The organism is Oceanotoga teriensis (assembly GCF_003148465.1).
In the GTDB taxonomy this organism is placed as follows: domain Bacteria; phylum Thermotogota; class Thermotogae; order Petrotogales; family Petrotogaceae; genus Oceanotoga; species Oceanotoga teriensis.
In genome coordinates, this window is sequence record NZ_QGGI01000001.1 from 227,875 (window position 1) to 285,545 (window position 57,671).

Annotated in this window: 63 protein-coding genes and 1 riboswitch (2 of these 64 only partly in view); of the genes, 30 read left to right on the forward strand and 33 right to left on the reverse strand. The window is 25.5% G+C overall.

The features are described from left to right. A protein-coding gene (locus C7380_RS01140) for a GGDEF domain-containing protein (RefSeq protein ID WP_109603640.1) crosses the window boundary here: on the forward strand, positions 1 to 345 show its final stretch. It extends 1,317 nt beyond the left edge of the window; only the last 345 of its 1,662 coding nucleotides appear in the window; its start codon lies beyond the left edge, outside the window; its stop codon occupies positions 343 to 345. A 14-nt stretch (positions 346 to 359) separates the two neighbouring features. Here C7380_RS01140 and feoB read toward each other — a convergent pair whose 3' ends face one another. From feoB to C7380_RS01165, 5 genes are all read right to left on the reverse strand, one after another. Next, complete coding sequence (feoB, locus tag C7380_RS01145; RefSeq protein WP_109603641.1) at positions 360 to 2,327, reverse strand: ferrous iron transport protein B; 1,968 nt, start codon at positions 2,325 to 2,327, stop codon at positions 360 to 362. Then, positions 2,324 to 2,557 carry a FeoA family protein gene (locus C7380_RS01150; RefSeq protein ID WP_109603642.1) on the reverse strand — a complete coding sequence of 78 codons (234 nt, stop codon included), beginning with the start codon at positions 2,555 to 2,557 and terminating at the stop codon, positions 2,324 to 2,326. Before C7380_RS01150 ends, feoB begins: the two co-directional genes overlap by 4 nt. 42 nt (positions 2,558 to 2,599) lie before the next feature. Next, complete coding sequence (locus C7380_RS01155; protein ID WP_109603643.1) at positions 2,600 to 2,818, reverse strand: FeoA family protein; 219 nt, start codon at positions 2,816 to 2,818, stop codon at positions 2,600 to 2,602. A 1-nt stretch (position 2,819) separates the two neighbouring features. Further along, entirely contained in the window at positions 2,820 to 3,248 is a 429-nt protein-coding gene (locus C7380_RS01160; protein ID WP_109603644.1) for a metal-dependent transcriptional regulator, read from the reverse strand. An 85-nt stretch (positions 3,249 to 3,333) separates the two neighbouring features. Beyond that, positions 3,334 to 3,996 (reverse strand): metal-dependent transcriptional regulator, encoded by a 663-nt coding sequence (locus C7380_RS01165; RefSeq protein WP_109603645.1) that lies wholly within the window; start codon positions 3,994 to 3,996, stop codon positions 3,334 to 3,336. A 196-nt stretch (positions 3,997 to 4,192) separates the two neighbouring features. Here C7380_RS01165 and C7380_RS01170 point away from each other — a divergent pair, with 196 nt between their 5' ends. From C7380_RS01170 to C7380_RS01245, 16 genes are all read left to right on the forward strand, one after another. Continuing rightward, complete coding sequence (locus C7380_RS01170; RefSeq protein ID WP_109603646.1) at positions 4,193 to 4,705, forward strand: cob(I)yrinic acid a,c-diamide adenosyltransferase; 513 nt, start codon at positions 4,193 to 4,195, stop codon at positions 4,703 to 4,705. 8 nt (positions 4,706 to 4,713) lie between these two features. After that, a riboswitch (cobalamin riboswitch) is annotated at positions 4,714 to 4,883 on the forward strand. Positions 4,884 to 4,937: 54 nt separating this feature from the next. Then, positions 4,938 to 5,537 carry a precorrin-8X methylmutase gene (locus C7380_RS01175; protein WP_158274736.1) on the forward strand — a complete coding sequence of 200 codons (600 nt, stop codon included), beginning with the start codon at positions 4,938 to 4,940 and terminating at the stop codon, positions 5,535 to 5,537. Position 5,538: 1 nt separating this feature from the next. Beyond that, positions 5,539 to 6,651: a cobalt-precorrin-5B (C(1))-methyltransferase CbiD gene (gene cbiD, locus C7380_RS01180; RefSeq protein ID WP_109603648.1), complete on the forward strand. Its 1,113-nt coding sequence runs from the start codon at positions 5,539 to 5,541 to the stop codon at positions 6,649 to 6,651. Beyond that, positions 6,611 to 7,825 carry an SAM-dependent methyltransferase gene (locus tag C7380_RS01185; RefSeq protein ID WP_109603649.1) on the forward strand — a complete coding sequence of 405 codons (1,215 nt, stop codon included), beginning with the start codon at positions 6,611 to 6,613 and terminating at the stop codon, positions 7,823 to 7,825. Before cbiD ends, C7380_RS01185 begins: the two co-directional genes overlap by 41 nt. Beyond that, the gene (locus C7380_RS01190) at positions 7,818 to 8,540 is read left to right on the forward strand and encodes a cobalt-precorrin-4/precorrin-4 C(11)-methyltransferase (protein ID WP_109603650.1); all 723 of its coding nucleotides are present in this window, start codon (positions 7,818 to 7,820) and stop codon (positions 8,538 to 8,540) included. The genes C7380_RS01185 and C7380_RS01190 overlap by 8 nt, the downstream gene beginning before the upstream one ends. Further along, on the forward strand, positions 8,537 to 9,526 hold the full coding sequence (locus C7380_RS01195; protein ID WP_109603651.1) for a cobalamin biosynthesis protein: 990 nt from the start codon (positions 8,537 to 8,539) through the stop codon (positions 9,524 to 9,526). Before C7380_RS01190 ends, C7380_RS01195 begins: the two co-directional genes overlap by 4 nt. Continuing rightward, positions 9,519 to 10,247 (forward strand): precorrin-3B C(17)-methyltransferase, encoded by a 729-nt coding sequence (locus tag C7380_RS01200; protein ID WP_109603652.1) that lies wholly within the window; start codon positions 9,519 to 9,521, stop codon positions 10,245 to 10,247. Before C7380_RS01195 ends, C7380_RS01200 begins: the two co-directional genes overlap by 8 nt. After that, positions 10,244 to 10,990: a precorrin-6A/cobalt-precorrin-6A reductase gene (locus C7380_RS01205; RefSeq protein WP_109603653.1), complete on the forward strand. Its 747-nt coding sequence runs from the start codon at positions 10,244 to 10,246 to the stop codon at positions 10,988 to 10,990. Before C7380_RS01200 ends, C7380_RS01205 begins: the two co-directional genes overlap by 4 nt. Continuing rightward, positions 10,977 to 11,990, forward strand: coding sequence for a FecCD family ABC transporter permease (locus C7380_RS01210; protein ID WP_206050484.1), 1,014 nt, complete (start codon positions 10,977 to 10,979; stop codon positions 11,988 to 11,990). The genes C7380_RS01205 and C7380_RS01210 overlap by 14 nt, the downstream gene beginning before the upstream one ends. After that, positions 11,990 to 12,781, forward strand: a complete 792-nt coding sequence (locus C7380_RS01215; protein WP_109603655.1) for an ABC transporter ATP-binding protein — start codon at positions 11,990 to 11,992, stop codon at positions 12,779 to 12,781. Before C7380_RS01210 ends, C7380_RS01215 begins: the two co-directional genes overlap by 1 nt. Next, a complete protein-coding gene (locus tag C7380_RS01220) occupies positions 12,768 to 14,015 on the forward strand; it encodes an ABC transporter substrate-binding protein (protein WP_109603656.1) in 1,248 nt (415 codons plus the stop codon). Before C7380_RS01215 ends, C7380_RS01220 begins: the two co-directional genes overlap by 14 nt. A gap of 1 nt (position 14,016) precedes the next feature. Then, positions 14,017 to 15,312: a cobyrinic acid a,c-diamide synthase CobB gene (locus C7380_RS01225; RefSeq protein WP_109603657.1), complete on the forward strand. Its 1,296-nt coding sequence runs from the start codon at positions 14,017 to 14,019 to the stop codon at positions 15,310 to 15,312. Beyond that, positions 15,297 to 16,730: a cobyric acid synthase gene (locus C7380_RS01230; protein WP_109603658.1), complete on the forward strand. Its 1,434-nt coding sequence runs from the start codon at positions 15,297 to 15,299 to the stop codon at positions 16,728 to 16,730. Before C7380_RS01225 ends, C7380_RS01230 begins: the two co-directional genes overlap by 16 nt. Continuing rightward, complete coding sequence (cbiB, locus tag C7380_RS01235; RefSeq protein ID WP_109603659.1) at positions 16,721 to 17,632, forward strand: adenosylcobinamide-phosphate synthase CbiB; 912 nt, start codon at positions 16,721 to 16,723, stop codon at positions 17,630 to 17,632. The genes C7380_RS01230 and cbiB overlap by 10 nt, the downstream gene beginning before the upstream one ends. Then, positions 17,554 to 18,510, forward strand: coding sequence for an aminotransferase class I/II-fold pyridoxal phosphate-dependent enzyme (locus C7380_RS01240; protein ID WP_158274737.1), 957 nt, complete (start codon positions 17,554 to 17,556; stop codon positions 18,508 to 18,510). Before cbiB ends, C7380_RS01240 begins: the two co-directional genes overlap by 79 nt. Positions 18,511 to 18,656: 146 nt before the next feature. Next, positions 18,657 to 20,249 carry an ATP-binding cassette domain-containing protein gene (locus C7380_RS01245; RefSeq protein ID WP_158274738.1) on the forward strand — a complete coding sequence of 531 codons (1,593 nt, stop codon included), beginning with the start codon at positions 18,657 to 18,659 and terminating at the stop codon, positions 20,247 to 20,249. Positions 20,250 to 20,300: 51 nt separating this feature from the next. On the opposite strand, the gene C7380_RS01250 is transcribed toward C7380_RS01245, so the two are convergent. Genes C7380_RS01250 through C7380_RS01260 form a run of 3 tightly spaced genes read right to left on the reverse strand, consistent with a single transcriptional unit; the run spans position 20,301 to position 23,955 of the window. After that, the gene (locus C7380_RS01250) at positions 20,301 to 22,043 is read right to left on the reverse strand and encodes an HD domain-containing phosphohydrolase (RefSeq protein ID WP_109603662.1); all 1,743 of its coding nucleotides are present in this window, start codon (positions 22,041 to 22,043) and stop codon (positions 20,301 to 20,303) included. Between the two features lie 31 nt (positions 22,044 to 22,074). Then, a complete protein-coding gene (locus tag C7380_RS01255; RefSeq protein WP_109603663.1) occupies positions 22,075 to 23,238 on the reverse strand; it encodes an iron-containing alcohol dehydrogenase in 1,164 nt (387 codons plus the stop codon). Continuing rightward, the gene (locus tag C7380_RS01260; protein WP_109603664.1) at positions 23,239 to 23,955 is read right to left on the reverse strand and encodes a 2-phosphosulfolactate phosphatase; all 717 of its coding nucleotides are present in this window, start codon (positions 23,953 to 23,955) and stop codon (positions 23,239 to 23,241) included. A gap of 231 nt (positions 23,956 to 24,186) precedes the next feature. On the opposite strand from C7380_RS01260, the gene C7380_RS01265 reads away from it, so the two are divergent. Further along, positions 24,187 to 25,545: an MATE family efflux transporter gene (locus C7380_RS01265; RefSeq protein WP_109603665.1), complete on the forward strand. Its 1,359-nt coding sequence runs from the start codon at positions 24,187 to 24,189 to the stop codon at positions 25,543 to 25,545. Here C7380_RS01265 and C7380_RS01270 read toward each other — a convergent pair. The 4 genes from C7380_RS01270 to ychF form a co-directional block, all read right to left on the reverse strand. Then, positions 25,540 to 25,905: a VOC family protein gene (locus C7380_RS01270; RefSeq protein ID WP_109603666.1), complete on the reverse strand. Its 366-nt coding sequence runs from the start codon at positions 25,903 to 25,905 to the stop codon at positions 25,540 to 25,542. The two genes, C7380_RS01265 and C7380_RS01270, sit on opposite strands and share 6 nt — an antisense overlap. A 95-nt stretch (positions 25,906 to 26,000) precedes the next feature. After that, a complete protein-coding gene (gene guaA, locus C7380_RS01275) occupies positions 26,001 to 27,524 on the reverse strand; it encodes a glutamine-hydrolyzing GMP synthase (protein ID WP_109603667.1) in 1,524 nt (507 codons plus the stop codon). Between the two features lie 11 nt (positions 27,525 to 27,535). Beyond that, complete coding sequence (locus tag C7380_RS01280; protein ID WP_109603668.1) at positions 27,536 to 28,822, reverse strand: nucleotidyltransferase; 1,287 nt, start codon at positions 28,820 to 28,822, stop codon at positions 27,536 to 27,538. A gap of 12 nt (positions 28,823 to 28,834) precedes the next feature. Next, a complete protein-coding gene (gene ychF, locus C7380_RS01285) occupies positions 28,835 to 29,926 on the reverse strand; it encodes a redox-regulated ATPase YchF (protein WP_109603669.1) in 1,092 nt (363 codons plus the stop codon). 221 nt (positions 29,927 to 30,147) lie between these two features. Here ychF and C7380_RS01290 point away from each other — a divergent pair, with 221 nt between their 5' ends. The 11 genes from C7380_RS01290 to C7380_RS01340 all read left to right on the forward strand — a co-directional run bounded on the left by C7380_RS01290 (position 30,148) and on the right by C7380_RS01340 (position 40,207). Continuing rightward, the gene (locus C7380_RS01290; protein ID WP_158274739.1) at positions 30,148 to 31,254 is read left to right on the forward strand and encodes an iron-containing alcohol dehydrogenase family protein; all 1,107 of its coding nucleotides are present in this window, start codon (positions 30,148 to 30,150) and stop codon (positions 31,252 to 31,254) included. After that, positions 31,251 to 32,429: a class I SAM-dependent rRNA methyltransferase gene (locus tag C7380_RS01295; protein ID WP_109603671.1), complete on the forward strand. Its 1,179-nt coding sequence runs from the start codon at positions 31,251 to 31,253 to the stop codon at positions 32,427 to 32,429. Before C7380_RS01290 ends, C7380_RS01295 begins: the two co-directional genes overlap by 4 nt. A 15-nt stretch (positions 32,430 to 32,444) precedes the next feature. Then, positions 32,445 to 33,122: a zinc metallopeptidase gene (locus tag C7380_RS01300; RefSeq protein WP_109603672.1), complete on the forward strand. Its 678-nt coding sequence runs from the start codon at positions 32,445 to 32,447 to the stop codon at positions 33,120 to 33,122. A 3-nt stretch (positions 33,123 to 33,125) separates the two neighbouring features. After that, a complete protein-coding gene (locus C7380_RS01305; RefSeq protein WP_109603673.1) occupies positions 33,126 to 34,403 on the forward strand; it encodes a transcription antitermination factor NusB in 1,278 nt (425 codons plus the stop codon). A gap of 4 nt (positions 34,404 to 34,407) precedes the next feature. Continuing rightward, the gene (gene rlmN / locus C7380_RS01310) at positions 34,408 to 35,436 is read left to right on the forward strand and encodes a dual-specificity RNA methyltransferase RlmN (RefSeq protein WP_109603674.1); all 1,029 of its coding nucleotides are present in this window, start codon (positions 34,408 to 34,410) and stop codon (positions 35,434 to 35,436) included. Positions 35,437 to 35,461: 25 nt separating this feature from the next. Then, entirely contained in the window at positions 35,462 to 35,965 is a 504-nt protein-coding gene (locus tag C7380_RS01315; RefSeq protein WP_158274740.1) for a PASTA domain-containing protein, read from the forward strand. Continuing rightward, on the forward strand, positions 35,962 to 36,858 hold the full coding sequence (gene rsgA / locus C7380_RS01320; RefSeq protein WP_109603676.1) for a ribosome small subunit-dependent GTPase A: 897 nt from the start codon (positions 35,962 to 35,964) through the stop codon (positions 36,856 to 36,858). Before C7380_RS01315 ends, rsgA begins: the two co-directional genes overlap by 4 nt. Beyond that, positions 36,852 to 37,508 (forward strand): ribulose-phosphate 3-epimerase, encoded by a 657-nt coding sequence (rpe, locus tag C7380_RS01325; protein ID WP_109603677.1) that lies wholly within the window; start codon positions 36,852 to 36,854, stop codon positions 37,506 to 37,508. The genes rsgA and rpe overlap by 7 nt, the downstream gene beginning before the upstream one ends. After that, complete coding sequence (gene rdgB, locus C7380_RS01330; protein ID WP_109603678.1) at positions 37,501 to 38,085, forward strand: RdgB/HAM1 family non-canonical purine NTP pyrophosphatase; 585 nt, start codon at positions 37,501 to 37,503, stop codon at positions 38,083 to 38,085. The genes rpe and rdgB overlap by 8 nt, the downstream gene beginning before the upstream one ends. Positions 38,086 to 38,208: 123 nt before the next feature. Next, entirely contained in the window at positions 38,209 to 39,453 is a 1,245-nt protein-coding gene (locus tag C7380_RS01335; RefSeq protein ID WP_109603679.1) for a putative DNA modification/repair radical SAM protein, read from the forward strand. 4 nt (positions 39,454 to 39,457) lie between these two features. Next, entirely contained in the window at positions 39,458 to 40,207 is a 750-nt protein-coding gene (locus C7380_RS01340; RefSeq protein WP_109603680.1) for a TIGR03915 family putative DNA repair protein, read from the forward strand. 10 nt (positions 40,208 to 40,217) lie between these two features. Here C7380_RS01340 and C7380_RS01345 read toward each other — a convergent pair whose 3' ends face one another. After that, on the reverse strand, positions 40,218 to 40,925 hold the full coding sequence (locus tag C7380_RS01345; RefSeq protein ID WP_109603681.1) for an MBL fold metallo-hydrolase: 708 nt from the start codon (positions 40,923 to 40,925) through the stop codon (positions 40,218 to 40,220). 175 nt (positions 40,926 to 41,100) lie between these two features. On the opposite strand from C7380_RS01345, the gene C7380_RS01350 reads away from it, so the two are divergent. Continuing rightward, the gene (locus C7380_RS01350) at positions 41,101 to 41,595 is read left to right on the forward strand and encodes a ferritin family protein (protein WP_109603682.1); all 495 of its coding nucleotides are present in this window, start codon (positions 41,101 to 41,103) and stop codon (positions 41,593 to 41,595) included. A gap of 35 nt (positions 41,596 to 41,630) precedes the next feature. Here C7380_RS01350 and C7380_RS01355 read toward each other — a convergent pair whose 3' ends face one another. The 20 genes from C7380_RS01355 to fusA all read right to left on the reverse strand — a co-directional run. Further along, positions 41,631 to 41,987 carry a (Fe-S)-binding protein gene (locus tag C7380_RS01355; protein ID WP_109603683.1) on the reverse strand — a complete coding sequence of 119 codons (357 nt, stop codon included), beginning with the start codon at positions 41,985 to 41,987 and terminating at the stop codon, positions 41,631 to 41,633. Positions 41,988 to 41,999: 12 nt separating this feature from the next. Then, complete coding sequence (rsxA, locus tag C7380_RS01360; protein WP_109603684.1) at positions 42,000 to 42,575, reverse strand: electron transport complex subunit RsxA; 576 nt, start codon at positions 42,573 to 42,575, stop codon at positions 42,000 to 42,002. Continuing rightward, positions 42,575 to 43,186 carry an electron transport complex subunit RsxE gene (gene rsxE, locus C7380_RS01365; RefSeq protein WP_109603685.1) on the reverse strand — a complete coding sequence of 204 codons (612 nt, stop codon included), beginning with the start codon at positions 43,184 to 43,186 and terminating at the stop codon, positions 42,575 to 42,577. Before rsxE ends, rsxA begins: the two co-directional genes overlap by 1 nt. Position 43,187: 1 nt before the next feature. After that, entirely contained in the window at positions 43,188 to 43,877 is a 690-nt protein-coding gene (locus tag C7380_RS01370; protein ID WP_109603686.1) for an RnfABCDGE type electron transport complex subunit G, read from the reverse strand. Next, on the reverse strand, positions 43,874 to 44,878 hold the full coding sequence (locus C7380_RS01375) for an RnfABCDGE type electron transport complex subunit D (RefSeq protein ID WP_109603687.1): 1,005 nt from the start codon (positions 44,876 to 44,878) through the stop codon (positions 43,874 to 43,876). Before C7380_RS01375 ends, C7380_RS01370 begins: the two co-directional genes overlap by 4 nt. Positions 44,879 to 44,882: 4 nt before the next feature. Then, a complete protein-coding gene (gene rsxC, locus C7380_RS01380) occupies positions 44,883 to 46,208 on the reverse strand; it encodes an electron transport complex subunit RsxC (RefSeq protein ID WP_109603688.1) in 1,326 nt (441 codons plus the stop codon). A gap of 2 nt (positions 46,209 to 46,210) precedes the next feature. Continuing rightward, positions 46,211 to 47,101: a LipS2 family lipoyl synthase gene (lipS2, locus tag C7380_RS01385; protein ID WP_109603689.1), complete on the reverse strand. Its 891-nt coding sequence runs from the start codon at positions 47,099 to 47,101 to the stop codon at positions 46,211 to 46,213. A 1-nt stretch (position 47,102) separates the two neighbouring features. Beyond that, positions 47,103 to 47,381: a hypothetical protein gene (locus C7380_RS01390; RefSeq protein ID WP_109603690.1), complete on the reverse strand. Its 279-nt coding sequence runs from the start codon at positions 47,379 to 47,381 to the stop codon at positions 47,103 to 47,105. Positions 47,382 to 47,383: 2 nt separating this feature from the next. Then, positions 47,384 to 48,346 carry a DUF4899 domain-containing protein gene (locus tag C7380_RS01395; RefSeq protein WP_109603691.1) on the reverse strand — a complete coding sequence of 321 codons (963 nt, stop codon included), beginning with the start codon at positions 48,344 to 48,346 and terminating at the stop codon, positions 47,384 to 47,386. 11 nt (positions 48,347 to 48,357) lie between these two features. Beyond that, entirely contained in the window at positions 48,358 to 49,620 is a 1,263-nt protein-coding gene (locus C7380_RS01400) for a glucose-1-phosphate adenylyltransferase (protein WP_109603692.1), read from the reverse strand. A 15-nt stretch (positions 49,621 to 49,635) separates the two neighbouring features. Next, on the reverse strand, positions 49,636 to 50,754 hold the full coding sequence (glgD, locus tag C7380_RS01405; RefSeq protein ID WP_109603693.1) for a glucose-1-phosphate adenylyltransferase subunit GlgD: 1,119 nt from the start codon (positions 50,752 to 50,754) through the stop codon (positions 49,636 to 49,638). Positions 50,755 to 50,767: 13 nt separating this feature from the next. After that, positions 50,768 to 51,925, reverse strand: coding sequence for a class I SAM-dependent rRNA methyltransferase (locus C7380_RS01410; protein WP_109603694.1), 1,158 nt, complete (start codon positions 51,923 to 51,925; stop codon positions 50,768 to 50,770). A gap of 10 nt (positions 51,926 to 51,935) precedes the next feature. Then, complete coding sequence (gene ndk / locus C7380_RS01415) at positions 51,936 to 52,385, reverse strand: nucleoside-diphosphate kinase (protein WP_109603695.1); 450 nt, start codon at positions 52,383 to 52,385, stop codon at positions 51,936 to 51,938. Between the two features lies 1 nt (position 52,386). Beyond that, positions 52,387 to 53,001: an ATP-binding cassette domain-containing protein gene (locus C7380_RS01420; RefSeq protein ID WP_109603696.1), complete on the reverse strand. Its 615-nt coding sequence runs from the start codon at positions 52,999 to 53,001 to the stop codon at positions 52,387 to 52,389. Continuing rightward, positions 52,991 to 54,073, reverse strand: a complete 1,083-nt coding sequence (locus tag C7380_RS01425) for an ABC transporter permease (RefSeq protein WP_109603697.1) — start codon at positions 54,071 to 54,073, stop codon at positions 52,991 to 52,993. The genes C7380_RS01420 and C7380_RS01425 overlap by 11 nt, the downstream gene beginning before the upstream one ends. After that, on the reverse strand, positions 54,066 to 55,223 hold the full coding sequence (locus tag C7380_RS01430; RefSeq protein ID WP_158274741.1) for an LCP family protein: 1,158 nt from the start codon (positions 55,221 to 55,223) through the stop codon (positions 54,066 to 54,068). The genes C7380_RS01425 and C7380_RS01430 overlap by 8 nt, the downstream gene beginning before the upstream one ends. A gap of 5 nt (positions 55,224 to 55,228) precedes the next feature. Next, entirely contained in the window at positions 55,229 to 55,933 is a 705-nt protein-coding gene (locus C7380_RS01435; RefSeq protein ID WP_109603699.1) for a hypothetical protein, read from the reverse strand. Beyond that, entirely contained in the window at positions 55,934 to 56,503 is a 570-nt protein-coding gene (yqeK, locus tag C7380_RS01440) for a bis(5'-nucleosyl)-tetraphosphatase (symmetrical) YqeK (protein ID WP_109603700.1), read from the reverse strand. A gap of 33 nt (positions 56,504 to 56,536) precedes the next feature. Then, positions 56,537 to 57,064, reverse strand: coding sequence for a cob(I)yrinic acid a,c-diamide adenosyltransferase (locus tag C7380_RS01445; RefSeq protein ID WP_109603701.1), 528 nt, complete (start codon positions 57,062 to 57,064; stop codon positions 56,537 to 56,539). Positions 57,065 to 57,138: 74 nt separating this feature from the next. Next, positions 57,139 to 57,671, reverse strand: the 3' end of a protein-coding gene (gene fusA / locus C7380_RS01450) for an elongation factor G (protein WP_109603702.1). Its footprint extends 1,531 nt past the window's final position; the window shows 533 of its 2,064 coding nt (coding positions 1,532-2,064); the start codon falls outside the window, past its right edge; the stop codon is at positions 57,139 to 57,141.

Here is a 57,671-nt window from a genome sequence, read left to right on the forward strand (position 1 = left end):
GTTAATGACAATTATGGTCATAGCGAAGGTGATAAATATCTGTTAAATGTTTCAAAAGCCATAAAGTATTCTTTAGGAAAAGATGATATACTCTGTAGATTTGGTGGCGATGAATTTATAATAATAATAAATTCATCAGATTTTTATTATATTGATAAAACTTTAGATCTTATAAAAGAAAATGCCTCGAAGATAAAATTAAAAAATAATTTAAAATACGATTTAGAATTTAGTTTTGGAATTTCTATATACAAACCAAATGAAGGATTAAATGCCCGAGATTTAATAGATTTAGCCGATGAAAGAATGTATATCAATAAAAAATCAAAAAAATTGGACCTTTAAAGGTCCAATTTTTATTATATAAATAATAATCCTATATTATATACAATAAATGAAACTACATAAGCAAGAACAAAAGTATATATCACACTAAACCAAGCCCATTTTGCACCTATTTCTTGTTTTATAGCCCCAATAGTCGCAACACATGGAGTATATATCAATGTGAATACTAAAAATGCATACGCACTTGCAGCATTAAAATACTGTGGAAGTACTGTAGTTAAAACATCTTCTCCTCCAAATATAGTTCCCATAGTTCCTATAACAATTTCTTTTGCTAAAAATCCGAATATTAAAGAAACTCCTGCTTGCCAAAATCCAAAACCTAAAGGTTTGAATATAGGAGCAATAACAGAGCCTATATGTCCAATTATAGAGCTTTCTGATGCATATTCAACTCCAGATGGTAATGTTGCAAGAATCCATATAACTATAACTGTACCAAATATTATAGTTCCAGCTTTTTTTATAAACATCATAGTTCTTCTTCCAGCTTCAAGTAGTATAGCTTTTAAACTTGGTAATCTATATGGAGGTAATTCCATTATAAATACGCTTTCTTCTTTTTTAAACATAGTTTTATTAAATATAGTTGCCATTATTATAGCAAGAATAACTCCTAATAAATAAAGTGAAAATATAACTAAACCTGCATGTTTTGGAAAGAATATTCCGGCAATCAATATATATACAGGTAATCTTGCATTACAAGACATTAAAGGAGTGACAAGTATTGTTATTATCCTATCTTTTCTTGATTCAAGAGTTCTTGTACTCATTATAGCTGGTATACTACACCCAAAACCAAGTATCATAGGTATAAATGATTTTCCATGAAGTCCGATTTTTGTCATTAATTTATCCATAACAAAAGCAGCTCTTGACATATATCCAATATCGCCAAGAAAAGATATAAATAAAAACAATAAAAATATATTAGGCACGAAAACTAATACTGAACCAACTCCACCTATTAATCCATTTACAATAAAGTTTGTCAATAAATTATCTGGTAATTTTGTAGAAACTAAATCTCCCAAAGATGCAAAGCCATCATCTATCATTCCATTAAAAACATCACCAATTGTAAAAGTCAAAGTAAATATAGCAAACATTATAATCAAAAATATAGGTATACCCAACCATCTATTAGTTATTATTTTATCTATTTTATCAGAAGTATTATTAACTAAATTTTTTCTTTTAACATACTTTCCAGATATTTTTGTTATAAAATCATATTTTTTTTCAGATACAATAATACTTGCATCATCATCATTTTGTTTTTCTAATTGAGCTATCAATTTATCTATTTGAGTCAAATTATCTTTAGAGATATCTTCTCTAAATTCAACATCACCTTCTATAAGTTTTAAAGAAACCCATCTTTTAGATTTTTCAGATATATTTTTTTCTTGTTCAATAATATTATTTATCTGACTTAGGATATTTTCAAAACTCTCATCATAATTTAAATTCTCTGGATATTGAGGGCTTTTTAAAGATCCTTCAATCTGTTTCTTTAAATCTTCTAAACCAATTTTTTTATTTGCAGATGTTTTTACGATTGGAATTCCAAGTTCTTTTGATATTGAATTTATATCTATCTTTATCTGTCTTTTTTCAAGTTCATCACTCATATTAAAAACTAAAAGAGTGTTTTTTTGCATTTCCATGATCTCTGTAACTAAATACATATTTCTTTCAATATTAGTTTGATCTACAACAACTACTATTAAATCCGGATTATCTTTTATCAAAAAATCTCTTGCAATTCTTTCATCCATAGAATTAGCTGTAAGAGAATATGTTCCAGGAAGGTCTACTATTCTATATTCTTCATCATTATATTTAAGTTTTCCTTCTTTTTTTTCAACAGTAACTCCTGGCCAATTCCCTACATGTTGATGACTTCCAGTTAAAGCATTGAAAATTGTAGTTTTTCCACTGTTTGGATTACCACATAAAGCAACTGTTTTCATACTCTATCGCCTCCGGTTATCTCTATATATTTTGCTTCTTCTTTTCTAAGACTTAAAGAATAATTTCTTATCTTTATTTCTAAAGGATCTCCCAAAGGCGCTTTTCTCACGAGTAATATTTCTATTCCTGGTGTTAATCCCATTGCTAAAAGTCTTTGTCTGACTTTTAAATTTCCTTCAAGCTTTTTTATTTTGCCTGAATATCCTACTTCACATTCATCAAGAAACATTGTTAGTCCTCCCTAATTTTAAAAAAATAAAAAAATAATATTTTATATGTTTTTAACAAAAATTCTTTTAGCCATATTTTGACCTATTCCATATCTACTTCCATCCACCAATATAATTATAGGGCCTCCAAAATTCCCACTCAAAACTTCTATATTTTTTCCTTCCATTATTCCCATTTTTGCAAGTCTTCTTTTCATCATAAGACCTGAACTTATTTTTTCAACTATAAAATTTCCAATATTTGCAAATACTAAAGGCATTTTATTCCTCCTTTAAATTGATAGATTTCAAATGCTTTTGAAACTCGATTTTATAATTTTCATTTTCTTCAAAAAAAGATTCTAATAATTCTATAGAATTTAAAAAATTTTTTGAGTTTATATGCTCTATTTTACAAGAAACTTCATCCGCCTCTTTTTCACTAAAATTTAAAAAATCCAACAAAAATTTATTCATTATATATTTTCTTTTATACAATTTTGAAGCTTTAATTATGCCTTTTTGAGTTAAATTTATATGACTATGTTTTATATACTCTATATAGTCATACGATTCAAGTCTTTTCAAGGCACTTATAACGGAAGAATGTTTCACTTCCGCTTCATTAGTTATGTCTCTAACTTGTATTATTTTATTTTGTAAATATAGCTTGTATATAGCTATTAAATAATGTTCAAGATTTTCAGTCATCAATTTAATCTTCCTTTTGTAGTTAGTTCTACATTATTTTACCACCTTTAATTTACTTTGTCAATAAAAAAATAGACTTTTCAGTCTATTTTTCTAAAATAATATTTTCAGCTTCGGTTTTTCTTATTGCAACATTATAGCCTCTTATAAGTACTTCAATCGGATCTCCTAAGGGGGCTTTTCTCAATAATTCTACGTCTATTCCAGAGGTTATTCCCATTACCATTAATCGTCTTTTTATTGCCTCATTACCTCTAACTTCAAGAACTTTTGCTTTTTCTCCAACTTTTAAATCTTTTAAAGTTTTTTCAAAAGTGCTTGATTTATCTTTATAATTAGTAATATACTGCTTATATTTATTTTTTATTTCTGTATTGCTTTCTATAAAATTTCTTAGAATATCCATAGATTGAATGAGCTTTTCAGACTTTATATGTTCCATTTTACATGATAATTCTTCTGCTTCAAAAGGGGATATGTCCAAAACATTCATCAAGAAACTTCTTATAGTCATTCTGTTTTTATATATTTTTTGAGCTTCTATTATTCCGGGTTGAGTTAATTTTACATAACCTCTTTTTTCATAAGTAACAAAAGAAATACTTTTTAATTTTTTTATTGCGTCTATGGCAGAAGTATGTTTTACAGACATCAATTCTGTAATGTCTTTAACTCTTGCAATGTTGTTTTCAAGTTGTGCTTCATATATAGCAAGCAAATAATTTTCAAGACTCTCTGATAATTCCATATAAATCACTTCCTATTGTAGTTTTTCCTACTTAATTCTACCATATATATTTGTATAAGTCAAGCTTATATTAAAAAATGAATTCATTTTTTTACATAAATTAATTATATCAAAAAATATTTTTCCCCTTTGACAAATTATTAACTTTTTGGTATTATTTTATAGCTTAAATTATTAATATATTGGGGGTATAATTATGAAAAATGGAATGATTCATGTTTATACCGGCAATGGAAAAGGAAAGACTACAGCTGCTTTTGGTGTTGTATTGAGAAGCATTTTATCGAATAAAGAAGTTTTTGTAGCTCAATTTGTAAAAAATAGGGACTCATCAGAGTTGTCAATTTCTAATTATTTTGATAATATTGATATTGTACAGTATGGAGAAGGCTTTTTTATAAGAAGATCTCCAGAAACAAAAGATATAAACGCTGCAAAAAAAGCACTTGCCGATGTAAAAGAAAAAATTATTTCTCAAAAATATGATTTAATAGTCATGGATGAAATAAATATCGCTATTAAATTTAATCTTTTAACAGCCGAAGAAGTTTTAGATGCTATAAATAGTAATGGAAAAACAGAAATAATTTTGACTGGAAGATGGGCTGATGAAAAAATAATAGAAAGAGCCGATCTTGTAACTGAAATGAAAGAGATAAAACATTATTATTCAAAAGGTGTTTTATCCAGAAAAGGTATAGATAAATAGGTAAAATTTAATATATAAACTTTTAAGGTGTATAACAGGGAATTAGGTGAAAATCCTAAGCGGCCCAGCCACCGTATGCAGGGATGAAAATCATAAATGCCACTGGTTTTTAACTGGGAAGGCTTGATTAGTAAAATGATCTGTAAGTCGGGAGACCTACCTTTTAAGTTCGTAACTTTGCTTTTTCTTGGTGTGAAAAGCAAGGATTTTTGTTATGGGAGTTGGTATACAAATGCATAACTATATTGTAAATCCTAAAAATATCGAAAAAAGAAGCTTTGAAATAATTACAGAAGCTTTAGGAGAAAAACTAAACGATGTAGACCCTATAAAATCAAATGTAATAAAAAGGGTCATTCACACCACAGGAAATCTTGATATGTGGAACAAGCTTTATTTTTCTGAAGATTATTTTGATTTTTTTAAAAGAAAAATTCAAAATAAGAAAATTTACACAGATGTAAATATGATAAAAAGCGGTTTATCAAAGAATTTTGTAAAAAATTTAAATATAGACTGTTTTATTAGCGATGAAGCTATATCGAAGAAATCTAAATTAACTGGCATATCGAGAGCCTATTTATCTATGGAGAAAGCACTTGAAATGGAAGATGGTATTTTTATTGTTGGAAATGCACCTACTGCACTTTTTAAGTTGCTTGAATCCAAAAAGAAACTTTTTATTATTGGAGTTCCAGTAGGCTTTGTAGGAGCGGCAGAAAGCAAAGAAGCTTTAATGAAATCACAACACAGTTTTATTACATTACCAGGAAATATGGGTGGTTCTACAATAGCTGTAGCCATTTTTAATGCTTTAATAAGGTCTTTATAAAATGGAATGGTATGTAAATGTAAATGGTAAAAAATTAAAACGTGGTTTCACAACTGGCACTGCAGCCACTGCGGCTTTAAAAGCCTCTGTTCTTTTTAATAAGTATAATATAAAACCAGACAATGTAAATATAGAATTACCTAATGGAGAATTAATAAATATTCCAATATATAAATATGAAATTATTTCAGGTTTAAAATATGCTTTTGTAAAGAAAGATGCCGGTGATGATGCCGATATAACAAATCAATGTTTGATTTATTGTTCCTTTAAATATGAAAATTTAAATAATATAATTTTTGATTCTTATGAAGGAGTAGGAAAGATCACCAAAGATGGACTCGATATAAGCAAAGGAGAATTTGCTATTAATCCAATTCCTCGTGAGATGATGAAAAAAGTTTTAAATGAAGAGAATATTAAGAATGGCAGAGTTATAGTAAATGTAAAAAATGGTGAGATTCTCGCAAAAAAAACCTTAAACGAAAATCTTGGCATAATTGATGGAATATCCATTTTAGGAACTACTGGAATTGTTGAACCTATGAATGAAAACGCATGGAAAGAATCTTTGATCCCTCATATTAGCATTGTTTCAAAACAATTCGATACAATTACTTTATTATTAGGTGGAAAAGGGCTTTCAATATATAAAAAATATTCTTTTTTTAAAGAGGATTATATATTATGTGGAAATCATATCGGTTATTCTATAGAAAAATCATTGGAAATGGGTATTAAAAAAATACATATACTTGGTAGTTTTCAAAAATTAATAAAACTTGCCGGTTTAAATCTTAATACAGACAGTAGGTATACAGATTCAAAAAATGAATTATTAGCCCTTTTATATATTTTGTTTACTGAAAAATATGACAAAGAGGTCATTGACAAAATACTTAATTTAAAAACTATTTATAATTTTTTGGATATTTTAAAGAATAATGATATAAATATCAAAAAATTTTTTATATTTGTGTCTGAATATATATCCCATAAATTAAGTAATAAATTCAATGCCGAATTTGTTATTTCTTTATGTGATAAAACTCAGATAATTTCACATAGAGGAGATGAGCAAAATTATTTATATTTTAGGAACACAGATCAATAAAATTGAAAATTTAACTCAAAAACAACTCGAAATAATAAAAAAAGCCGATTTTTTTGCTGGTTTTAATTTTTCTTTGGGTATGTCTAAGGAATTAAATCCAAATGCAAAATATCATGTAATGGATATATATAGTTCATTAAAAGATGAAAATGTAATTGACTTAATATCTCAGATGAAAACATTTAAAACTTCTGTTTTAATGGTTTCTGGAAACCCTTTAATGTTTTCATATTCAAAAAGAATTATGGATAAACTTTCAAAAAATGAATATGAAGTTTTAATTTCACCATCTTCAATAAATTATTTATGCCAAAAGGCTAAATATCCTATGAATAGTGTTCGCTATATAAGTGGTCATAATTCACATAATCTTCGAAAAACTTATAATGATGTCCTTAAAACATTGAATGATAATCATCAAATTGCATATTTTGTAAAAAATAAAAAAGATTATGATTCTTTATTTAATATATTAAAAAATATAAAAGTAGACATAGTAGCTGGATTTGAACTCGGTACAAAAAATGAAGAAATATTTGAGTTTAAATCAAATATGCCTATAGATTTCAAAAAAGGACGTTGGATTCTTCTTCTAATACCTCAAGAAAATGATTTTATAAATTTATTTCCTAAAAATTCAGATCTTTCAACTAAAAATATTCCAGTTTCAAGAGAATGGAGTAGATTTATTTTATTGAATACTTTAAATAGAAAACAAAAACATGATGTAATTTGGGATTTAGGAGCTGGTAGCGGAGCAACATCTTTATTCATTTCTTCTTTTTTTAATAGAGATTGTTTAATATATGCATTTGAAAAAGATTATGATAGATTTGAAAGTTTAAAATTGAATACAAACCTTAATCCTGAAATAGAAGCAATAAATAAAGATTTTATAGATATCTTAGATGAATACGAATCTCCAGACATAGTTCATTTAGGTGGAGGAATAAATTTAGAAGCTTTAAATAAAATAACATCTAAAATGAAAAAGAATAGTCTATTAATTTCTTCTGTAACTACTTTAGAAAGTTTAAATATGATACTTTCTATAGAAAATTTTAACTTTGAGTATGATATGTATACAAAATTTTCGAATAACAAATTAGGTGAAAAATCTGCCTTTAAAGGCGAACATGTATTTTACTGTATAAGAGGTGAAAAAAATGATTAATTTTATTGGTGCTGGTCCTGGAAGTGTAGATTTTTTAACTGTGAAAGGATTTAATTTAATAAAAAAATCAGATGTTTTGTTATATGCTGGTTCTACAGTATCCAATGAAGTATTAGATTTAGTTGATCATGTAAATATATTTAACAGTGCTTCTATGACATTAGAAGATATAAAATTTATATTCAATAAGTTTAAAGACAGCAATATAGCAAGAGTTCATTCAGGAGATACAGCTATTTATTCAGCAATAGATGAAGAAATAAATGCTGTTAAAGAATTAGGATTAGATTATCAAGTTATTCCAGGAATAAGTGCTTATTCTTATTTTGCATCTAAATTAGCTATAGAATTAACTTCACCTGAAATAGTTCAATCAATAGTTATAACAAGATTAGAGGGCAGAACAAAAGTTCCTGAAAATATTGAAAATTTTTTAAAAGAACAACCTTCATGTGCAATATATCTTTCTGGTTCAAAACCATATGAAGTACTAAATTTATTGAAAAAATATTATACAGAAGATGCTTATCTTGCGATTGGTCATAAACTTTCAAGAGAGGATGAAAGAATAGAATTAAAACAATTAAAAGATTGGAATGATATAGATTTTCCTTCCCTTTTAACACTTTTTATGGTTTTTAAAAAAGAAAATATAAAGTCCAAATTATATGATAAAAAATTTTCTCATGGTTGTAGAACAGAGATAGAGTCATGAAAATTTGCTTAATTTCGATAAGAAAAATAAAAATACCAAGATTTTTCAATGAATTAAATATATTTGAAATAAAAAAAGGCTCTTTAAAAGAAAAAATAAAGATGGCTTTTGATTTCTTCGATTCAATAATATTCATAGGAAGTTCTGGTATTGTTGTAAGAATGATTTCTGATTTTTTAAAAGATAAAACAACTGATCCTTCAATATTTGTATATGATGAAAAATTTAAAAATTTAACTTTATTATGTGGTTCACATATGGCAGGTGGTCATAGAATTGGAGAACTTTTATCAATTAATTCTAATTCAAATTTTGTTTATACCACCTCAACAGATATAAACGGATTAACTGGTTTAGATTTATTTTGCAGAGATAATAATCTTTTTGTAGAAAAAAAACATATATTATATATAAATAATTATATTTTAAATAATCAATATTTGCCTGTTAGCAAAGATTTTAAAAATTTTTATATACCAAAAAATTTCAAGATTTCTGAAAATCCTATTATCTATTTAGATAGAGAAGATAAAAATATTTCTTTATTTTCAAAAAAGTATACTCTTGGAATCGGGTTTCATAAAAATACTGATTTTAAAACATTAAATAAAGAATTTCATGAGACAGTACCAAAATATTTTTTAAATAGAATAAATAATGTTGCTTCAATAGAAAAAAAATGGAATACAAAAACTTTTCATAGATTTTTAAGATTAAATAATATTTATAATTCCAATTCTTTTACATCGAATTCTTTAAATAAGGCTGCAAGATTCCTAAATATAAAGGGGAATGAATATGTAAAAAGAGCTACAAATGCAATAGCAGTATCAGAACCATCTGCCTTTTTAGGCTCTTTTAATGGAAATAAAGTTTTTGAAGGCAAAAATAATAATTCGAAATTTGTTATATATGAAATTTCAGCTCCTTTGTGGAGATTGAATAATTATAAAATTGAAGAAGTTCCGGAGGTTTTTTATGAATAATAAATTATTTATAGTAGGTATAGGACCAAATAATATAGAATTTATGACAAAGAAATCTATTGAAATATTAAATAATTCTGACATAATTGTGGGTTATTCAAAATATGTAGAAAGAATTAAAAATGATTTTAAACATGCTGAATATATTTGTACTGGTATGCGAACAGAAACTGAAAGAGTAATTAAAGCTTTAGAACTTTCTGAATCCGGTAAAAAAGTTAGTCTTATATCAAGTGGTGATTCTGGAGTTTATGGAATGGCTTCTTTAGCTTTAGAACTTTCAAAAAATTATAAAGTTGATATAGAAATTATTCCTGGAATTACAGTTGCTAATTCAGCTGCATCTATAATAGGCTCACCTTTAACTTTAGATTATGCAGTGATAAGTTTAAGTGATATATTAGTAGATTGGCAAACTATAGTTAAAAGGCTTGAATGTTTTGCTGAAAGCGGTGTTTCTACTGTAATTTATAATCCTAAAAGTAAAACAAGAGATTGGCAATTAAAAAAAGCTTTTGATATATTCAAGAATATAAGAAATAATTTTTATGTATGTGTAGTAAAAAATGCCTTTATGGATTCACAACAGATATTAATAAGTCATTGTGACAATTATGATTGGATAGATTCAGTTGATATGATGAGTGTTGTATATTTTTGTGACGAAAAAACTATTAAAATAAATGAAAAATTAGTTGTCCCAAGAGGCTATGTTAAATGAGAATAGGAATAATTGGAGGCACTTCTGAATCAAAAGAATTGGCAAATTTTTTATATGATAAAAATATCAAATTCAATATACATTTCAAAAATATATATTCAAAATTTAATAATAATACTATTAATTCAAGAATTAATAGTATAAGATTTTTTAATAATAAAATTATTGTAAAAACTGATAAAACTTATTTCTATGATCTTTTGATAGATATGTCTCATCCATTTGCAAAAAATATAAAAAAATTATATATAAATTTACCTAAAAATAAAGTTTTAAGATTTTCCAGAGGATCTTCAAACTTTGATAAAAAATATTATGGTTATGACACTATGACAATGAACATAATAAAAAAACATACTAAAATCCTAAGTTTAATGGGTTATAAAGGAACAACTGAAATAATTAAAAGTTTAAATAAAATTTCTGATATTAATAACTTTTTAATAGTCAGTAGAAGTATTGAAAAAATTAATTATGGTATAAACTTTAATTTTGAACCTTCTAAAATATTCGATATTGAATGGTTTGAAGAAATAATTAAAAAATATGATATTTCATGTGTTTTAATAAAAGATTCTGGTTCTCAATCAAAAACAAAAGAAAAAATTGAATTTTTTCTTTCTAAAAATATTGAAATATTTCTTTTATCATATAAAGAAAACACAAATAAAAAAATTTTCTATGATATGGAAAAATTAAAAAAATATATTATGAAAAAGGTGAATTTTATTGAAAAAATATAATATATCTTATTTAATATTATTTTTACTTCTTTTTATAAGTATTGTTTTTTATACTTCAAAAGGATTTATTGAAATACCATTTTTTACAACTATAAAAATGATTTTTTCTGAAATATCTAATAATTCTTTAAAAGATGAATTCATGAAATTTTGGTATGTTATTTTTGAAGTTAGAATACCAAGAATATTGACTTCTACAATAGCAGGTGCAGCTTTAGGTTTATCTGGATTAATATTTCAAGCTGTTTTATTGAATCCTCTCGCAGATCCTTATATATTAGGAGTATCATCAGGAGCTTCATTTGGAGCAGCTTTAGCTTTATTATTTAATATTCAAATTTTTGGTCTTTTTACAATATCTTTCTTTTCCTTTATGTTTGCAATTTTAAGTTTAATATTAACTCTATGTATATCATATACAAATAAAAAAATAACTAAAACATCATTAATATTATCTGGAATAATTGTCAATTCATTTTTTTCTGCCGGCTTGAGTTTTATGAAATATTTGGCTGATGAAGAAGTTGGCTCAATAGTATTTTGGTTGATGGGATCTTTTACTTCAAAATCATGGGATGATTTTATAATGATTTCTTCAGTATTTTTTCCAACTTTAATAATTATATATTTTTTTGCAGATAAGATGAATATTCTATCTCTTGGAGACAGAAATGCAAAGAATTTAGGAATAAATACAACTTTAATAAGAGTTTTTTTGCTCATCATAGCTTCTTTATTGAGTGCTATTGTAGTTTCAAGGACAGGCATAATTGGTTTTGTTGGTTTGATAATACCACATATATGTAGATTTATATGGGGTTCTGATAATAAAAAATTGATTTTTTATACCCCTTTAGTGGGAGCTTTATTATTATCATTTGCTGATAATTTTATAAGAATAATTCTTCCTGTAGAATTGCCTATTGGAATTTTAACTTCTCTAACTGGAGCACCTTTCTTTGTTTTCGTTATGAGAAAGAAAATAAGGAGGCATTCTTAATGATACTCGAAACAGTGAATCTAAATTATTCAATAAATGAACATGAAATATTAAAAAATGTGAATTTATGTTTTGAAGAAGGAAAATTTTATGGAATACTTGGCCCTAATGGTGCGGGTAAAAGTACTTTTATAGATATAATTTCGGCAATTAAAAATAATTATAAAGGTAAAGTTTTTTTAAACGGGAAAAATATAAAAGAATTACATTTAAAAGAAGTTGCCAAAATGATTTCATTAGTTCCACAAAATTTTTATCTTGATTTTCCTTTTTCAATAAAAGAAATACTTTTGATGGGACGTCATCCACACAAAAAATTTTTAAAAGGATATTCTGAAGAAGATTATTTAATGGTTGATAAAATATATAACAAATTTAATTTTAACCTTTTAAACAATAATTCAGTTATGGAATTAAGTGGAGGAGAAAAGCAAAGAGTATTTTTTGCAAAAGCACTTGTTCAAGATACTCCAATAGTACTTTTAGATGAATCCACTTCAAATCTTGATATTTATTATACTCATATGCTTTTAAAAGATATGAAAAATTTAGTTAAAACTCAAAATAAAACTGTAATTTCTATATTTCATGATATTAACTGTGCAATAAATTATTGCGATGAATTAATATTTATGAAAAATGGTCAAATAATAACAAAAGGACCTTTATCAGAAACGATAAATGAGGATAATCTTTTTAATTTATATAATATGAATTTTAAAATATTTAAAAACAAAAATAAAATAATTTCCATTATACCAGAGGAGGAAAATTTATATGAAAAAATTTAGTATTTTGTTTATCTTTTTATTGATCACACTTTTATCATTTGCATATCCATATACATTTACAGATGATTCTGGAAATGTAATAAAGGTTGATAAACCTTTTAAAAGAATAATTTCATTGTATGGAGGTCATACAGAAAACATATTTTATATGGAAGCAAAGGATTCTTTAATAGCTGTATCAACTAGTGAAGCTTTTCCACCAAATTTTAAAAATCTTCCAGCAATAAGTTATAAAGAAGATGTTGAAAAATTTATCTCTTTAAATCCAGATCTTGTATTAATAAGACCTATGATTTATAGAAGATATGGTGATTTAGTTGAAAAATTAGAAGCTTTTGGAATTACAGTTGTTTCATTACAGCCTGAAACATTTGATGATGTATTTCCTTATTGGGAAAAACTTGGAATTTTAACTGGTAAAATAGATGAATCAAAAGCTTTAATAAAAGAATTTGAATTAAAAGTAAATAAACTACCAAAAATAGAACAAAATGATTTAACTGAGATATTTTTTGAATCTATACATAAAAATTTTAAAACAACTGCAAATGGTTCAATTGCCGATTATGTTTTAAAAAGATCTGGTCTTTTTAATGTAGCTGATGAAGCTATTCAAGTAGTTGAAGGCTCTACTATATCTGAATTCTCAAAAGAACAATTAATTGAAAATGGAGATAAAGTAGAATATTATATCGCTCAAAAAGGAGCTATGAATAAAATAAGTAAAGATATAATAAAAAATGAATCTGGTTTTAATGCTATTAAAGCAGTCAGAAATGATAATATAATAATAATAGATGAAAAAATAATTTCAAGACCTACTCCAAGAGTTTATTATTCTATTGTTGAATTTTATAAATTGATTCATAATGATTATTTAACTTCAAATCATTATTTATATAATGATGAAAAAGTATCTAAAATATCTTTTTCAACTATTGCTATAGATTTTTTAATGATTCCTTTTAAAACTCCTGAATATTTCAAAAAAGAAATCAATAAAGATGGTCATTTATTTGGAGATTTCTCTGATATAAACTACAGAGATATTCAGCATTTATATGCTGAAACTGCTTTTTATAATGATATTGTTGATAGTAAATCAAATAAATTCGAACCTAATTCAATTTTATCTTCAAATGATATTAATTCTTATTTGAGCAGAATTTTAAATGAAACTGTTAATGAAAATATAGTTACAAATAAAGATCTTATAGATTTTTTAAGAAAGTGAGATGAGAAAAATTAAATCATTTTTTATTACATCTTTATTTACTGGTTCTGGAAAAACAACTTTTACTATGGGATTATTAAACCTTTTGAAAAAAGATGTTATTTCATTTAAAACAGGACCAGATTTTATAGATCCTATTTTACACATGAAAATAACTGGTAAAAAAAGTTATAATTTAGATTCTTTTTTCTTAGATAAAGATAGATTAAATAATCATTTTTATGGAATATGTAAAGAAAATAAAAATGAAAATATTGTTATAGAGGGAGCAATGGGTCTTCTCGATGGGGTAAGAAAAAATGAGGCTTCTTCTGATGATATAGCTTCAAAATTAGAATTACCAGTAACATTATTGATAGAAAGTTATCCTTCTATTCATACTATTGGGCCAATAATAAATGGAATTAAAAATTCAGCTCGTTCAAATATTAAAAGTATAATAATAACAAAAAGCAAATCAGAGAAGATGTTTAATTTACAGAAAAAAAGTATAATTGAAGAAACTGGAATTAAAAATGTTTTTAGATTTCCTAAATCTGATTTATTAAATATTAAAGATAGACATCTTGGTTTAAATATACATGAAGATGATTTTTTGAAAGTTGCTGAAAATGCTTCTAAATTGATACGAGACAATATAGATATCAATATTTTATCTCATCAAATAAACTTAAATTATGATTCTGAAAAAATTTTTAATAAAAATAAACTCGATTATAAAAATAAAAAAATAGCAATTTCAAAAGATGAAGCTTTTAATTTTTTATATGAAGATAATTTGAAATATTTTGAAGATAAAGGTTTAGAAATACTTTATTTTTCACCTTTAAATGATAAAGAAATTCCAGATGCTGATTTCTATTATTTTACAGGCGGATATCCAGAATTATTTTTAAAAAAATTATCAAAAAATAAATCGATGTTAAGATCTGTAAATAAAATTTGCAATTCAGAAAAACCAGTAATTGCTGAATGTGGTGGTTTTATGTACTTGAGCAAATCTATAAATAATTATAAAATGGTTGGATTTTTTGATTGTGATAGTTATATGCAAAATAGAATGTTTAAAACTTTTGGATATCAAAATATAAAACTAAATGATTTTGAAATAAAGGGTCATGAATTCCATTATAGCGATATGAATTATAATGAAGAAATAAATGCTTTTAATATAATCATGGAATCATCTAAAAATACTTTTAAAAGTGGAATATTGAAAAATAAAACATTGGGAAGTTATTCTCATTTATATTTTAAATCTTCTTCAAAGGAGGAACTTTTATGGGAATTCCTATAATGATAGTTGGTACATCTTCTGATGCAGGAAAAACTTTGATTTCAACAGTAATATGTAATCATTTAACAGAATTAGGTTTTAAAGTTGCTCCTTTCAAAATGCAGAATATGTCATTAAATTCAATGTGCTCAATAGAAGGTGGAGAAATGAGTGTTGCTCAATATATTCAAGCTATTGCTTGTAAAAAGCTCCCTTCTGTAAGATTTAATCCTATTCTTTTAAAACCAGAAAATGGAAAAACTTATGTGATTTTTAATGGTAAATATTATAATAAATATTCTCCAAAAGACTATATGTCTGATAGAAAAAAAGAATTTTTTGATAAAGGTATTAATATTTTAAATCAATTATTAGATGAGAATGATTATGTAATAATCGAAGGAGCTGGTAGTCCAGCAGAAGTAAATTTAATGAAATATGATATAACAAATATGGCTGTTGCTAAAGCTGTAAAAGCTCATACTATTATTGTAACTGATATAAATTTAGGAGGATCTTTTGCAAGTATTGTTGGCACCATGGAAATTTTTAATGAAGAAGAAAAAAATTTAGTGAAAGGTTTTATATTTAATAAATATTATGGAAAAAAAGAAATGCTTGATGATGGATTAAAATATTTATTAGACAAATATAATAAACCAACTTTGGGAATAGTTCCTTATGCAAAACATAATATTCCTGATGAAGATTCAATGAAAAAATGGAATTTTGAATCTGGTGATATTGATATAAGAATAATAAAAACCCCTCATATATCTAATTTTGCTGATTTTGATCCTTTATCTTGGAAAAATGGAATAAAATACATAGAAAAACCAGATAATTCAATTCCAGATCTTTTGATAATTCCAGGTTCAAAGTCTACTGTTGAAGATTTAAAATGGCTTAGAATAAATGGATTTGATGATTATATTTTAAAATGCAAACAAAATAATTCCATTATAATGGGAATTTGTGGTGGATTTCAAATGTTAACTGAAAATATTGAAGATAATTTTGAAAATAATGAAAATATTGAAGGAATTGGATTAATACCTTTAAAAACTATATTTAAAAAAGAAAAAATAACAGGTATAAAAAAAGGATATTTAAATTTTTTGAATTCCAATTATGATATAGAAGGATTTGAAATAAGACATGGTCATACTGAAACAAATGATCATTATTTTTGCACAATAAAAGATATTAATGGTAATGAATATAAAGATGGTTTCATAAAAGAAAATGTAATAGGAACCTATATGCATGGTTTATTTAACAATGACCATTTTACAGATGATTTTTTGAATTTCTTGAGAACTAAAAAAGGATTATCCATAAAAAAATATAATTCTTATTCTTTATATGATCAAATTAACAACTTTTCAAAAGAAATATCTAAACATATAAATTTTGAGGATATTTTATCATGGCATTAATTATTTCTTTTTTTATAGATTTGATTTTTGGAGAACCATATTTAATCTTTCACCCTGTATATTATATGGGAAAATTTATATCTTTCTTTGATAAAAAATTCAAACATTCTATTTTTTTTGGTTTTTTGAGTTTTATTTTAATAGAAGCTTTTTTTATGGGATTATTATTTTTGATTTCTAAATTGAATATGATATTTTCAATAATAATATATATTTTCTTTATAAGTTCTTCTTTTGCTATTTCTTCATTATATACTCATGTAAAAAAATGTGACACTGATGATTTAAGTAAATTGAGATATAATGTTTCAATGATAGTTAGTAGAGATACTTCCAAGCTTTCAAAAAAAGAACTTTATTCGGCAGCAGTTGAAACATTGGCAGAAAATTATGTTGATTCTGTTCTATCTCCTATATTTTATTATTTTTTATTTGGTGTTTATGGAATAGTATTCTTTAGAATAGCAAACACAATGGATGCTATGATTGGATATAGAAATGAAAAATATGAAAAATATGGTAAATTTGCTGCAAGAACAGATGATGTATTAAATTTTATTCCTGCAAGATTGAGTTATTTATTTTTTGTATTATTTTCTCCTATTAAAGTAAGTAAATCATTTTTTAAATTCGGAAAAATAAAAATAAATGGAACTAAATCTATGTCTTGTATGGCAGGACTTTTAAAAGTGAATTTAAAAAAAGAAGGTGTTTATAATATAAATCCTGAATATGATTTACCGGATCAAAAATCTCTAAAAAAATCTTTAATGTATTATATATTTATATGCATACTAACTATTTTGATCGGAGTGATTTTATTATGGCTTATGAAAAGTTTTTACATGTTAAACATGGAGGAAATGTTCCTCTTTCCTGGATTGATTTTTCTATATCTGTAAATCCATTTTTTCCAAAATTTTTTGATAATTATGAAATAGAACTAAATACTCTTTCTTCAAGATATATTTATTTTGAAGATATAGAAGAGTCTATAAGTAAAAAAATATCTCATGATATAAACTTATGTGCTGGAACTACTGAATCTCTTTATCTTTTAAATATGGCTTTTAATAATGATGTAGTAATAGAAAAAGGATCTTATGGAGAATATGAAAGAGTTGCAAAATTGTTCAATAAAAATGTACATATAGTTGATTCTGTAATGAATCATGAATATAATAATTGTATTGTAATTTTAAATAATCCAAAAAATCCAAATGGAGATTTTTTAAATTATAATACTATAAAAAATTTTGTTGAATCAAATTTATCAAAAAATAATATTCCTGTACTTGATGATGCTTTTTTGGATTTCATACTTTTTGATTCTAATGATTGGGAAAAAAAATGGACATTTGAGGGAGCTATTCATCTAAGAACATATACAAAATCTTATTCTTTACCAGGAATAAGAGTAGGTTATTTTATAGACCCTTATGATAAAATGAAAAAATTCAAAATGCCTTGGAGTATAGGTTCAATAGGAAAATTGTTTTTAATCAAGATGTTAAAAGATGATGGTGAATTTTTAAAATATTCTATGAATTTATTGGATATTGAAAGAAGAAGGATAAATGCCATACTTGATACAGATAATAAATCTCCTTTTTTCTTTTGCAGAGTTAATAATAAAAAAGAATTGATAGAAGTCTTAAATAATAATAAAATGATGGTAAGAGATTGTTCTTCATTTGGTTATGATAGTTTTATAAGATTTGGTATTAGAAAACACTTTGAAAATAATAAATTAATAGATATTTTAAAAAATTACATTTGAAAAGAATAAATCATTGTTATATATTTTATATGACAATGATTTATTCTTTTGTTGAAATGATAAATTAATTAGTGTATAATTTTTAATGATTAACATTTAAAAATTATTTGTAAGGGGGCTTAATTGTTATGGGGGGATATTCTTTTTTGTTTAAAATAATTTTTAAACATAAGAAAAAGTTATTTTTTACACTTATTTTGATGGCATTTTCAACTTTTTTAGGTTATTCTATACCTTATCTTTTTAAAGTTATTTTAGATAATGTAAATACTATGGATTATAAAAGTTTTTTATTAATAGTTCCTTCAATAATTATTTTTGGATTGACAATGTATTTTTCAAGTATTTTTTCGGATAAATATTTTAATATCTATACACAAAATATAGTTTTTGATATAAGAAAAAAAATAATAGATAAAATTTTTAATTCAAATTTAAGTATTTTCCAAAAAATCTCTCAAACTGATTTTGTAAGAATTATACTTTCTGATACCGAAGAAATAAAAAATGCTTTGAATTCTTCAGTATTTTTATTATTTGATATAATCATTAGAATCATAGCTTTAGCTTTTTTTATATCTCAAATAGATATAAAAGTTTTTTTAGCTTTATTTATTTGGTGTATATTATTCTTTTTATTAACAAAAAATATGAGTAATGGAATTAAGGATTCAAAAATTAAAGAAAGAAAATTTTATGGAAAAATGACTTCTAAATTTAAAGATTTCATAATAGGCAATGTTGATATAAGATATTTAATGCCTTTTAAAGCTTTAAATGATGAACTCGATATAAATTTTAAAGATTATTTAAAATCTTCAAATGAAGCAGAAGTCAAGATGTCTAAATATAGAAACTTAACAACTGTTTCTGAATTTGGGATTATTTTAATATTAATTGTATATGCTTTATTACAAAATAAAAATGGTACTTTTGATATATCAAAAACATTAACTCTTTTTATATATTCACCTTATATTTTGCCAATAATTCATCAAGTTTATCATTTACAGAGTAATTTCACAAACATAAAAGGGTTAATAAATCCTTTATATGAAATATTTAATATACCTACAGAAGAGAAAGCAATAGATGTTGATTGCATTGATAATATTAAAACAGAAAATCTTAGCTTGACACTTGGAAATAATACTTTATTTGAAAAATTAAATTTAAATTTCCAAAAAGGTAATATTTATATAATTAAAGGTATATCTGGAAAAGGTAAAAGTTCTTTTTTAAACTCTATTTTAGACTTATTACCTCATGATGGTGAAATTTATATAAATAATGATAAAGATATAAAAGATATTTCTTTAAAATCTTTGAATAAAAGAATAATGTATATACCTCAAGATGTATATATATTTAATGAGACAATTATGTATAATATAAATTTTAATTCTGATAAAAAAATATCAACCAATCTTTTAACTGAATTAAATCTTGATTCCATAGCTAAAAGATTAGAAACTTCTATTGGAGAGAATAATAATGAGGTCATTTCGGGCGGCGAAAAGAAGAGAATAGGTCTTGCTCGTGTTTTAAATTTCCATGATGATAAAGATATAATAGTTCTTGATGAAACTTTTTCAAATATGGATAGTGAAACTAAATTAAAAACATTAAATAAAGTTATAAGTTTTTCAAAAGATAAAATTTTAATCATTACAACTCATGATACTGAAATATTTGAATATATTAAAAATATGCCAAATATAATTGAAATAGGTATATAAAAATTTTAAAACAGAAAATCTATAATACTATAGATTTTCTGTTTTTATAATTTATTCTTTATATTTTTCATATATATTTTTTATTTCATCCATGTTTTTTAAAAATGCTTCAAAAACCAAAGGATCAAAATGTGTTCCCGTTTCATTTTTTATTATATCGAGCGATTCTTCAATAGAAAATGCTTCTTTATAAGGTCTTTTACTGGTTAATGCATCAAATACATCTGCAATTGCTACTATTCTGCCACTCATAGATATTTCTTTACCTTTTTTACCCTTAGGGTATCCAGAGCCATCGTATCTTTCATGATGATCTGAGGTTATTTCTATTGCAGTATTTAAAAAATCATAATTTATAAAACTTTTTAATTTTTGATTCATATTTGTAAGTATTTTTGTACCAATATTTACATGTTTTTTCATTATTTCAAATTCTTCTTTAGTTAATTTACCTGGTTTTAAGAGTATTCCATCAGGAATTCCAACTTTTCCCATATCATGTAATGGCGAAAATAAATATATTTCCCTTATCTTGTCTGGAGTCATTTTTTTATCTTCTTTTGCTATTTCTTTAGCTATAATTCTTGAATAATTTGAAACTCTAACTATATGATTACCAGTTTCATTGTCTTTTCCTTCAACTATTTTAACAAATCCAGATGCAGTTGCAGCTATCATTTGTTGAACTATAAAATGACTATATATATTTTGTTTTAACGTATATACTATTTTTTTTGCAAATTTTTTATGATCTTCATTATAAGAATTTTTATCTTTGGATGAAAAGAATATAAACCCATAACATTTTCCATCAAAAAATATAGGTGCTGTAAGACTTGATTTTATACCTTCTTTTAATAAAAGAAATGTAGATTGAGATTTATTTATAGTATTAAAATGTTTTTCAAGATCATTTATTATTCTATAATTATCTTTTTCTTTTGTTATTTTTTCAAGTGTTGTCTTCTTTATACTTTCTATAAATCCTGGTTCAAGATAAACCTCTTTTAACTTTGAAACAGCAGTTTCTGCAATGACATTATCAAAAGAATCTATAAAAGCAACTGATAATCTATCAACAGGAATATAATTTTCTATTTGTTCCATAACTTTTGGTAATAATTCAGATAAAGTTCCAAAATTACCCAAATCTATGAGTCTTCTATTTAATATTAATTCTTTACTTGTCTTTAAAAGAATATTATTTATTTCTTTTTCTTCTTCCCAGTAACTATTTTGTTCAAACTTTTCTTCATTAAAATTTATTACATTCTTTAATTTTTTTATTTCTTTGTATATTCTATTATAAGACTTTGAAGAATATCTACTTATAAGAACAGAAATTATTATTACAGATATTATTCCAAATATAAGTATTATGAGATAGTTATTTATTTTTTTAAAAAATAAATTAAAATATTCTTTATTTGAATCAGACATATTTGAAGCATATTCTGAAAAAATTGCTATTGTTTTTTCAGTGTCTAATTCTTCTTTTTCTATTTGTTCTTTTATAATAGAAAATTTTTGTTTTAATTCTGAATCATTTTTTTCAAGTTTTTCTATGTTTTCTAAAATTTCATTTTTTAAAATAATATTCATATCATTACTTTTTAAATAATATAAATCTGACATTATTGAATTAGTTGTTTGTAAAATTATTTTTGTATTATCTGCATTTTTTTGATACCCAATATTTTCTATGTTTATGAATAAAAGTATTGTAATTAAAAGTAATAATATGATAAAAGAACTAAATATTAAACTTTTATTTAGTTTTTTAATACTTTTCAAAACTTTTTCCTCCCAGACATTATAAAAAAAATTAATAGGCTATATTTAATATTTCTAAAATTTCTTTATAATCTAATTTTTTCATCTTTCCAAATGGGGCTATTTGTGAAGCATTTTCAGCAATTTTTATTAATTGTTCTTTTGTTATTTTTATTTCTGAAAATGATACTGGTTGTCCTATTTTTCTGTACCAATCTTTTAAAGCTGTTATACCTAATTCTGCATCAAATTTTGGATTTCCTGTATCTATTCCAAAGATTTTTTCAGCAAATCTATCGAGTTTTTCAACTCCATCATCTTGTATATACTTTAACCACGCTGGGAAAACAATCGCTAATCCTTCACCATGAGAAATATCATGAATAGCTGAAACAGAATGTTCTATCATATGAGAAGACCAATCTCCACCCATTTTACCAGTACTTAAAAGACCATTTAAAGCTAAAGTTGAAGACCAACATAATTCAGCTCTTGATTCATAATCATTTTCATCTTGTAATAATTTTTCAGTAGATTTCATAACAGTTCTTATTATCCCTTCCGAAATTTCATCCTGTATCATAGTATTTTTAGTTGGATCAAAATAAAATTCCATTACATGGCTTATAGTATCAACAGCACCATTTATTGTCTGTTTTTTTGGTAATGTAGATTGTATTTTAGGATCTATTATAGAAACTTGAGGATAAACTTTTTTTGAAAAAAAATCCCATTTTTGATTTGTTTGATCATTTGTAACTACAGCATTTCCATTCATTTCTGAACCTGTTGCTGAAAGAGTTAAAATAGTATATATAGGTAATGCTTTTGTTATTTTTGATTTTTTTTCAAAAGCTTCCCATATATCTCCATTATGATAAAAACCAGCTGCTATAGCTTTTGAAGAATCTATTACACTTCCTCCACCAACTGCTAATATTCCTTTTACATTATTATCTTTTGCAATATTTATACCTTCTTGAACTTTTGAAAGTATGGGATTTGGTTTTACTCCTGAAAGTTCAACAAAATCTATATTTTTATTTTTTAATGAATTGATTATTCTATCATATAATCCTGTTTTCTTTATAGAATTTCTTCCATAAACTAATAAAACCTTCTTTATGTTTCCTTTTCTTAATTCTTTTCCTATTAGTTCTACTTTGTCTTCACCAAAAATAATTTTAGTCTTATTTTCAAATATAAAATCTTTCATTTAAACACCTCCATTTATAATGTGTTTATACATACTTTTCTCTCCTTTTTTGGATTTTCCAAAAAAGTTATATACATTTTCTTCAAAACAATAATTCAAGTCTTCTATAAGCCCAAGTTTTATTAATCTTTGTGAGTGATCTGATTTTTTTATATAATCTTTAGATTGATTGGAAATATTTAAAGCTAATTTTGCCGAATCATTTAATATTAGATCTTTTTTAAAAAAATTTATAAATTTTCCTGCAGCATAAATATCTTCTAAAGATAAGTTATTATTAGTTCCAGCACACATTACTCCTATATCATTATAATTTTTATTTTCTATATATTCATAAATACTTTTTATATTTAAATTTGAAAGAGCTATTACTTCTCCTTTTTCATAGATTTTTTGAAAAGCTTTTGTACCATTTGTAGTGGTTATTATAATTTCTTTATTTTTTATATCGTTTTTGTTTAATATCATTTCTAATGGAGAATTTCCATAATCAAATCCTTCAACTTTTATAGCATTTCTTTCACCAGTTAATATTATATTATTATCTTTTTCTTTTTGTTGCTTTGCCTTTTCAATATCTCCAAAAAGCGAAACTTTTTTTGCTTCACAATAAAATAAGGTAGTTATAGTAGATGTTGCTCTTAAAATATCTATTAATATATATATGTCATGTTGTTTAACATCATCTGTTGGCGTATTATATACATTTATTTTCATAAACTCACTCCTCTCATATATATATTAACAGATTTTTATTTTTTTTATTTTAAACATTTTTTCTTTATATGTAATATTCGTTTTTTTGATATAAATTTTTAATATTTATAAGAATATTAACTGGTATAATTATATTAAAATAAACTTGATCTTATATTATTAATATAGGTGATAGTTTATTTTTTAGTATTTTTTTAGATTATATATTTGTATAATTTTCGGAGGTTGCATATGAACAAATATAAAAAAGTCTTAAAAATTGCATTACCAGCTGTTGGTGAAATGGTTCTATTTATGCTAGTTTGGGTTATAGATACCGCTTTTATTGGTAGATGGGGTGGCAATGATGCTGTAAGTGCTGTTGGAATAAGTACCGAAATACTGTATACAATAGCCGGAATAATGGTTACAATCGGTATAAGTGTTCCCATAACTTCTCTTGTGGCTCAAAAATTTGGGGCTAAAAAAATGGATGAAGCTGAGATATATCTTGCAAATGGTTTAAGAATAGGATTTTTAGTTTCTCTATTAGTTTCTATACTTTTATTTATTTTTAAATCTCAGGTTGTCTCTATAATGGGAGCCAAAGAACAAGTCTTTTTGTACTCTATGGAATATATGAAATTTGCAACTATAGGAGTCTTTTTTAATATGATGTCTTCTCTTTTAAATTCTGGATTGAGAGGCATAGGTAGAACAGATATTTCACTCATATCTGCAGGAATTTCAAATATTTTAAATATTTTCTTAGATTGGGTTTTAATATATGGAAAGTTTGGAATGCCAGAAATGGGTGTTGCAGGTTCTGCTCTGGCAACATTAATAGCTTTTTTTGTTTCATTTTTATTTTTGAGTTTTTATTATTTTAAATTTTCAGATTTGAAAATAAAATTTAAATTAATATTTGATAAAAATAAAGAATTCACAAAAAAAATAATCCAATTAGCAATACCATCTGGATTTCAAGAGGGGGCTTTCAGTCTTGGTAGACTTTTAAATGTTGCAATAGTTTTAACTGGTTTAGGTAGTTTATCAGCCGCAACAAATCAAATAGTCACAACAGTTGAAAGTATATCTTTTATGCCCGGTTGGGGCTTTAGTGTTGCTGCAACTTCTCTTGTAGGTCAGATGATCGGAGCTAAAGATAAAGATTCTGCTATAAAGTTCGCAAGAATTTCTGCTCTACTGGGATCTATTATAATGACAAGTTTTGCTTTTTTATACTTTATATTTCCAGAATTTTTTATAGGTCTTTTTATAGATGATCCATTAACTATTGAACTTGGGAAAAAAAGTTTAAGAATAGCCGCTTTTGAACAAACAACAATGGCTATTTCAATGGTATATGCAGGAGCATTAAAAGGATACGGAGATACTAAAACACCATTCTTCATATCTTTATTTACAAATTGGGCTATAAGATTGCCTTTAATATTTGTTTCTGTATTTTTACTAAAATTACCTTTAGAATATGTTTGGGGTATAATGGTAATTCAATGGTTTATAGACGCAGTACTACATTTTATAATGTTTAAAAAGAAGATGCAAGGTGTTTCTTTTAGAAAATTCAGAAAAAAACGCGTTTTATAATGCTATATACCATCTAATTCCAAACTTATCTATTAAATCAGCCATCATTTCATTCCAATCACAAGGACCTAATGGAAATATAATATTTCCATCAATCTTTAAAATCTCATATGCTCTCATTAGTTTATCTTTATTTTCTTTACCAAAGTTCAAACAAAATTGCATATTTTCTCCTGATTTATCCCAGTCATTCGATTCGCTTATAGATATAATATGTTTTTGGTCTTTTATAATTTCAGCATGTAAAAAAGTTCCATCTTCATTTTTTACATTGTACCCTAACTCGGCATCAAATGCTTTTATATATAGATTAACTGCTTCAACACTATTTTTAAGATATGCTTGTAATGTAATTTTCATTTTGTCCCTCCATTTTATTTATTAATCATATTATATCAAAAAACAACCTTTCATCCATAAAAGATGAAAGGTTGTTTAAAAATATATTTTTAGTATTATTCCCACTCAATTGTTGAAGGTGGTTTACTTGTTATATCATAAACTACTCTTCCAACACCGTCTACACCATTTGTTATTCTTGTGGATGCAAGATCAAGTATATCAAATGGTATTCTACTCCAATCTGCAGTCATTCCTTCTACAGAATCAACTGCTCTTAAAGATATTACATTTTCGTATTTTCTTGTGTCCCCTGTAACTCCAACAGTTTTGACGGGAGTTAAAACTGCGAATGCTTGCCAAACTTTATCATACCAATTTTTTTCTTTTAATGTTTCTATAAATATATTATCAACTTTTTTTAATATTTCAAGTTTTTCTTGAGTTATTCCACCTATGACTCTTATAGATAATCCAGGTCCAGGAAATGGATGTCTATATAATATGTGTTTAGGTATTCCTAATATTTCTCCAACTGCTCTAACTTCATCTTTGAATAATTCTCTTAATGGTTCTATTATTTTTAAATCCATTTTTTCTGGTAATCCACCAACATTGTGATGTGATTTTATTTTTGATGTTTTTTTACCTGAAGCCGCACTTTCTATTACATCTGAATATATTGTTCCTTGGGCAAGATATTTTACATCTCCTGATTTTTTAGCTTCTTCTTCAAAAACTCTTATGAATTCTTCACCTATTATTTTTCTTTTTTTCTCTGGATCTTCAATATTCTTTAATTTATTTAAGAATCTTTCTTGGGCATTTACAACTGTCAAATCAAGTCCCATTATTTCTCTAAATATTCTTCTTACATCCTCTGGTTCATTTAATCTCAATAGTCCATGATCAACAAAAACTGCTTTTAAATTTTTTCCTATTGCTTTGTTTATTAAAACAGCTGCTACTGAAGAGTCTACTCCACCAGAAAGAGCTATTATTACTTTTTCATCTCCAACTTGTTCTTTTATTTCTTCTATTTTATGCTCTATAAAATCTTTTAATGACCAGTCATTTGGCGTTTGACATATATCTATTATAAAATTTTCTAATACTTCTGTTCCAAATTCACTGTGCCTAACTTCTGGATGATATTGTATTGCATAGAATGGTTTGTCAAGGAAATGAAAAGCTGCTATTAATCCATTTTCTGTTTTAGCTAATATTTCTGCATTTTCTGGAACTTTTACAACTGAATCTCCATGGCTCATCCAAGTAGTGAATTCTTCAGGTATTTTTGAAAATAATTTATTTTGTTTTTCTACATGTATTGTTGTTCTTCCATATTCTGCAACTTTTTCTTTTCTAACTTCTCCATTAAAAATTTTAGCTAGAGATTGCATTCCATAACATACCCCAAGTACAGGTATTTCTTTTTGAAAAACATATTGAGGTATTTCTGGAGAGTCTTCAGCATACACAGAATCAGGTCCACCCGATAGTATTATTCCACTAACTTCTTCTAAATCTGGATTTTCATCATATTGTACAACATGAGAATAAACCCCTAATTCTCTTATTCTTCTTGCAAGAAGTTGTGTATACTGAGAACCAAAATCAATCACAAGAATCTTTTTCATTAAATTACCTCCTACTTTATTATAATTTGTCTGGTTAATTCATTATATTTTTTTGAATTCTCTTTATTTTGATATAAAAGCGAGTATATTTCTGAAGCTTTTATATCATAGTTAAATTGTTCTAAAAACATATCTGAATGTACTATTATATCTTCGCTTAATTCTTTTTTTCTGATTTCATTTAATATTTTTATATATCTTGATGGAGTAGTGATTATTGGTAATTTAACTTTGTTTTTCATTTGATTTAAGAGTTCTTTACCTTTTTTATTGAATCCAAGTACTCTTATATATTGAGGTCCATATTCATTGAATTTTTGAATTTTTTCATCTGTTATATCAAATATTATATTTAAGATTGTTCTTTTTATTCTGGTATAAGTAAATCTCTTTGTTTTTATATTTGCAAGCAATTCAGATAGATCTGAACTTCTTTGAGCAGATTCTATTATTCTTTTTTCAAGTCCTTCTTTTACTCCATATATTTTTATTAATTCTTCTTTCGGAGTTATCCTTGTTTTGTATAATATTATATCTCTCATATTTTCATAACTTATAGGACCTTTGCCATCATTTATTTCTTGAAGAATTTTTTGATAGGAGGTTTCTGGTATTGTTTTTTCTAAAAGTTTATAATTTTCATCTAATATTATTTTTCTTATTGCTGTAGCAGAGGATATTTCTCCTGTATAATTTTCTTCATTATAATCAGCACTTTTTCTTTTTATACAGTTTAAGTGAATATTTGTATTGTATAATTTGGAATTTTTTAAGTATTCTATCCCAAGTATATCATTGGATTTTTCTATTATTTTATATATTATATCTTTTTTATCATCTTTTTCAAAGTAATCATATAAAGCTTTTTTCCTTGCGTTTGGATATGAATGACCTTCTTTCAAATGATATTTTATATATTTTTTAAATTTTCCCGGTTGATATAAGAGTATATGAGCTATTTCATTCATTATTTCTATATCACCAGATTCACTTCCAAATATTATATCCGTAACTACTTTACTTCTATGAAGTGTTCCTATTGAACCAAGAGCAAAACCTCCTGCATCTTGTATTGAATATACAAATGGTAATTCTAATAAAAGATCTATTCCATTTTGTAATGCTATTTCAGTTCTTGCATATTTGTCTATAATTGCAGGTTCTCCTCTTTGAACAAAATTACCACTCATAACAGCAACCGTATAGTCAGGGTTGACTATTTTTTTAGCTTGTTTTATATGATATTTATGGCCATTATGAAATGGATTGTATTCAACTATCAAACCTAATACTTTCATTATTTTTCCTTATCAGTGGAAATGTATATATATTACATCGCCTTCTTGCAATATATATTCTTTCCCATGTATTGATATTATTCCTTTTTCTTTAGCAATTTTTAAATTTTCAAGTTCTTTTAGATTTTGATAATTTATTATTTCAGCTTTTATGAACCCTTTTTGTATATCCGTATGTATTTTTCCAGCGGCTTCATATATCGTTGTACCTTCATTTATATTCCAAGATTTACTTTCATTTTCATTCGCTGTTATAAAAGTAATTTGTTTTAATAATTTTTTACATTCTAATATAAAATCATCTAATATGTCATTCTTAATTCCAAATTCTTCCATAAAAATTTCTTTATCATCTTCATCCATTTGATTTATGTCTGATATTATTTTTGATGGGATTTCAATATAATCAGATTCCATTTCTTCGGAGTATTCTTTTATTTTTTTAGATAGTTGTTTAGAATTTTCTGAATCATCTATATTTGCAACATAAATTATAGGTTTTTCACTTAATAAAAATAATTCATCTATTATTTTTTGGGTTTCTTCATCTCTTTCATTCTTTTTAAAATTTCTTATAGGTTTAGTATTTTCTAAATGTCCTTTTATCTGTTCTAATATTTCGATTTCTTTTCTTGCTTCTTTGTCTCCAGCTCTTGCTAATTTAAAGGTTTTTTCGTATCTTTTTTGAACTGTGCTAAGATCTTTTTGTATTAACTCAAAATCTATTATTTCAGCATCAAAAATTGGATCTACTTTTCCTGATACATGAGTTATATTATCATCTTCAAAAGATCTAAGCACATGAGCTATAGCATCTACTTTACTTATATGATCTAAGAATTGATTTCCAAGGCCCTCTCCATTGGAAGCACCTTTAACCAATCCTGCAATATCTACAAATTGAATAGTTGGATTTACTTTTTTTGCAGAATTATAGAGTTTAGAGACTTTGTCTAATCTGAAGTCTTTATATTCTATTATTGATATATTTGGCTCTACAGTGCAAAAAGGATAGTTTTCAGCTGGAACTTGTTGTTTGGATAATGCATTAAATAAAGTTGATTTTCCTACATTTGGTAAACCAACTAATCCTATTTTTAACATTTTTTTATACTCCTTTTTTATTTGAAGTTTTTGTATTTTTTGTTTTTATATCTACTATATATATTAACATTTTTTTTATTCTTATACTTAAATATATTTTTAATTATTTATATTTAATGTTATTTTTAAGTTCATTTTTATAGTTATAATGTATTCTTTCGTAAAATATATTAAACAATATTATGTTAAAATATTTAGAGTATTTAAAGGGGGATGATAGTATGAATTTTTCTTTTTTTAATCCTACTAAAGTTTTTTTTGGTATAGATTGTATTTCTAATTATGATAATCATTTTTTAGATATAGGTAAAAAAGCTTTGATTGTAACTGGTAAGTCTTCTGCTAAAAAAACTGGTGCTTATAATGATATAATTTCAGTTTTAAAAAAGTATAATATAGATCATGTACTATTTGATGATGTGAGTGAAAATCCCAACTTTGAAATAATAGAAAGAGCTAAAAATTTTGGTATTAAAAATAATGTAGATTTTATAATAGGTATTGGCGGAGGAAGTCCTATGGATGCAGCTAAAGCTCTTGCTGTTTTAATAGCTAATCCTGATTTTGATGTTGAAGATCTTTATAACAATAATTTTGATAAGGCTTTGAAGATTGTAGAAATTACGACAACTTCAGGAACTGGTTCTGAAGTTACTCAATATTCTGTTCTTACGGATATGAATAACAATAAAAGAGGGTTTGGAAATTTCAAAACTTTTCCATATATTAGTTTTGTAGACCCAAAATATACTTTGGAATTAAATTTTGATTTAACTTTAACAACAGCTGTTGACGCTATGTCTCATTCAATAGAAGGTTTAATTTCAAATACTTCAACAGATTTAACTGATCTATTTGCTAAAAAATCTCTTGAATTGATTAAAAATACTTTACCAATTATTTTGAGTTCTGAAAGTAATTTAAATGATCTTTCTTTGAGAAATGATCTTTCTTTGGCTTCTATGTATGCAGGTATGGTTATTTCTCAAACAGGAACTGTTTTACCTCATGTACTTGGTTATGGTTTAACTTCTAATTATGGTATTAGACATGGTGTTGCAACGGCCTTATTTCAATTGCCTGTAATTAGAAAAATTAATTCTGAGAATCCTCAAAAATTAGATACATTATATGATGTTTTTTATTCTTTTGAAGATTTTAATAATTTTATAAATGATTTAAATTTGGATAGATATTGTACTAAACTTAAGAGTGAAGATATAGATTCATTTACTAAAAATGCTTTGAATTCAAAACACATAAAAAAAACTCCAGCTACTTTTACCTATGATGATATTTTTTCATTTTATTCGGAGGTTTGTAAATGATTATTAATTTAAAAAAAGATATTAAATCAAGAATTTTAAATGGACATCCATGGATTTATTCTAATGAAATTTTGAATGATGTAGATGTTGTAGATGGCGATATTGTTGATGTTTTCTATAATAAGAATTTTGTGGGAAAAGGGTATTATAATTCAAATTCTTTGATAAGAATAAGGCTTTTAACTAAAAAAAATGAAACTATTGATTTTGATTTTTTTAAGAATAAAATCCTAAGAGCCAAAAATTATAGAGAAAATTTATTGAATTTTTCTGATTCTTACAGATTGATTTTTGGTGAAGCAGATGGATTACCAGGACTGATTGTAGATAAATTTAATGATTATTTAGTAATTCAAGTTAATACTTTAGGTATTTTTAAGTATAAATTTGACATTTTAAAGGCCTTAATAGAAATTTTTAATCCTAAAGGTATTTATGAAAAGGATGATGAAAAAAGTTCTAAAATTGAAGGTTTTGATTATTATGATAGATGGGTACATGGCAATGGACCTGATTTACTTGAATTTGAATTGAATAATATAAAATTTTTTAGTGATTTAAAAGGTCAAAAAACTGGATTTTTTTTAGATCAAAGATTAAATGCTTTAAATTTTATGACATTTTGTAAAGATAAAAATGTTTTAGATGCTTTTTCTTATACTGGAAATTTTGGTATACATGCATTATGTGGAGGAGCAAATCATGTTACTTTTGTTGATTTTTCGGAAAGAGCTCTTGAAGTTTTAGAATTAATTTTAAAAAATAATAATATTAGTTCTAATAGATATGATTTGATTCATTCTAATGCTTTTGATTATTTAAGAATGATGGATGAAAGCGGTAAAATGTTTGATATTACATCAATTGATCCACCTTCACTTGCAAAATCAAGGAAAAGCAAACCAAATGCATTTAGAGGGTATAAAGAGATCAATTTAAGAGCTTTAAAAATAACTAAAAATGGAGGTTTATTAAATACTTCTTCATGTACTCAAATAATTTATCCAGAAGAATTTTTTAAAACTATTTTTGAAGCTGCTGAAAATACTAATAAATCATTAAAATTAATAAATAAAGGTGTTCAATCACCCGATCATCCAGTTTGTACAAATATTTTTGAAACAGAATATCTAAAAAATTATTTGTTTTATGTAGAAGATATAAATAATTATTGACGGAGGTGTACTAAAATGTTATTTTGGGACCCAACTTTTTTAATATTAGTTCCAGCAATTTTGCTTTCTTTATGGGCTCAAATTACCGTAAAGAGTACTTTTGATAAATTCTCAAGAAAGAGATCTTCTTTAGGAGAGAATGGAGCACAATTTGCAAGAAGACTTCTTGATTCTTTAGGTCTTTTCGATGTAAAAGTTGAAAGAGTAACAGGTTTTTTATCTGATCATTATGATCCACAAAATAAAGTTCTAAGGCTTTCTGATGCTACTTATAATTCTTTTTCTGTAGCTGCTTTAGGCGTTGTTGCTCATGAAGTTGGACATGCTGTTCAAGATCAAAAATCTTATAAACCTTTAGTATTGAGGAACCTTTCTGTTCCTTTCGCAAATTTTGGCGGTAATTTATCTTGGATTATATTTATAATAGGTTTAATTTTTTCTACCCCTACACTTTTATATGCTGGTATAATATTGTTTTCTTTTGTTGTTTTATTTTCATTGATAACTTTACCAGTTGAATTTGATGCAAGTAATAGAGCCATTAAAGTTTTACCTATGGTTGGAATGTCTTCTGAAGAAGTTGTTATGGTAAAAAAAGTTTTAACTGCTGCTGCGATGACTTATGTTGCTGCCGCTTTTATGTCAATTATGCAATTGGTTAGAATGCTATTTTTAGCTCAAAATAGGGATTAATATATGGTTAGATTATATGCTTTTAATATTCTTAAATATTATTATAAAAGAGGAACTCTATCACAAAATGATTTATCTCAAGCATATTCTATGCTTGAAGGTAAGGATATATCGTTATTAAATAACTTAGTTTATGGTACTTTAAGATATACTGTAAAAATTGATTTTTATTTAAATCATTTAATAAAAAATTTCAAATCACAACCCCCAGCTTCTAAAACTATTCTGAGGCTGGGAGTTTATCAGTTATTGTCTAATTTTGAAGATTATGCCGCAGTTAATGAAACTGTTAACTTAGTAAAGAACAAGAAAACAAGAAATTTTGTAAATGCCGTTTTGAGAAATTTTATAAGACAAAAAAATAGTTTTAAATTACCTAAAAATGTTGAATATTCAATTCCTTTTGATTTTTTTAATTATATTAAAAAAAATTTTAGACATAATGAGGAAATTTTTATATCTCATTTAATGAAAAGAAAGAAATGTATTAGAGTTAATACTTTATTGTCTTCTAATGAAAACATTTCTGAATGGTTGAAAAATAATGAAATTAATTATAGCATAATAGAAGGTTTAAATGATCTTTTTGTAATTAATTCTGAACATATTAGATTGGAAAACACTTCTCTTTATGATAAAGGTTTTTTCTATATTCAAAACCCTTCTTCATATTTAGCTTCAAAAATTTTAAATCCTATAAATGAAGATACTGTATTAGATGCTTGTTCTGCACCTGGTGGTAAAACATCGCATTTATCTCAAATAATGAAAAATAAAGGTAAAATAATATCTGTTGATAATGATATTATAAGATTAGAAATTGTTCAAAAAAATGTTAAAAGACTTGGTATTAAAAATGTAGATACTGTTTTGGCTGATGTTTCTACAGTTGAATTTGATTTTAAATTTGATAAAATTTTATTGGATGCTACATGTTCTGCAACTGCAACTTCACCAGTTCATCCTGAAGTTTTATTAAGAGCTAATATTAAAGATTCTTTGAATTATCAATCTATACAGAGAAAAATTTTATCTAATTTGTTTAAACATATAAAAAAGAATGGTATTTTAGTTTATTCTACATGTACTTATTATAAAATGGAAAACACAGAAAATATGAGATGGTTGACTTCTAATTTTGATGTTGAATTTATTAAATTTGATAGTCTTTTGAATAGTTTAAATATAGAATATGAGTTTGATGGTTTTGGTTATTATTTAATACCTAATGATGTATTTAGTGGTTTTTATATTTCAAAAATGAAATTTGGAGGTTTTTAAGTTTATGAAGAAAAATTTATTAGATATGGATTATCAAGAATTAAATTATTTTATAACTGAAGAGATGGGTTTTCAAAAATTCAGAACTTCACAAATAGCAGATTGGATTTATCAAAAACATATTTTCACTTTTGATGAAATGACTAATCTTTCAATAGATCAAAGAGCTTCTTTAAAAGAAAAAGCAGAAATTTTTTTGCCTGAAATATTTGATATTCAGAAATCAAGAATAGATGATACTACTAAATTTTTATTTAAGCTTAATGATGGTAATCTTGTTGAATCTGTTATTTTATATTATCCAAATAGAATAGCTGCTTGTATTTCTTCTCAAGTAGGGTGTGCATTAAAATGTTCTTTTTGTAATACAGGTAAATTAGGTTTTACAAGAGATATGTCTTCTGGAGAAATAGTTGGACAAGTTTTAGCTATGGAAAAATATCTTAACAGTAATATTAATAATATTGTTTATATGGGTATGGGTGAACCTTTATTAAATTATAAAAATGTAATAAAATCGATTTATAATTTAAATGATAAAAAAATGAAAAATTTAGGAGCAAGACATATTACTATTTCAACTTCTGGAATAGCAGATAAAATAGAAGAACTTGGTAATTTGAATATAGAAATAAGACTTTCTGTTTCTTTACATGCTTCTACAAATATACAAAGAGATAAAATTATGCCAATTAATTCTAAATATCCTGTAGAACAGGTTTTACAGGCTTGTAAGACTTATCAAGATAGATCTAATAAAAGAGTTACGTTTGAATATATTGCAATAAAAGGGTTTAATGATTCTGCAGATGATGCTGAAAATCTTGCCAATGTTTTATCAGGTATAAAATCTATGGTTAATATAATACCAGTTAATCCAAATCCTTCTGGTTATGAAAGACCTTCTAAAAGATTTTTAGATGCTTTTGCTGAAATATTGAGAAGTAGAGGTATTGATACAGTTGTTAGAGCGGAAAAAGGAACAGATATAGATGCTGCATGCGGTCAATTAAAAGGTAAATATTCTAAATGATATATTGATTTTGGGAGTGATGTTTTTGAGAATTTTTGGAAAGGTAATTTCCAGTTTCCTATTGTTTTTTTTAGGCCTTTTTACAGCTGGTGTTTTATCTTTATTGATTTTAATATTTTTTGTTAATACTTCTAAATATGTAGAAATCCCTTATTTAACGGGAGAAAATAAAGATGTTGCCATAAAATCCTTAGAAGAAAAAGGTTTAATACCAAATATAGTAGGAAATGGTAATACTGTTTTATATACTGAACCTGGACATGATGTAAAAGTAAAAACAGGTCATCATGTTATTGTTCAAATGAGAAATATAGAAAAACAAAAAGTTCCAGATCTTTTAAATATTCCTCTTGAAGTTGCAGAACAATTTTTAACAGAATTTAATATTAAATATGATATTCAAAAAATTTCTACTTATCAAAAGGATAAAAATGGTTTAATTGTTAATATTTCTCCTTCTCCAGGAAATGAAATATTAAATGATACAATAATTTTATCTGTTGGCGTTTATGAAGGGGTGGAAAAGTGAGTTGGAAAAAAGCTGTTGTTACAAGATTTCATTCAAATATGGTTACTGCTATGGACATAGATAGTGGTGAAAGATTTGAATGTATGTTAAGAGGAAAATTTAAACAACAAAAAATAAGACCTATAGTTGGTGATTATATAGAATACTCTTCTGATAATGATAATTTAAAAGTTGAAAATATTTTACCTCAAAAGAATAGACTTTATAGACCTAATATTGCAAATGTCGATCAAGTAGTTCTTGTAACAACTCTGAAAGATCCAGAAGTTGATTTATTGATAGTAGATAAGTTTTTAATACAAGCTGAAAAAGAAAAACTTGATGTTTTAATAATAGTAAATAAAGTAGATCTTTTAAATACTGATGAGGAAAAATTTAAACTTGAAAAATTTATAAATACTTATTCTGAGATGTATGATGTTATCACTACATCTAAATTTAGTATGGAAAATATAAATTTAATAAAAGATAATTTAAAAAATAAAATTTCTACTATGGCTGGTATGTCTGGAGTTGGAAAATCTTCTTTGTTAAATATAATAAATAAAGATCTTTCATTGAAAACTGGAGAAATTTCTGATAAATTAAAAAGAGGAAAACATACTACAACTTTTACAGAACTTTTATATCTTGATTTTGGAGGATTTATAGCTGATACACCGGGTTTTGCTAATCTCGAATTGTTGGGTTTTGATACTAATTCTTTAAAAGATTTTTTTCCTGAATTTGATGTTCTTTCAGCTTATTGCGCTTTTTCAAATTGTGCTCATATAAATGAACCTGATTGTGAAATAAAAAGATGTGTAGATTCAGGAGAGATCTCAAAATCCAGATATAATAATTATTTACATATATATTCCGAAATTTCTAAAAGGAGAGATAAGAAATGGTAAAAATATACCCATCTTTACTTGCTGCTGATTTTAATAATCTTGAAAATGAAATTAGTGAAATAGAGGATATTGTTGATGGTTTACATATGGATATAATGGATGGTTCTTTTGTACCCAATATATCCTTTGGATTTCCAATTTTGAATTCTGTAAGAAAAATTTCTAATTTAAATTTTGATACTCATTTGATGATAAAAAATGCTGATTCATATATAGATGAATTTTCAAAAACGAGTAGACAATTAACCGTTCATTATGAAGCAGTTACTCATTTACATAGAACTGTAAGTAGAATTAAAGAGCTTGGTTGCGAAGCAGGTGTATCATTGAATCCACATACACCAGTTTTTTTGTTAGAGGAAATTTTACCTTATTTGGATAGAGTACTTATTATGAGTGTTAATCCGGGTTTTACAGGACAAAAATTTATAGAAAGTTCTTATAAAAAGATTAAAAAATTACATGAGATGAAATTAAAACTCAATCCAACTTTGGATATAATGGTAGATGGTGGTGTTGGTGAAAATAATATTGCAAAACTTTATAATTGTGGTGTAACTTCATTTGTTGTTGGAGCAGGTGTTTTTCATCAGGAAGATAAAAGAGCTGCTGTTTTAAATCTAAGAAAAAGAGCTGAAAATAATGATTGATATTATCATAGCTACTTCAAATGATCATAAAGTTGATGAAATATCGAACTTAGCTCCAGAAAATTTTAAAATTACTTCTATAAAAAATTTTATGGGAAATTTGAATATTGAAGAATATGGAAAATCTTTTATTGAAAATTCAGTTATAAAAGCAATAAATTCTGCTAAAATAATAAATAAACCTGTCATCGCTGATGATTCCGGTCTTTGTATAAAATCTTTAGATGGGTTCCCAGGTATTTTTTCTGCGAGATATATGGAAACTTATTCTTATGAAGAAAAAATGCTTGAAATTTTAAAAATTTTATCTAAACATGATAATAGAGATGCTTATTTTGCTTGTGCTGCCTCGTATTTTGATCCTTCAAAAGACCTTTTGATATCTTTCGAAGGGAAAGTCGAGGGTCATATTTCTGATAAAATATCTGGATTACATGGTTTTGGCTATGATCCTTTTTTTATTCCAAAAGGGTATTCTGAAACATTCGGTGTTTTAAGTCCTAAAATAAAAAATAAAATTTCTCATAGATCTAAAGCTTTTAATGGATTATTTGATTTATTAAGTAAATTATTATAGATTAAAGATTCATATAATTCCAAAATAGAGTATATAATAAGTAAAAATTATAACTTTATTTTGGATTTTTTATTGACTTTTTTAAATCATAATGGTATACTTATGTATATAGAGGTGATTTTTATGATTTTAAAAGATAAGATTAAAATACTTGCTGAATCGGCTAAATATGATGTTTCATGCTCTTCAAGTGGTTCTTCAAGAGCAAATAGCAAAAATGGTATAGGAAATGCCAGTATAGGTGGAATTTGTCATTCGTGGTCTGAAGATGGGCGATGTATTTCTTTGTTAAAGATATTATTTTCTAATAATTGCATTTTTGATTGTGCTTATTGCATAAATAGAAGGTCTAATGATATTGAACGTGCTACATTTACTGTGGATGAAATGGTTAATTTAACTATTAATTTTTATAAAAGAAATTATATAGAAGGTCTATTTTTAAGTTCTGGAATTTATTCTAATCCTAATGAAACTATGAATAGTCTTTATATGGTTGCAAAAATTTTAAGAGAAAAATATAAATTTAATGGTTATATACATTTAAAAGCTATTCCAGGTGCAGATCCTTTACTTATAAAAAAAGCTGGATTTTATGCCGATAGAATGAGTGTTAATATCGAATTACCTTCAGAAAAAAGTTTGAAAATTCTTGCTCCACAAAAAAGTAAAAGTTCATTACTCGTCCCAATGAAAAGTCTTTCTGAAAATATATTAGATTTAAATAGATTTAATGTAAAAAATCATAAATTTGTACCTGCTGGGCAATCAACTCAATTAATAGTCGGAGCATCTCCAGAATCAGATTATAAAATAATTAAATTAAGTGAAAATTTGTATGATAAATTTAAATTAAAAAGAGTTTATTATTCAGCTTTTTTAAAAGTTAATGAGGATAATAGACTGCCAAACAAAAATTCTTCTCTTTTAAGAGAACATAGATTATACCAAGCTGATTGGCTTTTAAGGTTTTATAAATTTAAAGCTTATGAAATTTTTAATAAAGGTAATTATTTTTTAGATGAAAAATTAGATCCTAAATTATTTTGGGCTTTAAATAATTTTGATTTGTTTCCAGTAGAAATAAATAGATGTGACTTTGATACTTTAATAAGAGTTCCTGGTATAGGAGTAAAATCAGCATATAAAATTTTTAATATGAGAAGAGAAAAATCTATTAATTTTGATGATTTAAAAAAAATTAACGTGGTTCTTAAAAGGGCTAAATATTTTATTACTTGTAATGGTAGATATATGGATTTTTCTTTAAAAGATCCCGATAAAATAAAACAAGCTATCTATTTAGAAAATAAAGGTAATTTAATTCCTTTATTTCAAGATAATTTGCCAGTTATTAGTATAAGGTGATATTATGTATATAGAATATGATGGATCTTTTGAAGGATATTTAAATGCTTTATATTATATATTAAAAAATAAAATAAGCCCAAATAAGATCAGTTTTAAAAAAAATTTATTCAATATCGAATCTATTAAAATTAATAGTAATATTAAAATATTTAATTATATGTCATCTTATTTGAAGAGAAGCGTGAGTAATTTATCTTTACATAAATTTTATCATTGTTTTTTATCTAATTTTGAAGATAAAGATTTATTGGCAATTAAATATATAATCCTTGCTTTGAAATATCCTAAAGCCATTGATAATTATGAAACTAATGATATCGTTATTAATGTTAATAAATATTCGAAAAGAGTTTCATTTGAAAGTCATAGATTTCTTGGAATTCTAAGGTTTAAATTATTAAAAAATAATTTTTATTTTTCAAAGATTAATCCAGATAATTTAATAATTCCATTAATTTCAAATCATTTTGTTAAAAGACTTTCAAATGAAAATTGGATAATTTTTGATGAAAATCATATGATGGCTGCAATATATGAAGAAAAAAATCTTAGTATTGGATTAATTAAATCATTTAAAAATATTGATTTTATGCTTGAAGAAGAGGAAATTTTATATGAGGAATTTTGGAAGAAATATTATAAGTCTATATCTATAAAAGAACGGAAAAATGATAGATTAAGAAAAAATTTTATGCCTTATAGATACTGGAAAAATCTAATAGAAATTGCAAATAAAAAAAGCGAATTATAAATTCGCTTTTTTAAAGATTTATTGTAACTCCAGCTCCAAAATCCATAAATCTATCATTTAATTTTTGCTTTAATAATTTTTTTGCCGTATCTCCAGTACAATGACTTGGTAATATGTATTTGAATTGAAGTTTATTTATTTCATTTATGTCTTCTTTCAATACTTGATCATATTTTTTGTATAGATGTAATCCACCAATGATCATATATATTTTATCTGAAAAAGTTTTTTCAACATGTTCTGATATATTTTTTATTCCTGAATGAGCACATCCAGTTATCAATATTAACCCTTTTTCTGAAGGTATTACAAGAGATTGTTCTCTTTCTTCTCCAAGTATACCAGTTGAATATATTCCCTCATCTATAGATGTAGGTTTGTTTATTATAATCGGTCTTACTTTGATTTCTCTTAATTTATTTTCTATTTCTTCGTTTTGTTCTTCTGGAATAACTATGTTTCCAACCCTATAATTCTTTAAGACATATTTTATAGCACCTATATGATCTTTATGACTATGAGATATAAATAATATATCTATTTTTTTTAAATCAGGATCTATAAGATTTATATTATGCTCAAAAACTTCCGGATCAGAACCTGCATCGAATAATATATTATGATAATCTGTTTTTATTAAAGTGGAAAATCCCCAATCAGATCTAAATTTAGATGATTCGCTGTAATTATCGACTATTCCAGTAATCTTAATATTCATAATACACCTCCATTGTTGTTAATTATATCACTATAATTTTAAAAATATCATTTATTATATATTAATTTTATATATTAATATAATGAATATATAGTTTTTATTTTAATATTTTTTGGCTTTTTTATTTTATTAATGTTATAATTGAAATGGGTATAATAATAAGGAGGGATTTTTTATGTTTAAAAATGCTCTTGCAATTTTAAATTACGCTTATGCAAAAGAAGTGGAAGGTCATAATTTTTATAATGAAAGAATTGATAAGGTGAAAAGTGATGAATTAAAAAATATTTTTATCGCTCTTTCAGAAATGGAAATTAATCATATGAATTATGTTAAAGATTTAATATTAAAATTAAGAAATGAAGATAGTCTTGACCTTGATTATGTTGAAAAAGATGATTTTTATGATTCCAGAGAATCTTCCGAAATAGTTGGTTCCCTTGATGATTTAACTTCGGATCTTTCTATTATAAGAATGGCTTATTTAATAGAAGATGATTTTATGAAATTTTATGAGGAAGGAGCTCAAAAAGTAGAAAATGAAGAAATGAAGAATTTGCTCTTAAAACTTTCTAAATGGGAGATGAATCATAGAGATTTATTAAATGATCTTTATAGACGTATGATGAAAATTTATTGGGAAAAAATGGGTTTTGAACCATTATTTTAATATTAAAGACCATTTCTAAAGAAATGGTCTTTATTTTACATACTTTCAATTTCAGATTTTATTTTTTCTACTTCATTTTCATTTTTTTCGAATAATTCATTTAATTGTTCATCTGTTAGATTACTTATCTTTTGTAATCTTTCAGGAACTCCTTGCCTCTTTCCAGGTAAACATCCATCGTTTTTTACTTCACCTTTTATAAAGGCTTTAGCAAAAGCTGAACAACCAGGATAACCACATGCTCCACAATTTACTCCTGGCAATGATGCTTCTACAATTATTTTTCTTACATCTTCTTTGACTTCAAACTTTTTTGCCGCAAAAGCCAAAAATGATCCCGATAAAAAGCCAAGTATTCCCAATAAAATTATAGAATTTATTATTGTTGTCATTTTAGCACCTCCTTAAAGTTTTACAAGTCCAGAAAATCCCATAAAGGCCATAGATAATAATCCTGCAGTTATTAATGCAACAGCAGTTCCCTTAAAAGGTGCTGGTATATCATTTAAATCTAATTTTTCTCTTATTGCTGAGAATATTATCAAAGCCATAGCAAATCCTAATGCTGATGCTAATGAATTTACAAATGCTTCTATAAAATTATAATTTGTTTGTACATTTATAAGAGCAACTCCAAGAACTGCACAGTTTGTAGTTATTAATGGTAAAAATATTCCTAATGCTTCATATAATGATGGTGATGTCTTTTTTATGAAGAATTCTACAAATTGAACGAGAACAGCTATAACAAGTATAAATACTATGAGTCTTAAAAATTCTAATCCCATAGATACGAGTAATAGGTTTAAAAACCAAGTTATTATTCCTGCCATAGTCATTACAAATATTACGGCCATAGACATTCCAACAGCAGAATCTATTTTTTTAGATACTCCTAAGAATGGACAGATTCCTAAAAATTTTGATAATACAAAATTATTTACAAGGATAGCTGAAATAAATATTAAAACTATTCTCATTATTTAGCCCCCTTACTTTTTTTACTTTTTGATATTCCAATAGAATTAAACAAGGCTAATAGTAAGCCAAGGGCTAAGAAAGCTCCTGGTGGTAATATGAAGGTGTACATCTTTAAAGCATCTCCCCATATTGATATACCAAATATTGTACCATTTCCCAATAGTTCTCTAACAGATCCTAAAAGCACTAATGATCCTGTAAAACCAAGTCCCATTCCGAGTGCATCCAATATAGAATTTATTACATTATTTTTTGAAGCATAAGCTTCTGCTCTTCCCATTATTATACAGTTTACAACTATTAAAGGTATAAATAGACCTAATGTTTTCCATAATTCATAAGTAAATCCATGCATAACTAAATCTATTATTGTAACAAAAGAAGCTATTACAACTATATATATAGGTATTCTTATTTTTTGAGGAACTAATTTTCTTATCAATGAAATAACTATATTTGACATTATCAAGACTGATAATGTAGCTAATCCCATTCCTAAACCATTTTTTGCATTTGTTGTTGTAGCTAATGTAGGACACATTCCTAAAACTTGTACAAATGTAGGGTTATTTTTTATAAATGCATTTTTAAAATTTTTAGTATCGAGCATTTTACATCACCCCTTCTTTTTGTAAATATTCTATTGCTATATTTAAAGAGTTAGCAACTCCTCTAGGTGTGATTGTAGCTCCTGTCATTACATCACTTGTTTGTACAATTCCTTGTTTTTTGTATTCATTTCTATTTTTTTCATCTGAATCTTTTCCCGCATCTTTATTTACCTTTATTTCATTTTCTAAACCAGATTGCGGTATATAGAAAAATCTTTCTTTTATTTGTTCTTCTGAAATTTTGGCTCCAAGTCCTGGAGTTTCTTGTGAATAATTTATTACTTCTATTCTATTCAATTTTAGATCATTATCAGTTTTTATAAATGATACTACTGAAGTCACATCTCCACCAAATCCAATTCCTGTAACCGTTAGTATGTATATATCTTTTTCTTCACTTTGGAATTTGTATACAGGAGAAAGTATTTTAGAGTTTGCTGAATTTTTGTATAATGTTTCTTCCCCATCTTTCCATATGTATTTTTGTAATTCTTCTGAGTTTTGAGGTATGTTTTCGACTAAAGAATTATTTGATTCATCTTTTAATATGTATTTTATAGCTTTTAATTTTGCATTGAATTCTGCTTCGTCTATAAAAGGACTTACAGTATTGTAAACAAAAGCTACGAGAAAAGCAGCTATTATCATATACAACATTAATATCAAACCTGTTTTTAAATATTCTTTCATTTCGCTACCTCCTTTTTAGAGGTACCAAATATTCTTGGTTTGGCCCATATATCTATTAAAGGTACAAGAGCATTCATTATTAATATGGAAAAAGATACACCTTCTGGATATGATCCAAAATATCTAATTACCATAGTTATTATTCCCATTCCAAGGCCATAAACAAATTGTCCCTTTTTAGTCATAGGCGAAGTTACCATATCAGTTGCCATAAATAATGCTCCAAGAATTAATCCACCAGCAAGAATATGAAATAATGGTGTACCATATTTTTCAGGATTTATTGTATAAAATATTCCTGAGAATATTAATACAGTTCCTATATAAGTTAATGGTACAGTTAATTTTATTCTTCCTTTTAATGCGAGAAATAAAAATCCTATTATTAAAAACAATGCACTAACTTCACCAATAGAACCAGGTATTTTCCCTATGAACATATCCCAGTATGAGTATTGTGAAAGACTATTTTGGAATCCTTCTGATCCTGCTATTCCAAGAGCACTTGCTCCAGTATAAGCATCTATAGATTTTAATGATATTGTATTAGATATATTTTGATAATAAAAAGGTTTTACCCATGTTGTCATAGCAGTTGGAAATGATATTATCATAAATACTCTTCCAACTAATGCAGGATTGAATATATTTTGTCCAAGTCCTCCATATACATGTTTTCCTATAACTATTGCCACAAGTACACCTATTAAAATTTGATACCAAGTTACTGCCATCGATAAATTCATTCCTAATAATAATCCTGTTACTGAAGCTGATAAATCTGGTTTATAATTTTTTTTATTTCTTATGTATTTTACTATTATTAGATCTAATACTTCAGCACTTATCATAGATAATAACATAATATATAAAGCTCTTAATCCAAATATCCAAGTAGAAGCTATTACTGCTGGTGTTAAAGCTATTAAAACATCACTCATCACTTTTCTTGTACTATCTTTTGTTCTAAAATGGGGTGCTGCTGCGGTGTTTAATTTCATAATCTCAACCCCTCCTCTGTTTCATTGCTCTTACAACTTTTTTTGCTGTTTTGAATGATTTTGCAAGTTCTATATTAGAAGGACATATGAATGAACAACTTCCACATTCAATACAGTCCATTAACCCATTTTCTAAAGCTGTATCATAGTTTCTTGTGTCAGAATATTTTTTTAATAAATATGGTTGTAATCCTATTGGACACACACTAACACATGAAGAACATCTTATACATGGAAAATCTTCTCTTTTTGGCAAGATATCTTTTGTTAATACTGTTATTGCATTATTTCCTTTAAATGTAGGTAACTCTATATTTGGTAATGGTATTCCCATCATAGGCCCACCATATAAAATTCTATCTATGTTTTCTTCATCAATTAATCCAACATTTTCAAGTAATTCATTTACTTTTGTTCCTATTCTATACAAAAAATTTCCTGGTTTTTTTACTCCTTCTCCTGTTAAAGAAGCACCTCTTTCTACTAAAGGTTTTCCGTTTATTATTGCATCATAAATGGCATAAGTCGTTGAAACATTAAAAACTATAACTCCAATATCTATTGGTAATCCTCCAGAAGGAACTTCTTTAGAGGTTATTGCATTTATTAATTGTTTTTCTGCCCCTTGTGGATATTTTGTTTTTAATGTTTTTATTTCTATATTTTTACCATTTGTTTTTTCTATCATAGTTTTTATTGCTTTTGATTTGTTTTCTTCTATCCCTATATAAGCTTTTTCTATTCCAGATGCATATAAAAGTATTTCAATACCTTTTATTATTTCATCTGTTTTTTCCAACATCATTCTCTCATCAATCGTTATGTATGGTTCACATTCTGCTGCATTTATTATGAGAGTTTCTGCTTTTTTCCCCTTTGGTATCATAAGTTTTACATGGCTTGGGAACATCGCTCCTCCAAGTCCTACAATTCCAGCCTCTTTTATATTGTTTATTATTTCTTCACTTGTAAATTTAGTAAAATCATCATTGTGAGGTAATAGTTGCCAATCATCTTCTGATGTTTTTTTTATAACTATTACATCATCTTTTCTTCCTGAGGCTGCATTTACCATTTTTTCAATCGATACTATTTCCCCAGTTAATGGAGAATGTAAATTTGCAGATATAAAACCACTCGCTTCCGCTATTTTTTGTCCCGTTTTTACTTTTTCACCTACCTCCACTATTGGTTTTGCGGGAGCTCCTAAATGATTAGAAGTATACATGTACACAGTATCAGGTAATTTTAAAACTTTTATTTCCTGATCTTGAGACATTTCTTTCTTTTCAGATGGATGTACTCCACCTCTGAATGTAAGAAAGCCCATTTTTAAACCTCCTTGTTTTTTCTGACTTTAGGAATATTATATTGTACTTTCCCAGGTGTTTCATTGTAATAAGGTCTCGTACACCATGGACACCCTGAAGTCTTTTTAGCTTCTTCTAAATCTATATCTTTTTTTGGAAGCTCTATTAAATTTCCTTGATTGTCAAACTTAAAATCTTTTAATTGTATATCATATTTGTTTATTATTTCTCTTGAATTTTGTATTTTTCTATATCTTTCAATTGTTGGCTTTTCATATGCCTCTAATTTTGTACCTTTTACAGGTGTAAATGCAAATAAACTTACAAGTATACTTTGTGATTTCATATCCAACATAAATTTTACTATATCTTCATCAGTTTCACCTAATCCAACGATTACATGAGTGGTAACTTTATGTAAAAAATCTTTAGATGCTCTTATCATTAAATCCCTATATTTAGAATATTCTGTACCTCTAATTTTTTTAAATAATTTTTCATTTGCAACATCAACTGATATACCTATTCTATCTATTTTATATTTTTCAAATAACATTTTTATTTCTTCTAAATTTTTTGGTCTTATTGAAACAGATACATCAACTTTCTTATTTTTTAAATATTCTAACAATGGTATTAATTCTCTTTCATAGTTTAAAGATGAAACTACTTGTATACATATTCTTCTAAATATTTTTTCATCAAATTTTTCTTCGAATTTTTCTAAATCTATAGAAGGCCATTTAACCCTTGATAAATAGTCTGTATCTGTATAAGATTCTCTTGCTTGAGAACAAAAATAACAATTATATACACATTTTTCTCCTATCATTATATATGCGGTAGGCATTTTAAATTCAAATCTTCCATTTTTGATTCCCATTTTAACGGCTGTTGCATATGATAATTTCAATTTAATGTTCCTCCTCATAAATTAATTCATATCCTTTATATTCAAATATATAAAGTGTAGCTTCGCTTGTGACTATTTTATCTTTTACTTCATATCTACTCAAAAAGGAATCCAAATCTAAATTTTGGATTCCTTCTATTTCTTCTATTAATTTAAGTGCTTTTTTTATTTCTAATTCTTTTCTAGCATTTATTTTACTTATTTCATTGTTATATTTTATAGTTAATATTGATAATATTCCAACACATATTAATATTATGAGATTTAATATTAATTTCAACTTTAGAATGCTCCGAGCCAAATCCCTATCAATATTATTGTGAGTATTCCTATTATTGAGAAACTCACTATTAGGATGGCATCAAAAGATGATAATTTACTCGGCATATCTTCTCTATTATTTTTAAAATCTTTTGCTACATCTCCTATTACTTTATTTTTGTCTTCATCATTCATCATTGATTCTCTTTTTTGTCTCGCATTTTCAAGTTTAGCTTTATCTATAGTTATTTTTAAATTTTTTTGTATTACAGTTTTTCCAATTTTTCCGTTTTCAAGATCTATTTTCAAAAATATGTAGTTCGTTCCTGGTATTAATTCTTTTGATATAAGGTTTCCAGGTATTGTTTCTCTTGTTTCATTTTTTTCATCTATTTCTATTGCCAATAATGGATCACCAACATCCAGTCTTATCACAGGGAATCCATCCAAAGGATCTATAACAGGAAATATTTCTTGAGCAGTTAAAACATCTGCTCTATTTAAATATTCATATACTCCTGAACTTCCTTCTTTTTTTGCTGCTTGAAGCCACGTTAGATCTTCATAATTATAACTCTGTGCGACTAATTTTACTTCTGTTTCTCCTCCCCAATCAAATAGTATATCTTGTATTATAGCCTTTATTACGAATGGGTCGGCATCTTGGACACCAAGAAAGAATTTGGTAGATATTATTTCTAAACCGTATTTTTTTAGTGTTGTATAAAAATATGCGTTGAATTGTTTGTTTATTGGAGCTAAATTTTTATCTCTTGTTATCTGATAAGTTAATATATCTATATCAGATTTAAATTTGACATATTCCTGAGTTGTATCAGGAATTTCATATTCTTTTAATTTTCTTTTAGAAAGAGTAGCAATATTAAATTCTGGTTCTTGTCTCTTTTTACCAAAAATATATCCTATAAAAGTTTCACCTGTTAATGCTGATGTAGCAAAAAATTTAATAGCATAAAAATCCATCAGTAAACCCCCTAAAATTCGTTAATAATTCCTTCTCCAGAATTTAAGTTTTTAATATTTAATTCTTTTAAATCAACAAAATTATCTATTACACAATTTTTTCCTATTATTGTTTTATCTGGTATATTTGTATTAAATCCTATTAAAGTTATATCACTATTATATATTTCTTTATTTATTTTTGATACTTTATATTCTTTTAATCCTATTTCACATTTATCACCAACAACAGTACTACTGGCAATTATTGATTTGTTTATTATGGTTTCTTTACCTACTTTTACCCTATTCATTATTACCGAATCTTTTATTTTTGCACCTTTTTCTACTATTACACCTTGAAATATGACAGAATTTTCAACTTCTCCATAAATTTCTGCACCTTCACTTACAAAGCTTTTTATAACATTAGCTTTATCAGAAATAAAAGCTGGCGGTAATTCTTCGGATTGAGTATATACTTTCCAATTTTTATCATGAAGGTCTAAAGGGGGTAATGGTCCCAATATTTCTAAATTACAATCAAGATATGAACTTATAGTTCCCACATCTCTCCAATATCCTTCAAAATTATACGCATATAAATTTGAATTGTTTTTTAATATCGATGGTATTATATTTTTTCCAAAATCATGATCAGATTCTGTTGATGATGCATCTTTCATCAAAGCTTTTTTCAAAAAGTCCCAAGAAAATACGTATATTCCCAATGAAGCTAATGTTCCTTTTGGTTCTTTAGGTTTTTCTTGAAATTCTCTTATTTTATTAAATGGATCTGTAACCATTATCCCAAATCTATTAGCTTCTGATACAGGTACTTCCATACAAGCAATAGTACAATCTGCAGATTTTTCTATATGATAATCAATTATATCATTATAATCCATTCTATATACATGGTCACCAGATAATATTATAACAAAATCAGGTTTATATTTATCTATAAATTCTATATTTTGATATACAGCATCTGCTGTTCCTTCATACCATGAAGTATCAGATCTACTTAAATATGGTGGCAGTACATAAAGACCTCCATCTTTTATATCTAAGTCCCATGGTTTTCCTATTCCAAGATGATCTACAAGTTGATGAGGCATGTATTGAGTTACAACACCTACAGTGTTTATACCAGAATTAACACAATTACTTATTGCAAAATCTATAATTCTGTATTTTCCACCAAATGGAACAGCTGGTTTTGCAAGATTATTAGTTATAACTCCCAATCTTGTTCCTTGACCACCTGCAAGTATTAATGCGAGAACTTTCATAGAATCCCTCCCACTTTATATAACAGTTCCTTTTTCTATTATATTAATATTTGATTTTATACTTTCAATTGTTTTTCCTTCTCTTATTTTTACATCTTTATCTATTATTATATCTTTTATATGACTTCCTTCTTCTATAATTGTATCTTGTAATACTATAGAATTTTCTATGACAGCACCAGCTTTTACTATTACACCTCTTGAAAGTATTGAATTTTTTACTATTCCATTTATTATACATCCATCCGCTATAAATGAATTTGATACTTCTGCATTTATATTTATTTTTGGAGGAGCAAAATCTTTTAATTTTGTATATATTTTTCTTCCAGAATAAAACAATTCTTTTCTCACTTCATAATTTAGTATATCCATATTAGTATCATAATATTCTTTTACTGATTTTTTTATATTTCTCCAATATCCTTCAAAATTATATGAGTATACTCTTAATCTTTTTAAATTTGGAACTATTATATCCATCAGAAGATCATTTCTTTTATCTTTAGGCGATGAGTAAAGTAATTCCATCAATAAAGCTTTGTTTATAAAATAAACTCCTGTAAATATTTTATCGGATATTTTTTCATCTATTTTTTCTTTTATATCAATTATTTTATTTTCTTTATTCACTTTTATTTGACCATATTCAGCTATATCATAACTTTCCTTATGTTCTTTTGTTATTAAGGTTATATCTGCACCATTTCTTATGTGAAATTTGTATAATTTTTTAAAATCTATATTATATATATGATCTCCAGATCCTATTAAAACGAAGTCTTCTTCAGCTCTTTTTAATAATGTCATATTTTGAAATATTGCATCTGCGGTGCCTTCGTAAAACATGCTATCATTGAAACTTGATAAAAATGGTTGAAGTATAAACATACCTCCCCTTTTTCTATCGAGATTCCATTCTTTTCCACTTCCTAAATGGTCCATCAATGATCTTGGATTGTATTGAGTTAATACTCCAACTTTATTTATTCCTGAATTAACCATATTACTTAAAGTAAAATCTATTGCCCTATACTTTCCAAATACAGGAACAGCTGCAGATGTCCTTTTTTTAGTTAATTTTTCTAATTTATTTCCACTTGAGCCTGATAATATTAAACCTAATACTTTCATTATTTCACCTCATTTATATTCTAAACCATAAACATTTCAAATATAAGCTTTCAGGTATTTGTATTATCCAAGGGTGGTCTAATGATTGATATGTCATACCCAATACCTGTATGGTTTTTTGTAAAGGTTCATAAGCTTTTCGAGTAGCTTCTATTAAGAAATCTATATCTGCTTGATATGCACAACTACATACACCCATTATTCCATTTTCTTTTAAATGTGGTGCCGATTGTTCTATTATTTTTTTGAATATTCCTATTCCTTTTTGTCTTTCAGATTTTTTCTTTATTAAAGAAGGTGGATCTAATATTATAATATCAAATTTTTCTCCTTCATAATTTTCAATATATTTCAAAAAATCTGTATTAATAAATTTAACATTTTTTATTTTATTTAATTCAGCATTTTTTATTCCAGTTTGATATGAATGTTCATCTTTATCTATAGCTATGACTTCTTCAGCTCCAGAAACAGCAGCATTAAATGCAAAACCGCCAGTATATGTATATGCATCCAATACTCTATCTCCATTTTTAGTGAGTGTTTGTAAAAATTTTCTTGAATCTCTTTGATCAAAGAAAAATCCTGTTTTTTGTCCTTTTTTTATATCTACATAATAATTTATTTTGTGTTCTTTTATTATTATTTCATCTGGGGGTGTTTCTCCATATATAGTTCCAACATTTCTTTTTATATCTTCATTTACAGTTGTTTCAAAATCACTTCTTTCATATATTCCTTTAGGTTTTAATATTTTTATGAGTGCATTAGTTATATAGTTTTTGTATAATTCCATCCCTTTATTTCTTATTTGAATAACTAAAAACTCTTTATACTTGTCTATTAATACTCCCGGCAGTCCATCAGCTTCTGCATGTATAAGACGATAACTGTCAGTTTTTAAACTTTCTCTTTTTTTATAAGCTGTTAATATTTTACTTTCAAAAAACCTTTCATCTATTTCTTGATCTTTTATACTTAACATTTTTACAGATATATTTCCTTTAGAGTATATTCCTTTGCCAAGAAATTGAGAGTCTGAAGAGAATACATTACATATTTCTCCTTCTTTTCTGTCTCCTTCTATATTCTTTATTTCATCTTCAAATATCCATGGATAATTATTTTTTATTTTTCTGTCTTTTTTGTTTTTTAAAAATATTAAAAGCATTTTTTTCTCCTTAAAGATCTTTTTGTGTGTTTAATTTATATTCTATTATTTCTTCTTCATTAAAAAATATTTTGAGTTCTCTTTCTGCACTCACAGGAGAATCAGAAGCGTGAACTATATTTTTCCCAACAGTTAATCCATATTCTCCTCTTATACTTCCTGGAGAAGATTTCAAAGGATCTGCGACTCCAATTATATGTCTTACCATATCTATTGCTCTTGGACCTTCAACTATCATTAGAATTACTGGACCGGATTTTATGAAATCTATTAATTCTTCATAAAAAGCTTTTCCTTCATGTTCTTTGTAAAGTTCTTCGGCTTCATTTTCTGTTATATTTTTTAGTTTTAAAGCTGTTATTTTTAACTCTCTTTTTTCCAATCTTGTTATTATTTCACCTATTATTCCTCGTCTTACAGAATTTGGTTTGATCATAACAAATTCTCTTTCATATTCCATTTTATCCCCCCTCTTCGAGATTACCATCTATCAAATTGAAAGTTTTATCGGAATATTTTTTTACATTTTCATCATGCGTCGCTATTATTATTAATTTATTTTTTTTATACTGGCTTATTATGTTATATATTATTTCTTTATTTTTAGTATCTAATGATGCTGTTGGTTCATCACATAATATTATTTTTGTATCAGCTATAAGTGTTCTTATAAATGAAACCCTTTGAGCTTCTCCACCAGATATTTGGTCTGGATAATTATTTTTTATATGATATATCCCCATTTCTTTTAATAATTCATATATTTTTTCATCATCATCTTCATTTTTTATAAGTTGCGATATTTTTATGTTTTCATATATACTTAATTCTTTTATCAAATTATGTGTTTGAAATAAAAAGCCTACTTTTAAATTATCTTTTTTTATTATATTTTTATTTTTATCCTTTATTAATCCGCCAAGTAAATATAATAAAGTTGATTTTCCACTTCCAGATGGTCCATATATAGAATACAATTGGTTTTCTTGGAAATGTACATTTATATTTTTTAAAATTATATTTTTTTTATAGGCAAAATTTAAATTTTTTACTTTTAATATAGTTTCAGTCATCATTTCTTATCGCCTCTATCGTATCTATTTTTAATATTATTTTTGATGATATAAATGAAAAAATATATGTAATAATAACATTTATTATAAAGGCAATAATTAGTATTTTTATATTTATATTTATTGGTAAATATTCTAAATAAAATATGCTTATAGGCAATGGTATTTTTATAAAATTTAAAACTATTACAGTTATTAAACCAAATATCATTCCTATTAAGTATCCAAATAAAGCTATTATTTGAGATTGATATAAAAATATTTTTTTTATATTTTTTTTCTTCATACCTAAAGAATTAAATATACCTATTTCTTTTTTTTTATTTAGTATACTATAAGTTATTGAATTGCTGGTTGTAAACCCTGTCATTAAAAATATAAAAAAAGTTATTATAAAGGCTAAATAACTATCTACTTGAACTGTTTTCATCAAAGATTCGTTGGATTCTTGCCAAGTCATAGCATTTGTATTTTCAAAATATTTTTCTTTTATTTTTAAGGCTTTTTTTGGTTCTTTTATATAATACCCTGTATATTTTTTTATGTCTTTATTTTTTTGAATTATATAATTAGAATCAAACAAAGATACCCCAGATTTAAAAACTCCATCTATTGTTATTTCTTTGTATATTGGTATTATCCCTTTTATCTGATATATTTTCAATTTATTTTCTTTTAAGTTCAAATTATTCATCAATGTATTTCCTATTATATTGTTACCAGATTCATTTGTGTTTAAAAGTTTATTTATAGGTGTTAAATTATCTGTTTCTAAAATATTTATATTGATTATTTTTCCATTATTCATAATAAAAGCTGGAGTTATATCAAAATTTATCTTTTCTTCTATTTCTTGAAATTCTTTTGCTTCATAATAATTTGTTATTATATGTGGGTAAAAATCTGTTATAGATTTAATTAGAGTTTGATCAAATCCATTTATTATAGAGGTTATTATTATTAATCCCCAAACAGATATAGCAATTGAGTAGAGTGTAAATCTATAATCTTTTTTTGATTTTTTTAAGAATCCTTTTATTATTATAAATAATAGTTTTCTTTCTTTTTTATTCATTCATTATCACCAATGCATCATAAGGTGTAGTATCTATTAAATTATCTGAGAAAAATTTTATTAATTCTAAATAATATTCATCATTATTTATTATCTTAAATTCTTTTTCATAATGTTTTTCGAGATCTTCTTTTATTTTTTCTATTTTTTGATTGTTTTTAGAAAATATATAAGATACTTTATTTTCTATTTGAAAATCTATTTTCTTATCTAATATTTTTATTTGATATCCTTTTTCTTTCCAATTGTTGAATATATAAGTATAAAAACTGTATGCATTATTTTCATAATTTTTTGTAAATAATAACCATAATTGTTTTTCATTTTCTTCTGGATCTTTAAACTTAGATATTTTATATTTAAATTCATCTATATTATGTTCATCTATAAGAACATAATTACCTTCAAGTTTTATAGGTAATTGCATAAATGTTAAATTTGAACTTTTTAATTTGCCATAAAGATTTAACATTTCATATATTTCAAATGTATTTGTTGTTTTTTCATTGACTGTTTTCACTAATTCTAAAAGAGTAAAAAAACCTCTTTCTTGTGCAGTTTTCAACATAGCAAATAAAGCTTGTTTTTGTCTTTCTATTCTTCCTATATCTCCATATTCATCATGTCTAAATCTTACATAAGATAATAATTCGCTACCATTTAAATTATTATATCCTCTTTTAAAATTTATATTCAAATTTTGATGATAATCTTGATAAAACATGTCTTTTTCTACAAATATTTTTACGGGAGAAATTATATCTCCTATTTCTTTAAAAATAGAATAATTAAATATTACATATTTTTGTGGTCTAATACCAGAAATATTCTCTATTTCATCAAATAGTCTTTCTATTCCAAAGTGTTCATAAACAGAATTTATTTTTCTTTCTTCATTGTTTATTTTTATTATTAAATCCCTTGGAATAGGTGTTAAAAGCGTTTTACCTTTTTCATCTATACTAACAAGTATTAAAGTATCTGTTCTTGATACTCCACTTTCTTCTGAATCAACCCCTATAGCTAAAAAATATAGAGGATATTTCAAAGTTGTTTTTATTGAAAAGTTTGTGTACAAAGAAAATATTATTGATATTATTAATATAATTAGCAGGGAAAGTGTTGCTATCCCTGCAATTTTTCTAGTCAAAAGTATCACTCCAATATTGTTTTTATTAAGTCATATACTTTTTGATCTATATAGTTTCTTTTATAAGTTTGATCGCCTACATTAACAATCATAGGTTTGTTGAATATCGTTTTTAAAGTTAACTTATCATAGTCAGTTATAGAATAATTATTAAACGCGCTTATCAAAGCATACACAGATTCATCTGTTAGATTAGTTTCTCTGTCATATTTTCTTATAACATCTCTATATTTTCCTATGAATAATGATTGAATAGGATTTATATTGCTAAATTTTAAAGCTGTTATAAATCCATCAATATCTTCTGAAGGTTTATTCAATAATTCTGTAAATTCTTTTATTAGATCTATATTTAAATTTATATAATATTTAAAATCTGATTTTAAATTAAATTGATTTAAAAATTCATCTGTAGCTATTATTAAACTTTTATTGTTTATATTTTTATTTGTATCTGGGAAAGTACTATTATTAGGTATTTTAGTTATTTGAATTCTTTTATTATCATTTATAACTCTTATAAAATATAAATCATCTTCATATGATATTGCATAAGTATTTTTAGATGCTTTTAATGGTTCTGAATTATTTATTTTGAAATATTTGTATCCAAAAAAACCTATAATTGCTATAAGTATTAATATGATAATTAACAACCATAATTTTCCTTTTGATTTTTTCTTTTTACTTCCTAAATATATATTTGCCATTTAAATCTGCACCTCCAGGACATGTTTATTCCAATATTCTATAGTTTCGTCTAATATCAATAACCTATTTTTTAATGCATAAGTTATTTTTCCTTTCATTACATAATTGTATGCTTCATCTAAAGATTTTTCAGATATTTTTCTTAATTCCTCAACTCCTTTATAATCCCTTGTTTGTTCAGCTGAATCAGAAATCACCAAAGCTTTTGTTATATCATTGGAATTGATACATCCAGAAGTATGATAATATATTGCCTGATATATTTCTTCGTCTAATTCATATTTTTCTTTTAAATATAGAGCTGCTATCTTACCATGTAATAACAATGGATAGTTTATTTCATACATTTTTAAATTTAATTTATATTTTTTTGCTTGCTCCATAAGTGTCTTAGAATTTTTTTCTCTGAAAATATCATGGCCTAAAGCTGCTATTTCACATTTTTTTGAATCTAAAGAAAATATTTTTGAAAGTTTTTCTATATAGTCTTTCACAGAATAAACGTGTTTTAATCTTCTTTCACTTAAATTTTCTTCTATTTCTTTTTTTATAAAATCTATTTCATTCATTATTTAAACACCGCCAAATTCACTTTACATATATTACCATTTCTTATATTCTAATTTATCTTCTAAATGTTCTTCAAATCTTGCAATAATAAATAATAAATCAGAAAGTCTGTTAACATATTTGTTCAACTGTTCGGGAACTTGCGACACTTTAGAAAGAGAAATTATTCTTCTTTCAGCTCTTCTTGCAATTGTTCTACAAACATCTAATTTTGATGATTGAATAGTATTGCCAGGTATTACAAATCCTTTTAAATTTAATCTTGTTTCATATTTATATACATATTGAGTTATTTTTTCAACATCACTTTCTTCTATTGGTTTTACATAAAGTTTATCTTTGGATGCCAATTGTCCAGCAACCCGAAACAAATCGTTTTGTATATCTATAAGTATTTCTTTTATTTCATGTGATTTGACATAATGTTTTGATTCTCCAATATGAGAATTCAGTTCGTCTATAGTTCCATAAGACTCTACTCTTATATCATCTTTCCAAACTCTTTCTCCACTCCAAAGGCTTGTTTGACCTTTATCTCCTTTTTTTGTAGAAATAGACATTTTTTCACCTCCAAAGTAATTATATCAAAAAAGGGAGGGTTTTATATAGGCCCTCCCTTTAATTTTTTTTTAATTTATTCTTCAACTTTGAATTCTTCAACTATTTTATTCTGTATATCAGGACTAATTTCCATATAGTGAGAGAATTTCATATTAAAATACCCTTTTCCTGAACTTAAAGAGTTTAATCGTGGTGAAAAATCCATCATTTCAGCTAATGGTATTTCAGCATTTATTTTATCAGTTCCTTTACCTACAGCTTCCATACCCATCGGCCTTCCTCTTTTAGCAGTAACCTCTCCCATTACATCTCCTGTATACTCGTTAGGTACAAAAACTTCAACAGACATTATAGGTTCGAGTAATACTGGTGATGCATTCTTAACTGCTTCCTTAAAAGCACTTCTAGCTGCTATTTGAAAGGCTATATCAGATGAGTCAACAGCATGATAGGAACCATCATATAATGTAACTTTAACATCAACAACTGGGAAACCTGCTAAAACTCCATTTTTTAAGGCTTCTTTTATTCCTTTATCTACAGATGGTATGAAGTTTTTTGGAATAACTCCACCGACTATTTTGTCTACAAATTCATACCCTGTAC

Excerpts from the sequence above, each read along its gene's own strand:
- rdgB (WP_109603678.1), top strand. The coding sequence starts at position 37,501 with ATGATTGATATTATCATAGCTACTTCAAATGATCATAAAGTTGATGAA.
- C7380_RS01270 (WP_109603666.1), bottom strand. The coding sequence starts at position 25,905 with ATGAAAATTACATTACAAGCATATCTTAAAAATAGTGTTGAAGCAGTT.
- guaA (WP_109603667.1), bottom strand. The coding sequence starts at position 27,524 with ATGAAAAAGATTCTTGTGATTGATTTTGGTTCTCAGTATACACAACTT.
- C7380_RS01345 (WP_109603681.1), bottom strand. The coding sequence starts at position 40,925 with ATGAATATTAAGATTACTGGAATAGTCGATAATTACAGCGAATCATCT.
- C7380_RS01265 (WP_109603665.1), top strand. The coding sequence starts at position 24,187 with ATGAACAAATATAAAAAAGTCTTAAAAATTGCATTACCAGCTGTTGGT.
- C7380_RS01260 (WP_109603664.1), bottom strand. The coding sequence starts at position 23,955 with ATGAAAATAAATGTATATAATACGCCAACAGATGATGTTAAACAACAT.
- ychF (WP_109603669.1), bottom strand. The coding sequence starts at position 29,926 with ATGTTAAAAATAGGATTAGTTGGTTTACCAAATGTAGGAAAATCAACT.
- rlmN (WP_109603674.1), top strand. The coding sequence starts at position 34,408 with ATGAAGAAAAATTTATTAGATATGGATTATCAAGAATTAAATTATTTT.
- rsxE (WP_109603685.1), bottom strand. The coding sequence starts at position 43,186 with ATGCTCGATACTAAAAATTTTAAAAATGCATTTATAAAAAATAACCCT.
- C7380_RS01205 (WP_109603653.1), top strand. The coding sequence starts at position 10,244 with ATGAGAATAGGAATAATTGGAGGCACTTCTGAATCAAAAGAATTGGCA.
- C7380_RS01230 (WP_109603658.1), top strand. The coding sequence starts at position 15,297 with ATGGGAATTCCTATAATGATAGTTGGTACATCTTCTGATGCAGGAAAA.
- C7380_RS01420 (WP_109603696.1), bottom strand. The coding sequence starts at position 53,001 with ATGATGACTGAAACTATATTAAAAGTAAAAAATTTAAATTTTGCCTAT.
- glgD (WP_109603693.1), bottom strand. The coding sequence starts at position 50,754 with ATGAAAGTATTAGGTTTAATATTATCAGGCTCAAGTGGAAATAAATTA.
- C7380_RS01240 (WP_158274737.1), top strand. The coding sequence starts at position 17,554 with ATGGCTTATGAAAAGTTTTTACATGTTAAACATGGAGGAAATGTTCCT.
- C7380_RS01395 (WP_109603691.1), bottom strand. The coding sequence starts at position 48,346 with ATGGATTTTTATGCTATTAAATTTTTTGCTACATCAGCATTAACAGGT.
- C7380_RS01350 (WP_109603682.1), top strand. The coding sequence starts at position 41,101 with ATGTTTAAAAATGCTCTTGCAATTTTAAATTACGCTTATGCAAAAGAA.
- cbiD (WP_109603648.1), top strand. The coding sequence starts at position 5,539 with ATGGAATGGTATGTAAATGTAAATGGTAAAAAATTAAAACGTGGTTTC.
- C7380_RS01425 (WP_109603697.1), bottom strand. The coding sequence starts at position 54,073 with ATGAATAAAAAAGAAAGAAAACTATTATTTATAATAATAAAAGGATTC.
- C7380_RS01355 (WP_109603683.1), bottom strand. The coding sequence starts at position 41,987 with ATGACAACAATAATAAATTCTATAATTTTATTGGGAATACTTGGCTTT.
- C7380_RS01190 (WP_109603650.1), top strand. The coding sequence starts at position 7,818 with ATGATTAATTTTATTGGTGCTGGTCCTGGAAGTGTAGATTTTTTAACT.
- C7380_RS01170 (WP_109603646.1), top strand. The coding sequence starts at position 4,193 with ATGAAAAATGGAATGATTCATGTTTATACCGGCAATGGAAAAGGAAAG.
- C7380_RS01435 (WP_109603699.1), bottom strand. The coding sequence starts at position 55,933 with ATGGCAAATATATATTTAGGAAGTAAAAAGAAAAAATCAAAAGGAAAA.
- C7380_RS01300 (WP_109603672.1), top strand. The coding sequence starts at position 32,445 with ATGTTATTTTGGGACCCAACTTTTTTAATATTAGTTCCAGCAATTTTG.
- C7380_RS01225 (WP_109603657.1), top strand. The coding sequence starts at position 14,017 with ATGAGAAAAATTAAATCATTTTTTATTACATCTTTATTTACTGGTTCT.
- C7380_RS01175 (WP_158274736.1), top strand. The coding sequence starts at position 4,938 with ATGCATAACTATATTGTAAATCCTAAAAATATCGAAAAAAGAAGCTTT.
- ndk (WP_109603695.1), bottom strand. The coding sequence starts at position 52,385 with ATGGAATATGAAAGAGAATTTGTTATGATCAAACCAAATTCTGTAAGA.
- C7380_RS01280 (WP_109603668.1), bottom strand. The coding sequence starts at position 28,822 with ATGAAAGTATTAGGTTTGATAGTTGAATACAATCCATTTCATAATGGC.
- C7380_RS01200 (WP_109603652.1), top strand. The coding sequence starts at position 9,519 with ATGAATAATAAATTATTTATAGTAGGTATAGGACCAAATAATATAGAA.
- C7380_RS01445 (WP_109603701.1), bottom strand. The coding sequence starts at position 57,064 with ATGTCTATTTCTACAAAAAAAGGAGATAAAGGTCAAACAAGCCTTTGG.
- C7380_RS01160 (WP_109603644.1), bottom strand. The coding sequence starts at position 3,248 with ATGACTGAAAATCTTGAACATTATTTAATAGCTATATACAAGCTATAT.
- C7380_RS01375 (WP_109603687.1), bottom strand. The coding sequence starts at position 44,878 with ATGAAATTAAACACCGCAGCAGCACCCCATTTTAGAACAAAAGATAGT.
- C7380_RS01335 (WP_109603679.1), top strand. The coding sequence starts at position 38,209 with ATGATTTTAAAAGATAAGATTAAAATACTTGCTGAATCGGCTAAATAT.
- C7380_RS01155 (WP_109603643.1), bottom strand. The coding sequence starts at position 2,818 with ATGCCTTTAGTATTTGCAAATATTGGAAATTTTATAGTTGAAAAAATA.
- C7380_RS01195 (WP_109603651.1), top strand. The coding sequence starts at position 8,537 with ATGAAAATTTGCTTAATTTCGATAAGAAAAATAAAAATACCAAGATTT.
- C7380_RS01185 (WP_109603649.1), top strand. The coding sequence starts at position 6,611 with ATGAGCAAAATTATTTATATTTTAGGAACACAGATCAATAAAATTGAA.
- cbiB (WP_109603659.1), top strand. The coding sequence starts at position 16,721 with ATGGCATTAATTATTTCTTTTTTTATAGATTTGATTTTTGGAGAACCA.
- C7380_RS01255 (WP_109603663.1), bottom strand. The coding sequence starts at position 23,238 with ATGAAAGATTTTATATTTGAAAATAAGACTAAAATTATTTTTGGTGAA.
- rsxA (WP_109603684.1), bottom strand. The coding sequence starts at position 42,575 with ATGAGAATAGTTTTAATATTTATTTCAGCTATCCTTGTAAATAATTTT.
- yqeK (WP_109603700.1), bottom strand. The coding sequence starts at position 56,503 with ATGAATGAAATAGATTTTATAAAAAAAGAAATAGAAGAAAATTTAAGT.
- C7380_RS01165 (WP_109603645.1), bottom strand. The coding sequence starts at position 3,996 with ATGGAATTATCAGAGAGTCTTGAAAATTATTTGCTTGCTATATATGAA.
- rpe (WP_109603677.1), top strand. The coding sequence starts at position 36,852 with ATGGTAAAAATATACCCATCTTTACTTGCTGCTGATTTTAATAATCTT.
- rsxC (WP_109603688.1), bottom strand. The coding sequence starts at position 46,208 with ATGGGCTTTCTTACATTCAGAGGTGGAGTACATCCATCTGAAAAGAAA.
- C7380_RS01290 (WP_158274739.1), top strand. The coding sequence starts at position 30,148 with ATGAATTTTTCTTTTTTTAATCCTACTAAAGTTTTTTTTGGTATAGAT.
- C7380_RS01150 (WP_109603642.1), bottom strand. The coding sequence starts at position 2,557 with ATGTTTCTTGATGAATGTGAAGTAGGATATTCAGGCAAAATAAAAAAG.
- C7380_RS01340 (WP_109603680.1), top strand. The coding sequence starts at position 39,458 with ATGTATATAGAATATGATGGATCTTTTGAAGGATATTTAAATGCTTTA.
- C7380_RS01400 (WP_109603692.1), bottom strand. The coding sequence starts at position 49,620 with ATGAAAGTTCTCGCATTAATACTTGCAGGTGGTCAAGGAACAAGATTG.
- C7380_RS01305 (WP_109603673.1), top strand. The coding sequence starts at position 33,126 with ATGGTTAGATTATATGCTTTTAATATTCTTAAATATTATTATAAAAGA.
- C7380_RS01410 (WP_109603694.1), bottom strand. The coding sequence starts at position 51,925 with ATGCTTTTAATATTTTTAAAAAACAAAAAAGACAGAAAAATAAAAAAT.
- feoB (WP_109603641.1), bottom strand. The coding sequence starts at position 2,327 with ATGAAAACAGTTGCTTTATGTGGTAATCCAAACAGTGGAAAAACTACA.
- C7380_RS01295 (WP_109603671.1), top strand. The coding sequence starts at position 31,251 with ATGATTATTAATTTAAAAAAAGATATTAAATCAAGAATTTTAAATGGA.
- C7380_RS01220 (WP_109603656.1), top strand. The coding sequence starts at position 12,768 with ATGAAAAAATTTAGTATTTTGTTTATCTTTTTATTGATCACACTTTTA.
- C7380_RS01370 (WP_109603686.1), bottom strand. The coding sequence starts at position 43,877 with ATGAAAGAATATTTAAAAACAGGTTTGATATTAATGTTGTATATGATA.
- C7380_RS01215 (WP_109603655.1), top strand. The coding sequence starts at position 11,990 with ATGATACTCGAAACAGTGAATCTAAATTATTCAATAAATGAACATGAA.